Source organism: Alphaproteobacteria bacterium GM7ARS4, assembly GCA_014332745.1.
GTDB lineage: Bacteria > Pseudomonadota > Alphaproteobacteria > GM7ARS4 > GM7ARS4 > GM7ARS4.
Genome location: JACONL010000001.1, coordinates 352,658 through 410,328, shown reverse-complemented (window position 1 = coordinate 410,328; position 57,671 = coordinate 352,658). Strand labels below are relative to the sequence as shown.

Sequence of the window (57,671 nt, the reverse complement as noted above, 5' to 3'; positions counted from 1 at the left end):
ATCGTCCTCACATGGTCTTTAGGCGCTTTATTTAGGCGCACCCTTTGCTTTGCCTTACCTTGACACAAAAATCGCGGATGATATGGGTCGAATCCAAAGGACCAGGGCTCGCCTCAGGGTGATATTGCACCGCCATGAGTCGGCCATCAAGAGACATCCCTTCCACCGTCCCATCAAATAAAGAATGGTGCGTGACACCCAAAGACGAGTCGAGGGACTCCTCAACGACGGTAAAGCCATGATTCTGGCTCGTAATGTCGATGCGCCCGTTCGTCTCGCAACGCACAGGCTGATTCCCGCCATGATGGCCAAAAGGCATCTTCATCACACGCCCGCCTAACCCTAAACAGAGCAATTGATGGCCTAAACAAATGCCTAGCACGGGAAGTCGACTCTCGATGAGACACCGCACCACAGCGCTCACGCACTCGAATGTGGCACGTGGGTCCCCAGGCCCATTGCTTAAAACAATGCCATCAGGGTCATACGCCATGATGGCAGCAGCATTGGCAGAAGATGGAACAACGCGCACATCGACGCCGCCCTCGTATAAATGACGCAATAACGCACGCTTCACGCCATAATCGATAACAACGACAAGAGGACGCTCGCCTTTGGTCTCTCTTGTATGCTGTGCCTCCTTGCCTTGCTCTGTCGTTTCCCCGTATCCACGAAAGAGCCCTTCCCGCCACAGATAATCTTCTCTCGTCGTGACATCTAAGTCAAGACGTCTGCCTTCCATAGGAGGCTCATGCGCCAAGGCTTTCCTGACATCGTCTATATCATCAGCCCTTAATCCTTGAGGACGATGGACAATGCCTCCATTGAGACATCCCTTATCACGCAAACGATGCACCAGCACACGAGTCTGGACGCCACAAAGCGCTATAAGCCCATGACGGACAAGCCATCCATCCAATGACTCGATGCTCCGATGATTCGATGGTGGCGTGATCGGCGTCGCCAGAACACACCCCCGCACAAAAGGACGCGCCGCTTCGTTGTCCTCGTCATTTGTCCCCACATTGCCAATATGAGGAAACGTGAACAGGACGATCTGCCCGCAATAAGAAGGGTCAGTCAAAATTTCCTGGTAACCCGTCATGGATGTGTTGAAACAGAGCTCACCCAACGCCATGCCTTCACAGCCAACCCCCTGTCCCACACAGACAAAGCCGTCCCCGAGCACAAGGGCTGCCGTTATCTCTTGCTGAGCATGCATTGTCCCCCTCTCTCCATAAAAACGATTTGCTTTTTCACGGGCGTTACGTCACCATAGGCACAGGACACCCCCGCCATCATAGCATACATCATGACAGAATCTTCTTCTCAATTGCAGGGCATGCGCGATACCCTCCGCCAAGCCCTCAATCGCGCCATCAAAACGAAAGACGCCCTCTGTGTGAGTAGTCTTCGCATGATTCTCGCTGAAATCACACGAAAAGATATTGACGCACGGACTGGCTCAAAGGGCGCCACCAAAGCCATAGACGACCAAGCCATCATGGCGTTGCTCCACACGATGGTCAAAAAGCGCCAAGAGAGCGCCGACCTCTATCTCAAAGGCGGTCGTCCCGAATTGGCAGATAAAGAAAAAAAAGAAATTGGTATCATTCAAACATTTCTCCCCGCCATGCTCAGCACAGAAGACACCCTTGACGCCATCGATACAACCATCAAAGACATACAGGCAACCACCATAAAAGATATGGGACGTGTCATCGCCTCCCTCAAGCAACGCCATGGCGCATGCCTCGATATGGCGAAGGTCAGTGCCTTGGTCAAAGAACGTCTCGGCGCGCTTCCTAAAAAGACGCCATAGGGGTGTCAGCTGATGGGCTCTTTTGCTCCCGATTTTCTGGAGAGACTTCGGCAGAATAGCGATATTGTCTCTCTTATTGGCTCTTATGTGAAGCTCACCCGCGCTGGGGAAAGCCACAAAGGACTATGCCCCTTCCATAAGGAAAAGACGCCCTCTTTCCATGTCCATGGGGAAAAAGGCGTTTATTATTGCTTTGGTTGCCATGCCAAAGGCGATGCGCTCACCTTCTTGCGCGAATACCATCATATCAATTTCGTCGATGCTGTCTTGAAACTCGCGTCTCTACGTGGCATGGAGGTTGTCTATGATTCTTCCTTCTCACACAAAGCGCATAAAGACGCCAACGACAAGAAAAAGCGTCTTATGGCGCTTGTGGAGATGGCGTCAGTGTTCTTTCAGAATGCCCTCAGGGAAGAGAACGGGACAGAGGCAGCGTTGATACGCACCTATATCAAAGAGCGCGGTATCACAGATGACATAAGAGACAGATTTTCCCTTGGCTTTGCGCCACCCCACGACAGAGCCTTGCGTATGGCGCTCGAGGAAAGGGGGTTCACACCAGAGGAATGGACGACATCTGGCCTGTACTATAAGAAAGATAAGACAGATAAGACAGGGGCGTGTGTTCCACGTTTTCGCTCTCGCCTTATCTTTCCTATCCACGACAATCATGGGCATGTCGTTGGCTTTGGCGGGAGGTCGGTGAAAAAAAGCACAAGCAGCTACCCTATCCCTAAATATATCAATTCGCCACAGACGCCTCTTTTTCATAAAAAGGATGTCCTCTATGGACTCCATCATGCCGCTGATGCCATACGCACGAAAAAGCGCGCCATCTTGGTGGAAGGCTATATGGATGTCATCACGCTCTATCGTTGTGGCTTTCAAGAGGCGGTCGCTCCCCTTGGCACAGCCCTCTCTGTACGCCATGTGCAAACATTGTGGCGACGAGGCGCAACAGTATTCGTCTGTTTAGATGGCGATGATGCTGGCAGACGCGCCGCGACTCGCCTTGCCCATCTTATTCTCCCCGTCATCACGGCTGAGAAGAGCCTGTTTTTTATCTTTCTTCCCCCCCACGAAGACCCCGACTCCATGATGAGGCAAGGCGAGAAAGCGATCGCCCATTTCAACGCCTTATTAGATAAACCCCATAGCCTTGCCTCCCTCCTGTGGCAAGACGCCTTTTCCTACGCCCACACGCATGCCCCCCCATCCACTGACCCTATGGCTGTGAAAAAAAGTCCCGAATACTACGCGCGGGCAAAAAAACAGCTCCTCAAAGATGCGGATGCCATCCAAGATGACGTCCTCCGCAAAGAATACGCGCAGCTGTTTAAAGACTGGTTCTTTTCCTATCTCTCGACTCGCACCCATAAACAACAACGCCCAAAAAGCCGTTTTGGCATGCCTCCCCCTCCCCATATCATGCCCTCAAGAGCGACACAGCGTGGCGTAGGGGACAAAGAGGTGCTGTCGCGCCAAGATTACATTCTCGCTGCCTTGATCCACCACCCACATCTCTTGGATGAATTCATAGAGGATGTTCTCCGTATCCAATTCGCCACAGAAGAGCTCACGCGGTGCGCGGAAGTGCTTGCCCTTGCTGATCGTCGCATGTCGAGCCAAGCATTACAAGCATGGCTCTCACAACAAGGATGTGCCACCATCAAAGAAAGGCTCTGCTCGCACCATGTAGCCCTTTTCTCGCCAGAGATTGCGCCTACGGCACATCCCAGAGACTACGAAAGTAAAATCACGAGAGGCACGCAAAAAATCGCCCCCTATGGCGCCTCTGACACAGACGGTGCGCGCACACATCTGGCACACCTGATACGGGAAGAGCAACTCCATGCCGTCAGCAACGAATATGATACCACAGACCATGACGCCCATCGTCCCGATAAAAACCTCATGATGAAACGGCTCAGCTTATCGGAACGGGAGGCATTCCTCGATGCCTTGCGTAAAAAACACGACAGCGAAGATATTTTTTGAAAAATATCTTGCTTTTCCCGCATGTCGCCATTATAATCCCGTTCTAGTGTTAAAGACAAACCTCTTTCGCTGTTGCCCCAGCCGTGACGCGCGGGGGGGTTAGCGTCGTGCAACCTTTAGTCCTGCCCTGTGGTGATGAAGAAGACGTCTCCTGCTCAAAACATGCCTTCTCAAGAGAGTGCCCCCTCAGAGACCACTTATGACGCCGACAATACGGGGACTCATAACCGCTACGAGAACATCTTTCTCAGAGAAGGACAAAGCGCGTCAGAAACAGAGAGTGGACGATACAAGAAAACATCATCGGACTCTTACGCGGGATATTCTGATGACCCTATCAAAATTTATCTCCGTGACATGGGGAGTAAGGAGCTGTTGTCCCGAGAGGGTGAGATTTCCATCGCCAAACGTATCGAAGAGGGATGGAAAGCCATGTTGCGCGCCCTCAACGAACACCCTGCAACCCTTGACCTTATCTGTCGTGGCATGAAGGATGAGGCGTCTTTGCGCTCTCTTTTCAATGTCGAGACAATCTATGGGCGTGTCGCGAAAAAGAAAGAGACGAAAACATCGGCAAAGAAAACATCCCCTAAAGATGACTATGGCGGTGATGATACCCCCCATACGGCACAGATATCGACGGCAGTCATGGAGAATGTCATCGCGCCCCACGTGAAGGCATCCTTTGAGGCGTTGGACCAACTACGTGAGAAGATGGATGCCTTACGTGTGAAGCGTCTGGACTATCTGAATAAGGGGAAAGAGATACCTCCCGCCTTAGAGGCAGACTATAAGGCACATTGTGAAAAGATTTGTGCTGCCCTCGATGGCTTGCCTGTCAATGAACAGCATGTCACGTCCCTGACAGAGGCGATGCAAGACAAGCAAAAGCATATTCTCCAATTGGAAAGTGAGCTTTTGCGTCATGCCCAAGAATGTGGCATTGACCGCCAAGATTTTCTCGCATGCTACCAACATGCTGTGCTGAGTCCCCGATGGTTGGAAGAGGTCGGGCGTCGCAATGCGCCGGGCTGGCGCACATTTGCCGATGACAAAGATAACAAGGGACGCGCCCTCATCGAAAACCTTCTTGCCCTCACCAAAGAATATCATATGCCTCTGCATGAGCTGAAAGACATCCTCTTAAAGGTCAATAAGAGTAAGCGCGCAACGAAGAAGGCAAAGAAAGAGATGGTGGAAGCGAATTTACGTCTCGTCATCTCCATTGCCAAGAAATATATCCATCGTGGCTTGCAGCTGTTAGATCTTATCCAAGAGGGCAATATCGGTCTCATGAAGGCGGTGGATAAATTCGACTATCGCCGTGGCTATAAATTTTCCACCTATGCCACATGGTGGATTCGTCAAGCCATTACACGTTCCATTGCCGACCAAGCGCGCACCATACGTGTTCCCGTCCATATGATCGAGACGATCAGCAAAATCATGCGCGCACAGAAGAGAATCCTTCACAATGAAGGACGCGAACCACAGCCCGAAGAGATTTCTAAAGAGTTAGATATGCCTGTGGATAAAATACGTAGAGTCTTGCGGATCGCCAAAGAGCCTGTGAGCCTCGAAAATCCAGTGGGCGAAGAGGATGACAGCTGTATCGGCGACTTTATCGAGGATAAGGAGACCATTCTTCCTGAGGAAGCCACCATCAATAGTGAGTTGCGTGAGCAAGCCCTAGAGAGCCTCGGGGATTTAACGCCGCGAGAGGCACAAGTCCTCAAGAAGCGCTTTGGTATCGGCATGCAAACCGACCACACGTTGGAAGAAGTAGGCAAGGAATTCCGTGTGACAAGGGAGCGTATTCGCCAGATAGAGTCGAAGGCATTGCGTAAACTGAGACATCCATGTCGTTCGCGCAAATTGCGCAGCTATCTCTCTTGAGCGTCACGCACAGACACAACGACAGAAAGGGGACAGAGCATGCATGGGGGCATGGAGGCGCGCCTGTCCGTCATCGATGGTGTCCTTGATGTGTCATCTATGGTATGGCATATAGGTATAGAGGGGGTATAGGGGGTGTATAAGAGAGGCGAAAGGGGGCCCGTAGTTCAATTGGTTAGAGCGGACCGCTCATAACGGTTAAGTTGCAGGTTCGAGTCCTGCCGGGCCCACACGAGGAACATCATCACGACTCCCCATCATCGCTACCGTCGTCACGCCCATCCTCCTCTTTTCTCTCAACAACCAACGCGCCAAGGGCTTGAATCATCGGGAGAAGGGCGGCGGATGCCTCCTGTGCCACAGAGGCAATATGCTCGTTGTCACTTATCTCGTTATCCTCTTCTTGCTCTTTCTTGGGATGATTCTTTCTATGGTTTAATATCGCCATAGCGAGGATCACCAGTCCATAGGCATATCTTTTCTCCCATGTTTCAGGGGTGATGTTGGTTTTATCCTTCTCAATTGGCCATGAACAGAAAACACAATACCGTCCCTTTTAGCATCCCCAGTATACCCTTTCTTCTTATCTGGTTTGAAAACATAAATGGCATATCTGAATTGTTGATCCTCAGCAGTGAATGACCCAGTGCCTGGCCATTCCGACCCCGGTTCGAGATTTTCCATTTTGTCGTCATCCAAACGCGCCCTGAGCCCCGCAAGGATACTCTGGTAAGAAGATTTTCCTTTTAAGGTGTTGCCTCTGGGAGGACGACGTTCGAACACTTTCGCAGGGACCGCTATATCAGGCATGAAGAAAGCCAAGCGCCACATAAGGCGCGTGTGGATCGCCGAACGCAATTTCGCTCCGACATTATACTCGTACAATCTCACAAAGGTGTCTGAGACAAGAGGTTTGCCATAGGCCTCTGGATAGGCCCCCGGCATAAGTTTTAGCTCATCAGCGCGAAAGGATAAAATCTTGCCGTGAGGCGCAAGATATGTGTAACGAGAACTCCTCTCTCCTCCCTTTGGGTCTTCGCGTCTTATGATGGTGACACCCCATAAGTCCCTGGTTGTATCCTCTCCATATAATGTCCTATCGAGGTTGGCGGGAATATCCCTGTGGCGTCTGGAGATGACGAGGGATAGATTATGGTCAGAGCCACAGAAGCGCAAGACGCCACTGCCCCCCATGCCAAACTTCCCCTGCACAAAGGGAATATCAAGCTTGTTGCTCTTGGTGAGGGAGAGTATCGTCTCTGGCATGCGTTGGGGTGACTGCCCTTCCCCCATATCGATGATGGATAAAGAAGGCTTCGTGTTTCCTCCTGTTGCCACAAGCGCGATATTGCCCGCCAAGGCTGCCCTCTGTTTGCTGTCTATGCTGGATAATTTCCCATTATAGATACCGAAGAATCGTTTTTGCGCCTCAGCGATCGTTGGAGGAGCTTTACCCCCTTTGGGGTTAATGTTCCTCTTTAAGCATTCACGCATCAACAGCATTGGTGAGTTTCTCAACGAGCGCCCTGGCGGCAGCCCCTTGTTGATTACCAACAACAGAAAAATTATTGCTGTTAGAATCACCACCATAGGGACACCATGCGGACTCATCGTCCCAATAGCCCTTATCACGCAATATCTTGACAACGTCCTCTGCTTTGTCCGCATACGCCAAAGCAAGAGCCAATTCTTTTATCTGGTCGTTTGTCATAATGTAAACTCCTTGTCCTTAGAAAAGTGAAACTTTGCTTTCGTATGTTTCACATGCTTGTCAATCTCTGAGAATATCTTTTTTATATCCTCCTGAGAATAATCATAGGCAGCTCTATTGGCACAATTTCCCAATACATCGAGTTTCTTGAGAACATTTCTTGTGCGCATAGACGCTAGTCGCTTGAATTTCGCCTTTTTCTGTTCGTTATTTTCCATATGAACCTCCTCTGTTTAGGATAGATACTCTTTATCGTATATAATACCTATAATGTCAATAGAAAACAAATATATTTTCATTATATGACACATCGTATCGATTTTATGGCGATATATGCAACGTCACGCCTGTTCCTATTGCCCTATCAGGCAACAAGCATGACGACAAGAGCGTAAAAATGTGAAGAAGAGCTGTCACAAGGCGTGACAAAAAAGTCCCTGAACCGAGAGCGCCAACGCCTTCCGTGTGTCCCATAAAACAAGACTGACACACAGGATAGGCACGACGCCCATGCCACAGGGACTCGCCCCCCACTGCCCCCCCTACAAACCCTTTTTAATTGACTTTCTTGCGGAGGACGTCCAACAGAGCCGACACTTGCCCGCCGTTATTACGGAGAATAGAGGCAATCTCAGAACGTTGCGTCACTGAGAGACTCACCCCCGCCACCGTGATGTCATAAATCTTGTATGACGAGCCGTCATGGCCAACGCGCCAATCCACCAACACGGGCTTGCCTTTGTCCTCGCCACTCTGCGCAAGAAAGGACGAATTGACAATATAGAGATTGTTGCCAATGTCCTGAAAGGACGAGACTTTCACCTCACCGCTATAGCTGCGGAAACGCCCAGAATAAACACGCACGATATATTTCTCAAAAAGAGACGTGAATTCCGCCTTCTCAGCATCGCTCGCCTTGTTCCACGAACGCCCTAAGACAAAACGAGCAATGGACTCATTGTCAAAATGCGCCTTGTAATAGGCATCAAACTTCTTCTCAACAGACGCCTCACTCTCGTCAGGTGAAAAACTCTTCAATGTCTCTTGTGTAAAATCAACAATGAACTTCTGCGCATCCTCACCAGCACCCGCTAACGCCACCCCCGATACCGATACAAAAAAAGCCGACAGCAACAGGCCACACACATGGTGACGCCCTCTTATGATTCCCTTCATCCTCTCCTCTCTCCCTTTATAATACATTGATAATCATCATTCCTCTATGACCCCCCACGCCCTCTCTCTTCACAAAGAAGCACCCCCTCACAAAGACTATGGGGAGCATGGAAGCATTATGACAGACATGGCACGCCATGTCAAGGACAGACGATGCCTGAAGAGACTGAAGACGTTTAAGGGGATGGGGATGGCCCTGGCCCTGGACCCGGCGCGGGTCCTGGGCCTGGCCCAGGTCCTGGCCCAGGTCCTGGCAAATCATCGAGGAATTCATCACCACCCTCGAACGCTGGCGACGACATGGCAGCATCGCCTACCACCCGACTTTGACGCGCCTGACGATAGAGAGAGCGCACAGCCGCATAAAAATCCAAAGAATCTCGTTCCAACGCATCAAATTCCTCGAGATACAAACTACGCTGGTCAACCACAGAGACAAACGTTTGCGCAAATGATGCCGTGAAACTGATGTCTTGATTGTCATAATAATAGCTCAATGGTTGCGCATAATAATCACCAACACGCCCAAAGACATGGCGCACGCTATGAGGACCCATAAAAGGCACCATAAGATAAGGACCAGGGGGAACGCCCCACACGCCTAATGTAATCCCAAAATCGTTGCTCCGATGAGGAATGCCCCACACATCCGCCACATCGAAGAGCCCGCCAAGACCAAAAGAACCATTGATGATAAGACGCCCTAACGCGCGCCCAGCACCAGCAATATCCGCCTGCAACAGAGAATTCGCAAACGCCCGTGGCTCCTGAACATACGTCAAAACATTATGAACCCTGTCCCTGATAAGGGAGGGAACCTTCACATAGAGACGCGCTAACGGCTTGAGCGCCCAACGGTCTAAAAAAAGATTCATCTCGAAAACGACACGATTGACGCTCTCAAGAGGATCATTAATCCTATCAATGTCGCTACCGCGCTGAGACGCCGTGCTCGCACAACCAGATAAGCACGCAACGACAAGACACACAGCCACAGATGTGCGATATTTTCTCAGCATGTGATACGCTCCTATAACGACCCCCTCTGACCCACCCTACACGAACAGCATACCCCTTGTCAAATTGTGGCCTGTCCATTGTTTATGTCACATTGTTTATAGCGCCTTATGTCGTCACGGGCTTTCATCCCCAAAAACATCCCTCCGAAAACATTGCCCCTGAAAACATTGATTGACATCCCTCTCTCTTGTTGGCTATAAGGAATGGTGGCTGTCTTGCGATGTCCTGCTCATGTCCCCTGAGATTTTTGAGGTTTTTGAGATTTTTGAGGTTTTAGCGCTCCCCATTCTGTTTTTTTCATGCGTTCCTCTTCCCATCGCGACACGCTGTCCGCCACAGACAGAGATATGCGTCTGCCTTCTGACGTTCGTGTCTCCCTCGAATTTTTTCCGCCACACACGCCCTCCATGCAAAAGCAACTATGGGCATCCATCGAACGTCTCGCGCCTCTTAATCCCGACTTCGTCTCCGTGACCTATGGGGCGGGAGGAAGCACAAGGGAACGCACCCATGCGACTGTCTTGCGTATCCTACAGGAAACAGCGCTCACCCCCGCCGCCCATCTCACATGTGTAGGAACGACAAAGGAAGACATCCACGCTATTGCCAGACGCTATGCTGACAGCGGCATACGCCATATCGTCGCCCTACGAGGCGATAGAACATCCGCCATGCCACAGGCCCATGATGCCTATCTCTATGCCTATGAATTGGTGGAAGCCTTATGCGCTATGGCCGATTTCGATATTAGCGTCGCCGCCTATCCCGAAACACACCCTGAAGCAGAAAGTCCTCAAGCTGATATGGACAATCTTCAACGCAAAATCGATGCTGGCGCCAAACGCGCTATCACGCAATTTTTCTTCGATACAGATGCCTTCTTACGCTTTCGAGATGCGCTCCATGCCCGTGGCCTCCATGTGCCTCTTATCCCCGGTATTCTCCCTGTGACAAATTGCTCACGCACCCTCGCCTTCAGCAAACGCTGTGGCACCCACGTCCCCGCATGGATAAGAACGATGTTCGAAGGACTTGACGATGACCCAGAGACGCGCAAATTGGTGGCGGCGAGTATCGCCTCCCAACAATGTCGAACGCTTTATCACCATGGGGTGCGCCGATTCCATTTTTACACCCTCAATCGGGCTGACCTCACCTTTGCCATCTGTCATATCCTAGGGCTACGTCAGAAGCATAAGGAGGCGACATAGCCGATGACGCATATTCTCGACTATATGAATGACTATGTTCTCTTAGCTGACGGGGCGATGGGAACACAGGTGCAAGCGCGCGACCTCTCTATCGAGAAAGATTATTGTGGATGTGAAAACTGCACGGATGTCCTCTCTATCAGTCGTCCTGATGTTATCCGCGACATTCACATACGTTACTTGCAGGCAGGCGCCAATGCTGTCGAGACGAATAGCTTTGGCGGCGCAACACGCACATTAGGCGAGTTCGACTTGAGCCATCTCTGTTTTGACCTCAATAAACAGAGCGCTGAAATCGCTCGAGAAGCTATCGACGCATGCACACAAGATGATAAACCCCGATTTGTCTTAGGCTCTATAGGCCCCGGGACGAAACTTCCCAGCTTGGGACATATCTCTTATGACGCCTTAGAGCAATCCATCCAACAGCAATGTGAAGGCTTGCTCTCTGGCGGTGTCGACGCCCTCTTGGTAGAGACAGTCCAAGATCCCTTACAGGCAAAAGCAGCCCTCACAGCAGCCCTCAACGCCATCGACAAGACACAGAAAGATGTCCCCCTCTTCTGTCAGGTGACCATCGAAACAACAGGCACGCTCCTCGTCGGCACCGATATACAGGCAGCATCCACCATCATCCATCCTTTCCATCAGGTCGCCCTCCTTGGCCTGAATTGCGCCACAGGACCACAAGAAATGGCGCCCCATATCCAAAGCCTCAGTGAGCATTGGCCACGCATGATGTCAGCCCTCCCCAATGCCGGCTTGCCTGAACTTGTGGATGGGAAAACCCATTATCCTCTGGGACCAGAAGAAATGACACGCTGGCTCGAACGATTCGTCTTCGAATGGGGTGTCACGATGGTCGGAGGATGTTGTGGCACAACGCCAGAGCACATACAAGCCATCGATGCCATGCTGAGCAAGCATGCCGACAATGCCATAGGACGCCCACGGGTGAAAAAACGCCAGCTGCCAGCGTCTTCACAGGCATCTGCCGCATCACTCTATAAATCTGTGCCATTCGCCCAAGAAAACGCCTTCTTTAGTATCGGTGAGCGCTGTAACGCCAATGGCTCAAAAGCCTTCCGTGTCCTCCAAGAACAAGAAGATTGGGAACGCTGTGTCGCCATGGGCGATGCGCAAATAAAAGAAGGCGCGCACGCCCTCGATGTCTGCACAGCATTCGTGGGACGCAAGGAACTGGACGACATGGACGCCATGGTCACACGCATGCGAGGCGCTATGACCGTGCCGCTCGTCATCGATTCCACAGAATATGACGTCCTCGAACACGCCCTCAGCCTCTATGGCGGAAAAGCCATTATCAATTCCATGAATTTCGAAGATGGCGTCGAACCCGCACGGAAAAGACTCGCTCTGGCAAAGCGCTTTGGAAGCGCCATCATCGCCCTCACCATCGACGAAAAAGGGATGGCGAAAACATGCGAAGAAAAATGCAACATCGCCCAACGCCTCTATGATGTCGCATGTCAAGAGCATGGCCTAGACCCTCACGACCTCCTCATAGACCCGCTCACCTTCACCATCTGCACCGGCAATGAAGAAGACAGACGCCATGGCATCGAAACCCTCAACGCCATCAAAGCCATACGTGAAAAACTCCCCCTTTGTCAGATCATCCTTGGGCTCTCCAATATCTCTTTTGGCCTCAATCCAGCAGCACGCCACGTCCTCAATGCCGTCTTCCTCGACCACGCCCTCAAACACGGCATGAATGCCGCCATCATCCATGTAGGACGTATCGTCCCCCTCCATACAATCCCAAACGAAGACGTGACCCTCTGCGAAGACCTTATCTATGACCGCCGACGCGAAGGGTATGACCCCCTCACAGAATTGCTCAAACGTTTTGCCGACCGTCAAGAAGATAAAACACACAACACGCGCGCTAAAACACCAAAAACCATCGAGGAAAAACTCAAGCAACGTATCATCGATGGCGACAGAGTGGGCTTAGATGAAGACCTCGCCATCGCCATGAAAACCCATACACCCCTCGCCATCATCAATACCATCCTCCTAGAAGGCATGAAAGTCGTGGGCGAACTCTTCGGCGCGGGAAAAATGCAACTCCCCTTTGTCCTGCAATCTGCTGAAACAATGAAAAAATCTGTCGCCTTCCTCGAACCTCACATGGAACGCACCAAAGGACAGCATAAAGGACTCATCGTCCTCGCCACCGTCCGTGGTGATGTCCATGATATTGGTAAAAATCTCGTGGATATTATCCTCACGAATAATGGCTATAAAGTCATGAATCTCGGTATCAAACAGCCCATCGAATCCATCATCGAAGCAGCCCATACCCACAAAGCCAACGCCATCGGCATGTCGGGACTCCTCGTTAAATCCACCGTCATTATGCGCGAAAATCTCGAAGAAATGACAAAACAAGACATGACAATCCCCGTCATCCTTGGTGGCGCTGCGCTCAACAGGCGCTATGTTGTAGAAGAATGTGTGCCAGCTTATGCTTGCGGACAAGTCGCCTACGCCCAAGATGCCTTCGATGGATTACAACTCATGGAGCATGTGCGCCAAAAATCCTTCGACCAAGCCCTCGAAGAACAAAAGCAACGCATCGAACGCCACCAAAAAAAACGCAAAGAAAAAAAACCAGAGCCCGCAACACAAAACACTAAGCCACAGAAGACGCAACCACAAAATATAACGACACGCCCAACAGATGATATGCCCGCCATCGCCATCAGCACCCGCCATATCGAAGAGACAGACATCCCCACACCGCCTTTCTGGGGACCACGCCTCGTCTCCCATGTCCCCCTCAAAACCCTTATCCCCTACGTGAACCGCCGTATGCTCTTCCAATTCCATTGGGGTTACAAAAAAGAAGGACGCTCACCTAAAGAATTTCAACGCTATGCCGCTGAGACCCTAGAGCCCATCCTCCACACATGGATACAACGCGCCGACAAAGAACGTATCTTTCAACCACAAGCCCTCTACGGATATTGGCCTTGCGGGAAGGAAGGCAATGACCTCGTCCTCTTCGACCCCGAGACGCCACACCAAGAGTGCGCACGCTTCACCTTGCCACGCCAAAACCATAGCCAACAGCTCTGCATTACCGATTTCTTGAGGAGCGCAAACGATAAACAACGCGATTGTATCGCCCTACAGCTCGTCACAGTGGGAAGAAAAGCAACAACCAAAGCACAAGAGCTCTTCGAAGAGAATGCTTATCAAGATTATCTCTATCTCCACGGGCTAGGCGTCGAACTTGCCGAGAGCATGGCCGAATATATCCATAAACGCATACGCCATGAGTGGGGATATGGGCATGAGGATGCCGAGAGCATTCCACAACTCCTTCAACACCAGTATCGAGGGACACGCTATTCCTTTGGCTATCCCGCATGTCCCAATCTTGCTGACCAACGCATGCTCTTACGTCTCCTTGACGGACAACGTATCGATGTCCACCTCAGTGAAGGCGACCAACTAGACCCCGAACAATCCACCTCCGCCATTGTCCTCCATCACCCACAATCGGGATATTTCTCCATATGACAACAGACACACAGGCATAGCAAAAGACGTGGTAAAAATCTTGTGTATCCATTATGATGATGACGCCACAGAACGTGCGGGAGTAGCTCAGAGGTAGAGCATCACGTTGCCAACGTGAGGGTCGCGAGTTCAATTCTCGTCTCCCGCTCTCCTGCTCAAGAGACACGGAGTCATACGTCACGGAAGGGTAACATCACGAGAAGGTGGCGCGATGTCTAGGGAGACAGCATGAAGGCCACCCGCCTTTGTCATCCATGGGGCAAGCACTTTATGGACGGCACGTTGACGTGCGATAGGAGTCAACCCTATAAAGACATCACTGACGATATGAATATGGATATGTGTTTCACGAGCAACCCGCCCGCCCATTGCCTGATGTCCTCGGTGGTGTGCTGAATCATCGCGAATTGCTAATTCCTGTGGAGAAAATGCCAGACGCAATGCATGTTCTATGGTCTCTATCGTGCCCATGCCGTCCTTATACGCCCATTGATATGTTAACGTGATGACTCTTATCCTAAACCCTTTGCCAGCAAAAGGCACGACTCTTATGGGACAGGTCAATTGGCGTGGCTTGTGGAATCTCTATGTCAGAGAAACGAGACGTTTCCTCACCATTCCCGCCCAATCCCTGCTGGCGCCCCTCGCCTCTACCTTGCTCTTTTATCACGTCTTCAATATCGCCCTCGAACGTGAAGGGACAACAATCCTCAATGTGGATTTCAATGATTTCCTCATCCCCGGCCTCATTATGATGGCGATCATGCAAAACGCCTTTGCCAATGCATCGTTCTCGCTCGTCATTGCCAAAGTGCAAGGAAGTATCGTCGATAGCATTATGCCTCCCCTCACGCCCTTCGAATTGGCGGTAGGCTATAGTCTTGGTGGCGTGTCGCGCGGTATTGCCGTCGGCGGCGTCACCCTGCTTGGCATGATGCCTTTTTTCCCCCATGTGTCCTTTGCTTTGCCTGCCTACATCCTGTTTTATGGACTCTCCGCTGCCTTCATGCTGGCGACCATCGGCGTCATCTGTGGTGTCCTTGCTTATAAATTCGACCATCTCGCCGCCCTCACCAATTTTGTCGTCACGCCCATGACGTTCCTCTCAGGGACATTCTACGTCATAGAGCAATTTCCGCCCGCCATCCATCAATTGATGTCTTACAACCCATGCTTTCACCTCATCGATGGGTTTCGCTATGGCTTTATCAGCCATGCCGATGGGATGCCTTTTTCTCTCGCCGTCATTCTGTCTATCACCCTCATCAATATAGGCTTGTTGCTGGTGGCATGGCTTCTCATCAAAAAAGGGGTGGGGTTAACACAATAGGCATGATGGCGTATGCTTGTGCTCCCCGTAACACACATATAACGTATGATGACAAGGATGATGTCACCCCCCTCCCATGTTCTCCCGACCTATCAATTCTCCCATCGCTTTGTGCGTGGCGAGGGGGCGTATCTTTTCGATGACACGGGACAACGTTACCTAGATTTTACCAGTGGTATCGGTGTCACATGTCTAGGACATTGTCATCCCGCCTTAGCTGAGACGGTGGCACAACAGAGCACAACATTATGGCATCTCTCGAACCTGTTCACAGATGGCGGACAGGAACGGGTGGCGTCCCTTCTCTGTCAGCACTCGTTTGCCGACAAGGTGTTTTTCTGTAATTCAGGCGCAGAAGCCATCGAGGCGGGAATCAAATTATGCCGCCGATTCTTTCAAAGACAAGGACAGGGCGAACGCCATCGCATTATTGCCACACAACGCGCCTTCCATGGGCGCAGTCTCAGTGGAATCGCCGCGTCTGGACAAGAAAAACTCACCCGCGGCTTTTCGCCTCTCCCACCAGGCTTCGACCATGTGGCCTTTGGTGATATAGACGCCATGACACGCTGTCTCAGTCCCCAGACAGCCGCCATCCTCGTTGAGCCCATTCAAGGAGAAGGCGGTATCTATACAGCCGACAACGCCTATCTAGAAGCGCTCTCGACCCTCGCCAGAGAGCATGGATGTCTCTTGTTCTTCGATGAAGTGCAATGCGGTATGATGCGGAGCGGAAAACTCTTCGCCCACCAATGGACAAGCGCCACACCCCACGTCCTCGCCACAGCAAAAGGATTAGGAGGCGGATTCCCAGTAGGCGCATGCCTATGCTCCGATGATGTGGCACAAGGATTAGAACGCGGGTGCCATGGCTCAACCTTTGGCGGAAATCCCCTCGCCATGGCCGTTGCCCATAAAGTACTGACAATCATCACCGAAGAAACCTTCCAAGACCATGTCATGCGTATGGCCCATATCCTACAAGATGGCTTGACAAGCATCGTCAAAGACTATGCCCATATTTTCTCCGCATGGCGGGGAAAAGGATTAATGTTGGGATTGGTATGCCATGTCCCTATGGCCGATGTTCTCCATGCCTTTCGACAGGCCCTTCTCCTCGCTGTGCCCGCCAGCAACAATGTGTTGCGTCTCCTGCCGCCCCTTATCATTCATGAACAGCATATTGACGAAGCCCTGCGCGCCATCAAAAACAGCTGTGAGGCTCTTTCCTCGTCCCGCCCCTGAACGTCTCATTGTCCTCTCCCCGCCAGTCCAGACCTCACGCCAGACTCCAAGCCAGAATCCATGTCAACAGCGCTCCGCCATTTTCGAGACCTCGACTCGCCCGCCATCTCTCTCGACAGCCTACGCCATATTTTAGATGTGGCGCGCACATGGAAAAAGCACCATAGGACAAGAACATTGCCTCCCGCCTTGCGTGGCTTCACCCTCTCTATGCTGTTCCTACGTCCTTCAACGCGCACGCATCTCTCCTTCCACCGCGCCATGACGAGCTTAGGCGGCGATGTCATCGACCTAAGAGCATCACAGAGCCAAATGCAACGAGGCGAACGACTCAAAGACACCGCACGAGTCCTGCAATGCTACAGCGATGTCATCGTTGTCCGCGGCACAGAGGAAGAATTACAAGAGGTGATGAATGACGTCACCATCCCCGTCATCAACGGCTTGACAGACAAGAGCCATCCATGTCAAATCCTTGCCGACATTATGACATTCGAAGAAGAACGTGGCGTCATAGACAACGCCACCATCGCATGGCTTGGCGACTATAACAATGTCACATGCTCATGGGTTCAGGCGGCAACAGCATGGGGATTTCGCCTCAATCTTTCCGTCCCGCCCGTCTTGCAGAGCAAGATACCGCCCCTCCCTTCGTCCCATATCCATATCATAGACAATCCTCAAGATGCCGTCCGCACAGCGGATGCCGTCGTCACAGATACATGGCGCTCTATGGGTGTCTCCATGCCACAAGCCCATATCGATGCCCTCGCCCCCTATCAAGTCAATGACGCCCTCGTCTCCCATATGCCACGCTCTGCCCTGTTCATGCATTGCCTGCCAGCCCACATAGGCGAAGAAGTCACCGACCATGTCTTCGAGAGCCAACGTTCTGTCGTCTGGAAGGAAGCGGAAAATCGTCTCCATGTCCAACGCGCAATCCTCGCATGGTGTCTCGATGCCCTACCATAAGCGCCATAGGAAAAGGCGCTACGTCATTACCAACGCCAAAAGCGAGGAAGTAACGTTATCAGCGCCGTATAAATCTCCAAACGCCCAATGAGCATGCCCCCGCTCAAGAGCCACTTGGCATGGTCGGGAAGATAGGCAAAACTATCAGTGGGACCAAGGTCACCCCCTAAGGCGGGACCCACATTGGCAATGGCGGTGGCTGCTGCCGACATGCTCGTCTGAAAATCCAAACCAACCCACGTGAGCGATAACGCCAAGACAAGAAACGTAAAGGCGAATAAAAAAATGAACCCCATCACCGACTCGGCAATGTCTTGAGGAACAGCCGTGCCATGATAATAGGGAACGAAGACCCCTCGAGGATGGGCTATCCTCTTGATATGGCACGCCGCAACAGCATAGGCGATTTGAAAACGAAAAATCTTGATACCGCATGTCGTCGAGCCAGCACAACCACCCGCTAACATCAAGAAAAATAACAATGTGACGGCAAAAGAGCCCCACAAAGTCGCATCAGACGTGACAAAACCCGTCCCCGTCATCAAAGACACCGTGTTAAAGGCAACCTCACGCACCAACGTCACCAAATCTGTGCCGTCATCATACGATAAACGCCACAGCACAAGGACAGCGATACATGACACGAGAGTCGCCAAAAAAGCACGCACCTGACTATCCAACCACAAAGAACCCGCGCGCATATGGTGGACGCGCAAATACAACACAAAGGGGAGAGACCCCAGCACCATAAAAAACGTTATCGTCACATCGATGGCGGGTGTCGCAAAGCCACCAATGGAGTCATCAGATGTGGAAAAGCCTCCCGTTGCGACCGTCGTCATGCTGTGTGCTACCGCCTCGAAGCCCGTCATGCCAAAACCATAGAGGCATAAGGCACAAAGAAACGTCAGAGCGAAATAGATCGCCCCAATGGCCATAGCAACTTGTCCCACCCGTGGAAAGGCCTTTTGGGACGCCGTACTAGAGTCCAACTGGAAGAGCTGCATGCCACCTATCCTCAAAACAGGAAGAATGGCAACCGCCATCACAACAAACCCTATGCCACCAAGCCACTGCAACAAAGCGCGCCATAATAAAAATCCTTTGGAACGTTCAGCAAGCTCAGACACAACCGTCGACCCCGTCGTCGTGACGCCAGACACAGACTCGAAAAGAGCATCGGTGAGAGATAACGACTCAGCCACAAGAAGAAAAGGCAAAGCCCCAAAAAGAGACGCCGTGAGCCACATGCTCGTCGTGAGGAGAAATCCTTCGCGCACCGAGAGGGAAAAATCATCCATATAGTAGGTAGACGCAAGAGTCACGCCAAAAAAGAACGTGATACTCGCCGCAATGGCAAAACTATGCCAATTCGTATGCCCCGCCACCATATCGACAGTGAGAGGCAACAGCATAAAACATGCCAACACACACAAGAGAATGCCAATAATGTAAAGGACAGGCCTGAAATCTAACACGCAACATCCCACATCAATTGACGACGCCGACGCCTGCCACCATCCTGATGGACAAGCATTGGTTTTACCTCAACAGCTTGCTCCCAATGAGATTGAGAAACTCGGCGCGCGTGCGGGGGTCATCTCGAAATGCTCCCGTCACATGACTCGTCACCATAGCAACGCCCTTCTTATGAACGCCACGTGTCGTCATACAATGATGGACTGCCTCAATGACAACGCCCACACCTCTTGGTTTCAACGCCTTGTCGATGACGTCAGCGATCTGCGCCGTCATACGTTCTTGGACTTGTAGCCTCTTCGCAAAGACATCAACAACCCGCGCCAACTTGCTGATGCCCACAACACGTTGCGAAGGTAAATAGGCCACATGGACATGGCCTGTGATAGGCGCAATGTGATGTTCACAATGGGACTCAAAAGCGACATCACGCAAAAGCACCATATCTTCATAGCCATTAATCTCATGAAATGTCTTGCCAAGAATCTCGTAAGGGTCCTGTTTCAATCCCGCACAATGTTCGCTCAAGGCATCGATATAACGGCGGGGAGTCTCTAACAACCCCTCCCTTGTCACATCTTCACCAATCCAGCGCAAGAGAACCTTGACAGCGTCAAGAGCCTCTTGGCGCGAAACATCTTTGTTTTCTTTCATGACATCATTGTTTCCTTTCATCGGCTCAACACATATATCGGAGGTTATTATGAGGGGTTATCAGGAGGACGGGGTGTCAGTTGATGGAACGAGGTTGATGGGGAATATCCAGAGAAAAACCAGGGATATCGACATGGAATGTCTCACCGCCTTCGCTAACCATTTTATAGCGTCCTAGCATAAAGCCAGAACAGGTGTGAAGAGGCGTCCCGCTCACATATTCGAAAGCGGCACCCGGCACAAGGACGGGTTGCTCACCGACAACACCTTTCCCCTTCATCTCCTGCACGACACCGTTAGCATCGGTGATGCTCCAATGACGTCCCACAAGGGTCACCGTGTCCTCTCGGTTATTCTCTATGCGGATATGGTACGCCCATACATAGTAGCTCTTGTCTGGGTCCGATTGCTCCTCTAAATAGACGGGCTGAACGGTGACACGCATCATCTGCGTCTCTTTCATATAATGCATAGACATTCTTCTTTTTCCATTCATACGTCCTCTTCGCCTCACCCTTATACAGCTTTTTCCCATGCTTGTGCAATATCTTGCATAAGGTCGTCTGTCTCTTCTAGCCCTATAGAAAGACGCACGAGATTGTCGGTTATTCCTACCTGCGAACGTTCTTCCTCTGTCAAGCGGTGGTGGGTCGTTGTGGACGGGTGGACAGCAAGACTCCGTGTGTCGCCAAGATTGTTGGAAATAAGAAAGAGACGAAGAGCATCAAGGAAGGCAAAGGCATGTCTCCTGCCACCATGACGCAAGGTGAAAGAAATCATCGTGCCACCAGCCTCCATCTGCGTCTTGGCCAAAGCATGGTCGGGATGGCTTTCTAAATAAGGATAAAACACACGCTCCGTCTGGGGCGCATCCTCTAAAAAACGGGCAATGGTGAGGGCGCTAGCACTCTGGTGACGCACACGCATATCAAGAGTCTCTAACCCCTTCACCATCACCCATGCGCTGAAAGGGCTCATGGAGGGTCCCGTATTGCGTATGAAGGGCTTCACCATCTTGTTGCAAAAATCCTTGCTCCCTAAAATCGCGCCCCCCATACAGCGCCCATGCCCATCAATATGCTTCGTTGCCGAATAGACAACAATATCAACACCAAAGAGAAACGGATTCTGCAAACATGCCGTCGCAAACACATTATCCACGATAACGTTCGCCCCACACCTATGGGCACAGGCACAGAGCCACGCCATATCGATAATCTCTAAGGTGGGATTGGACGGCGTCTCGATAAAGACGACATCCGTCTTTTTGCCTAAGGCGCGTTCCCATGCCTTTTTATCACGCCCATCCACCAGCGCGATCTCGACACCAAAACGCGGAAGAATATCGGTGATAATGTAGAGACAAGAACCAAACAGGGCGCGGGATGCCACAACCCGACTGCCTTCCCGTAGCTGACACATGAGCGCCGCAAACACAGCCGCCATGCCACTGGCCGTCGCCCAACATCCCTCAGGGACATGATGCCCCCCTTGTGCTGCGCCTTGATGATACGCCACCATCTTTTGCTCGAACATGGTGACGGTGGGATTGCTATAGCGTGAGTAAATATAACGCTCTTTTTCGTCCTTGAAGGCTGCTTCTGCTTCTTGCGCATTCTTATAGACATACCCAGATGTCATATAGAGCGCTTCGCTCGTCTCCATAAAACCACTACGCAATTGCCCGCTATGGACAGCGCGTGTCGCTCGCCCGCCCTGTGCTGAGCGTGCTTTTTCCGTCATCAGTCGCTCTTTCACCTTGCCTCCTTATCAAGATTTTTTTCTCGTTTCCTTTCTCTCTCAGTTGTCATGCTTTTTCCTCAATATGACAATACGATTTGTGTTTGTTCCTTCCTCGTTGTTACGTATACCCCAACAATGTGATGTCTTTGTAAACGTCTGTTTGTTAACCATAACGCCAATCATGTCAAAAGGTAAACCAACACTGGCACTGATAACATGGTCATCTAGCCGTACCGTTCCTTTACGCACTTCCCCCACCTCGAAGGCGATATGCCCGCCCGACTTTGTCATTCTCGCCAGCTCCGTCAGCGTCCTCTTCATAAAGAAACGCCACTCTTCAATCTTGCGGTGATGGGAAATCTTCACGCTCAAAGGGTCAATGCCAAGAAACCAACAGCGCAACCAATTGTCATGGCCGTAATTGACGACATCCAAGAAAGGAGGCGACGTTACAACAAGAGCAACAGACCTATCGGGAATCTTATGTGTTTTATGGGATTCTGACGTAAAAAATTGATAGTGGGACGTAGGGGGCGTGGGGTGAGACAACAGCCTGATGGATTTTTTTAAAATGAGCGCGGGAATATCTCTTAATGGCGGCCTTTGTCGCCGTTGTTCATTGATTTTCCTTTGCCCTTCAACGGACATGGCTTGATTTGGGGGAAGCGTATAAACAGAAAAAAAGCCGGGGGAATGTCCCGTCAAACGATTGACGGCAACCATCTCTATCCAACCGTCAACCTTATCAAAAATGCCTTGTTTTTTACGCACCCACAACCAATGTCTCAATCCCTCTAATCCTGCCAACGTCTTTGGATGATAGAAGACAAGGAGCTCTTCATGCCTAAAATCTATAAAATCGTTCCACGGAATGGCTGTAAGACGCGCCTTAACCTCGCAAAGGGCGGGAGCGTTGATACGTGGCTCAGTGAGTGTTCGACTCAGTGGATTAACATCATTGCCAAAGGGAATACGATTGTTGAGCATTGTTTCGACTGGCGTTGTCCCCCTCCCCATAAAGGGGTCATAGACAATATCACTGGGGGCTGTGAGGCGCTGGATAAAAAAGGCTGGAAGTTGAGGCTTGAAACAGGCTCTGTAGCTGACGTCGTGAATAGGATGTGCCTGACGTTGGCGCGACGTCCAAAATTCACCGACAAAATAAGGGATACCATCAACGATATGAGGAACGCCAAAATCTCTATAACGTCGCTCTTTCACCTCGCCTGCCTCCTCGCCTTCTTGTACGCCAACACATAAAATTCAAGGGAGTCCGACCTGCTCGCCTTTGGCTTGAGTCTCTTGATAGCATGGAAATGGCGATTGAGACGGGTGAAAAAGACACCTTCATCCACGCCTTGATAGAGCTTGCATAGGAAAAAGCCACCCTCACGGACAAGAAAGAGCGCTAAACGCAACGCATGACGCGCTAACAGAATCTGACGCATATGGTCTGTCGCCTTATGGCCCGTGGCGTGGGGCGCAAGGTCTGCCATCACACCATCGAAGGGATGGCGTCCCTCTTTCACGTCCCATGTTGAGACACGATGGCGGATGGCATGCATGCTCTGTCGCTCCCGAATATCCAATACCATCGTCATAACGCCATCTATAGACGCCATGGGAGGCGCCATGGGACGCGTATCCACCGCCATGACATGGGACGCCCCATGCTTGAGGGCAACGACGCTCCAACCGCCCGGCACTGCTCCAAGGTCAAGGATGACACATCCCTTCGTAAAAAGACGATGACGCATGTGGATGTCCTCTAATTTATAGGCTGCCCGAGATGGCATGGCGTCGCGCTGTGCCTTCAAGACATAGATGTCCCGATGATGGCGCTGAAGCCAGCGCCTCGATGATATGCTCCGTTTCCTCACCCCCCTTTGCGTCATCTTTTTTTTCATTGTGAAAAAGCACCCGTTACGTTAGCATAGAGGCGTTCTGCGGGATGAACGTGGCGTTGTAGCGTTGGGGGATCGTCTAACGGTAGGACAGCGGACTCTGACTCCGTCAATGCTGGTTCGAATCCAGCTCCCCCAGCACACGTCCTCCAACATCCCTCCCACACCAATCCCCACACCAATCCCCACACCAATCCCCACACCAATCCCCACACCAATCCTCTGGCGGGCATGCCTACCAATTATGGCGACGTCTGTTATCGAGGACATCGCGCACCATGCGTTCATAAAGGCGCGCCATCGCCCTTGGCACAAAAGCGACATAGCGACTGCCACAAGAATAATCACACGCCGCCGCATGGGTATAGAGCCCTTCATAGAAAGTCTCATGCACCTTCTTCATGGAACGCAACAAGGCTTCGAGGCGACTGCGGGAAAGATAGGCGTCATCAATGATCAGGGGCGCATGGCGCAAAAGTTCTTTCTCTAAACATGCAAGCCGCCGCCGTTCCCCCATCACCATCAGCTCCGTGTTCTCTGAATGACGTAACGCTTCAGTCGTGCGCGCACATGCCTCGATGATCGCATCAGCGGAAGGCGCTGCCGTGACAGGCCTGTCCCCATTGACCATGCCCATCTCCTCTCCCATCGACTGAGCCGTCTGCGCCGTTCGAGTCTCCTCCTTCCCAAGAACGTTATGCGCACTCACCATACACCCCAGCACGACCCAACAACATGCCATCCCATATCTCTTCATGACCTTATCACTCCCTTTTGTTGTCCCTTGCGCCACAATAGCGCTCACTTTCGAGGCGTCACCTCACCCATCTCAATGCCATGGGGAGACAGATAGTGTGAGAGCATAGAGACTTTTTCTGCAAAGGCGTCCTCCGTGAGAGCCTCACAGACAGCAACAACGACCGCTTGCGTATTGGACGCACGTACAAGCCACCACCCATCCTCGTCATCCACACGGACGCCATCCACAGCGCCATAGGCAACCCCATCCTCCTCCAGATGTTTCTTTATACGCTCGAGAAGAGAAAATTGCACGCCCTCCTGACATGCCAAACGCATCTCACCCGAATGATAACTCTTGGGAAAGCTGTTACGCAACGCATGCAATGTCTTATCCTGTCGTGTGAGCCATGACAAGAAACGCAAAGAAGCATAAAGGCCGTCATCATAGCCTTCATGGCAGTCTTTGAAAAAGATATGCCCGCTCATCTCACCACCAAAAGGGGCGTTCATGCGCGCCATCGCCGCCTTGATGATGGAATGCCCCGTGGGAATCAGACGGAGCGTGCCACCACACGCCTCGACATCCTGTCTCAGGCAATATCCCGCCTTGACATCACTGACAATGACACCCCCCTTATGGGACGCCAACACATCCCGCACTAAACACGCAAGAAGCATATCCATATGAAGAGTCTGCCCTTCATTATCCACAACACCCAAACGGTCGCCATCACCATCGAAGGCAAACCCAATATCATAGCCACCCTCACAGATGGCTTGTTTCACATGAGTCAGATTGTCCTCCACAGACGGGTCAGGGTGATGGTGCGGGAAACGCCCATCCACCTCGCCACAGATGATATGATGTCGACCAGCTAAGCCATCAAGGAGAGAAGGAAGCACGACACCCGCCGCGCCACTACCAGGGTCCCACACAACAGACATAACACCAAGACGCGTCCCCTCTAGCGCCAAACGAAGACGGGCAACATACGCCTCTAACACATCCCTCTTTTCTATCTTACCACAACCATACACAACGTCACCTTGCGCAATGCGCCGCGCTAACGCCTTGAGGTCGTCCCCATAAAAACTCGATGTGCCAAGCATGCACTTAAAGCCATTATGGTCAGGGGGATTATGAGAGCCCGTGACCATAAGACCACCGCTCGCCTTGAGGTGATACACGCTGAAATAAAGCATAGGCGTCGGCACCAACCCAATATCCCAGACAAGAACCCCAGACGCCTTCAGCCCCTCACATAAGGCTGTTTTAAGCGCCACAGACGATAAACGCCCGTCATAACCAACACACACCGCCCTATTGTCCCCTGTCCTCCCTTCTGCCCGCTGTGCCAGAAGACTCCCAAAGCCCATGCCAATGGCATAAGCATCTTTGGCATGGAGAGTCTCACCAACAATCCCACGTATGTCATAGGCGCGCACAAGGCTAGGGTGAAGCACATGAGAAGGAGACGTTGCCATCGTCATGTCTTGTGCTGTCCACACCCTATATGTTTCTGCCTATGGCATGCAGCCGCCAACAAACCATCCTTCGAGCCACAATCGAAACGCCACCCCTGAAAAGGCATGCCATAGAGCGCCCCTCGAGACGCCATGTAGGCTGCTAAACCATCTGTCAATTGATGTTCCCCGCCAGCCCCAACATCAATATGGGCGAGGCGCTCCATCACGTCACGGGGAAGAATATAACGCCCCACAACCGCCCAATTGCTTGGCGCATGCTCTCGCATAGGCTTCTCCACAATCTCTGACGCCTCGATGCCAGAGGTGACGCCATCCATCATGTCCACCTCGCCACAGACGGGACGTATGACGCCATAGCGAGAGACATCCTCATAGGCAACCTGTTCTAAGGCAACCCACGCCCCCTGTTGCCCTCGCCTATGCCAGCCATCACACATCTGTTGGAGGCATGTCTTACCCTCTGTGTCGATAAAATCATCGGCAAGCAACACAGCGTAATAGTCATCATCGGCCACATGGGACGCCGCACAGAAAATCGCATCCCCTAGCCCCCGAGGAGAGTCTTGCTCAACAATGATACTGCCCTTCGAGATAAACGATAATCTGTCGAGAAAAGCGCCTATGGTCTCACCCTCCTTGTGTCCTTGCGCCTTTTTTTTTGCAACAAAAGCATCCAGTGCCTTATGGGGACGTAGATAGTCGGCAATACTCCTATCCCCCTTCGTGACGATGAAGATAAAACGCTCGACACCAACGCTCACCGCCTCGTCAAGGACAGCCTGCAAGAGGCAACGGTCATAGACGGGAAGCAACGCCTTATTGACGCCTTTCGTCAATGGCATGAGTCTACTCCCTAACCCCGCAATGGGGAAAAGCGCTGTCTTTAAAGAAGGGGCGGAAGAAGACATGACGCCGATGTTAACATCCTAACAAAGTGTCCCGCGCCTGATTCAATGTCACCGCCAAGCCTTTCGACCCACCTTGGTCGGGATGAACCCGCCTCATCAAATCCTTATAGGCTTTGTTGACGACCTCTTCATTGAGGGGATGGGTTTCCTGCAACCCCAATATCTCCAGAGCCTCCTGCCTCGTCATCGCCCCGCTACCATAAGAGGACGCCCTGTTCTGTCCCCTGTCATGGCCATGCGGGCCATGCGCACCGCCAGAGGACGTGCCATAGAAACGCCACGCACGATGAACGTTACGCCACATAGGCATCCAATTCACGAAAAAAGGAAGAAGAGCTGGCAAAGACGACAAGGCGGCCATCAATTGCCCTCGCCATAGGAACAAGACCGCAACGCCTACAACAGCCACAATCGCCAAAGTCTTCACCATAGGCGTGGCCATCGCCCGTGTCGTCTGCCTACCCACAGAGGACTCGTCTTCCTTAGATGACGCACGCCCCCAATAGAGGGCGTAGGCGCGCAGGCATGCCAAGACACAGACAAGAAACGCTAAACCACCCGCTAGAAATAACAGCATGCGACTCCCTCGATAATACTCTATGCTATGCCCACCATACCTCTTGTATACGTGACAAAAGACATCATTTCAACGCCCAAAACGCCTCCCTGTCGACCCCCGCCATAAAACCCCCGCCGTAAGATCCATGCCACACGTCACTGAGACACTCGATGCCATTATTATCCTTGCCGCTGGACAAGGAAAGCGCATGAACAGCGACACACCAAAAATGCTCCATACCATCGCTGGTGCCTCCATGCTCAAACATGTGGCGCATGCGACCAAACATATTCCATGCACACAACGTCTCTGTGTCGTCCCGCCTGAACCTATGGGAAGCATCATCCATGAAGACGTGCCTTCGATGACAAAAATCATCCAAAAGACGCCCCAAGGCACAGGAAACGCCACCCTTTGTGCCGCCAACGCCATAAGAGAGGAACGCTCTGATACCCTCATCCTCTGTGGGGATACGCCCCTCCTCACGACAGAGATCCTTGACGACCTTATCACGACACGCCGTCAAAAAAATCTCACGGCGACCATCGCCGCCGTGGACGTCGTGCCTCCATGCGACTATGGGCGTATTATCCGTGATAAGAAAGGGCGTATCATCGCCATCATCGAGGCAAAAAATGCCTCAAAAGAACATTATGCGCAAACACGCTGTTACGTCGGCATGCTCGCCATACAGACAAAACTGCTACGCCCTCTCTTACAGAAGATACCGAAAAATCCTGTGAGCGGAGAATATGACCTCACCCATATCATACGCCTCATGGCAGACCAAGAGATGCCCCTAGACGATGTGCTGATGCCCCATACCCACGTACTCGGCGTCAATACGCCAGAAGCGCGCCAAAAAGCCGAAGACATCATGCAACAACGCCTCCGTGAACGCGCCATCAAAGCGAAAGCATCCCTCCTGATGCCTCACTCCCTCTATTTCAGCTACGATACGCAATTGGCAGAAAATGTCCGCGTCGAACCATTCGTCTTTTTTGCCCCCAACGTCACCATTCGCGCCCATAGCCACATACGCGCCCATAGCCACATAGAAGGCGCTCATATCGGACAAAGAACCACCATAGGACCTTACGCCCGTATCAGACCGCACTCTTCCATAGGCGATGAAAGCCGTATCGGCAATTTTGTCGAGATTAAAAACGCCACCATAGGACATAAAACCCGTATCAATCACCTCAGCTATATCGGTGATGCCACCATCGGCCGCAACGTCAATATCGGCGCAGGCGTCATCACATGCAACTATGACGGCACAAAGAAACATCATACGACCATCAACGACCATGCGTTTGTTGGAAGCAATTGCGCCCTCGTCGCCCCCCTCACCATCGGCGAAAAAGCAACCATCGCCGCTGGCAGCACCATCACACGCAATGTCTCAGCACAAGCCCTCGCCATCTCACGCCCACCACACAGAGAAATCCCACACTGGTCTCAGCGACGGCTCGCAAAAACATAACGATAGACCCCTCTCTCATTGGAATAACGCACATGTGTGGCATTATCGGTATCACAGGAACAAGGAATGTAACGCCTCTCATCCTCGAAACATTACATCGATTAGAGTATCGAGGCTATGACTCCGCTGGTATCGCCACCGTCTGCGACCATGTCATCCATCTACGGCGAAAAGAAGGCAAACTGAAACAACTGGAAGCGTTGCTGAAAAAAGAACCCATGCCACACCATAGCCATTGTGGCATAGGGCATACACGCTGGGCAACCCACGGGCGACCTACGACAACGAATGCCCATCCCCATAGCACCGACAATGTCGCTGTCGTCCATAATGGCATTATCGAGAATTTCCTCGAACTGAAAGAACACATGACCCATAACGGCTCACACTTCCAAACAGAGACCGACTCGGAAGTCATCGCCCATATCATAGACCATCACCTGCAACAGAATCTCTCGCCCCTCGATGCCACACGCAAAACCCTCACACAATTGGAAGGCGCTTTCGCTATCGTCATCATTTTTCGTCAATTCGATAATCTGCTCATAGGCGCAAGACTTGGCTCGCCCCTCGCCATCGGCTTTGGCGACGGCGAAATGTATCTGAGCTCCGATGCCATCGCCCTCGCCCCCTTCACACAACGCCTCTGCTACCTCGAAGAAGGCGACCACGTCACCATCACGCCAGATACATGGCATATCTACGACCATCACAATAAAAAACAACAACGCCCCATAAAACAAACGGCAACCTCAGGCGCCACCATCGGTAAAGGCGACTTCCCGCACTTTATGCTCAAGGAAATCTACGAACAGCCTGCCGTTGTCGGGGAAACGCTGGAAAGTTTTATCAATCCTCTGACACGCACCATCGCCATGCCCGCTAAAACAGGCGACCTCAGCCATATCCAACGCATGCATATCATCGCATGTGGAACATCCTACTATGCGGGATTGGTGGCACGCTACATGCTGGAAAGAACAGGACATATCATGACGCAATGCGACGTGGCATCGGAATTTCGCTATCGCTCGCCAGTCCTCTGCGAAGGCGATGCGTGCGTCTTTATCTCACAATCGGGAGAGACCGCCGATACCCTCGAAGCCATGAAATTGGTGAAGGCACACCATCCGTCCATCCCACGCATTGCCCTCGTCAATGTGGAAGAAAGCTCCATCGCACGCATGGCAGACCATGTCCTCCTGACTCATGCAGGCCCTGAGATTGGCGTGGCATCTACCAAAGCCTTTACGACACAGCTTGCCTTGCTCGCATGCTGGACCATAGGCTTGGCAAAACAACGTCGCCATATCACCACGCAAGAAGAACAACAGCTCGCCCGCGCCTTGATAGAAATCCCCACCCTCATGTCCGATGTCCTTGCCCATGAGAGACAGATACGCGCCATCATCACACAACATCATATCACAAAAGCATCGTCTGTCATGTATCTGGGGCGGGATGATACATATCCCATTGCCCTAGAAGGCGCTTTGAAATTGAAGGAAATCGCCTATATTCACACCCAAGCCTATGCTGCTGGCGAAATGAAACACGGCCCTATTGCCCTTATCGATGAAAATATGCCCGTTATCGTGCTCGCTCCCGACTCTGCCGTCCTCAGAAAAACCCTCTCCAATGTCGCTGAAATCGTCTCGAGAGGAGGCAATATCATCCTCTTTGCGACAAAAAAGACCATAGACACCAGTGGCCTCCCCCCGCACTCTTGTTTCGCTATGCCAGACGCCCATGCATTCACAAATCCCTTGCTCTACGCCCTCCCCGTCCAACTCCTTGCCTATCACACAGCATCCATGCTGGGAACAGATGTGGACCAACCACGCAACCTCGCTAAAGCTGTCACCGTCGAATAATCATGTCCCCTAACAATCGTGAGAACAATACACGGCACAAGATGGGATAAGGCGTATGACGTATGACTATGACCTCTATGTTATCGGCGCTGGCTCTGGTGGCGTGCGCCTCGCGCGCAAAATGGCGCATAAAGGCATGCGTGTCGCCATTGCCGAACAAGACGCCTTTGGTGGCACATGTGTCAATAAGGGATGTGTGCCAAAAAAACTTCTCTCTTACGCCTCCATCGAAGCCAGTCGCCACATCGTCGCCCAATCATACGGCGTGTGTAGCGAGTCGCCCCGTGTCGCATGGGAGACCCTCAGAGACGCCGTGAACAAAGAAGTCCAACGCCTCAATGGCCTATACCGACAGCTCCTTATCACCCATAGCGTGGATATTCATCAAGGACACGCACACCTCACAAGCCCTCACCATGTGCGCATCACCCAGCAACAGGAACAACAACAGACAACATACACAAGCAAGCATATCGTCATCGCTACAGGCTCTTTCCCCTATAAACCGCCTATCGATGGCATAGACCATGCCTATACATCCGATGATATGTTCACCCTGCCAACCTTGCCACAACGTATCGCCATCATCGGGGGGGGATATATTGCCGTAGAATTCGCCTGTATCCTCTGTGGCTTGGGTGTCGATGTCGTCCTTATCCATCGGGGACCACGTATACTCTCTGCCTTTGACGAAGCATTGGGAACAGCGCTCAGCCATGCCATGAGGCTAAAGTCCATTGATGTCTTATGTTCGTCATCCGTCACACAGATAAAAAAACAAGGGAAAGGATACCAACTAAAGCGCATCCATGCGCCCGATACCCACGTAGACGCCGTCCTGTGCGCCACAGGACGCCTCCCTCTGACTCAAGACCTTGGCCTCGAGGACGTAGGAGTCCGCACCAATGACAAAGGCGCTATCCTCGTCAATGACATGTATCAAAGCGCTGTGCCGTCCATCTATGCCATAGGCGATTGTATCGACCATATGAACCTGACGCCCGTGGCTATCGCCCAAGCCGAAAGGCTCGTCTCACACTTCACGCAAAGCGCACAACAGAGCAACGCCATCGACTATGACGCCATCCCCACGGCTGTTTTCAGCACACCACCCATCGCCACCATCGGACTCAGCGAACAACAAGCCCACGCCCGTCAAAAGCCCATCCGTACTTGCACCCAACGCTATACGCCCCTCAAATATAGCCTCACCGCAAAATCCGATGTCCACACGTCACTTATCAAAGCCATCATCAACAGCGACGACCATAATATCATCGGACTCCATATGATAGGATTAGACGCACCAGAAATCATGCAAGGATTCGCCGTCGCCTTTCGTATGGGCATGACCCTCAACGACCTACACCGCACCATCGGCATTCACCCCACATCTGCCGAAGAATGGGTGACCCTCGACAAACCATAAGACATGAGACGGGAAACAAGACGGGACAATGAATGACGCGCAAGGACAGCGCCTCCGCACCCTATAACCCCGTCAAAAGAGAAAAAACACCCCCCGCGCCCCCCAGCGCGCATGCGCCTTTGCATGCATTTCTTGCGCAGGGTAGGTCATGTCAAAGCCCAGCGCCCCCCAGCGCGCATGCGCCTTTGCATGCCTCACACCCTACCCCCCAACAAACGCCCCGCCTTAACGCTTATACCAAGGGACAAAAACGTAGCGCATATCCCCTGACGACATCTTCTTCATGCCACGCCCCATCTTATCATCATGCATAAGCATATCAGAATGCTGTGGCGTGAGATACCAAGGGACAAACGCAAAAGAGCCATCCTCCATCTGCATCATGGTGCCATCTGGCATGCCAGATTTTTCCATGCTCCTAGACATCTCGCGATAGGATTTTGTGAGATACCAAGGGATGAAAGCCTTTTCACCATCTGGCGTGTCCATCATCATGATCATGTCACTCGGCACATCACTCTTCGACATATCAGAGGGAAGCTCCACCATAGGCGCCATAGAACCACCCTTATCCATCATATGCATCATGCCATGGTCTTCCATGTCTCCTGCCACCGCAGGGGTAGAACCATAGGCAAAGCAAACAGCCACGACAAATCCTGTAGCCATACGTAATGTTTTCATTCTTGTCTCCTTATCAATGATTATCTTTGGTTCGTGTGAGGCGCGTATCCCCTGCACACCCTCGAGGATATAGGTCTTTACAAGGGCATGTCAAGGATTTATTGTGGCATAGAATGTACCCTTGGGAATGTACCCTTGGGAATGTACCCTTGGGAACGTCCCTTTGGGAATGTCCCTGCACGCCATCTATCGTCTTCTCCCTGCCTCCGTTATGTCTGACTCTCCATGGCATCCTGCTCTTTGGCAACATTATGAAGCCCTGCATCAGCCAGTCTATGACGATAAGCATGCGTTAGAGAAGACGCTGAAGCGACTCCATGCGCTCCCCCCCCTCGTCTTTGCGGGCGAAGCCCGCGCCCTCAAGAGACAATTGGCGGATGTGGCACAAGGAAGAGGCTTCCTGTTACAAGGAGGCGACTGCGCCGAGAGTTTCAAAGAATTCAGCGCTGACACCATACGCGATACGTTTCGCGTCATGCTCCAAATGGCCGTTGTCCTCACCTTTGGGGCGGGTATGCCTATCATCAAAGTGGGACGCACAGCGGGACAATTCGTCAAGCCACGCTCACAGCCCACAGAGTCGCAAAACGGCAAGACGCTCCCAAGCTACCTAGGCGACATGGTGAATGATATTCAGTTCGATGAGGCGGCGCGCATAGCTGACCCCGACCGCATGATCAGGGGATACCATCAAGCCGCCGCAACGCTCAACCTGCTACGCGCCTTCGCCCAAGGCGGGTATGCCGATATTCAAAAAGTCCATGGCTGGATGCTCAGCTTTGTCGAGAAAAGCCCGCAAGGACACCGCTACCATACCATCGCCAACCGTATCAGCGAAGCCCTCTCTTTCATGGCAGCCTTCGACATCACGCCAAGCACGGTGCGCCAATTGCGTGAAATAGATTTCTATACATCACACGAAGCGCTCCTCCTCCCTTATGAAGAAGCCCTCACACGTATCGATAGCACCAACGGGAAATGGTATGACGTCAGCGCCCATATGCTCTGGATAGGCGAACGAACACGCAACCCGCAACAGGCCCACGTCCAATTTATGAAAGGCATCGATAACCCTATCGGCGTGAAAGTAGGACCATCGGCACACGCCGATGACCTGCTACGCCTTGCCGATATTCTCAACCCCGACAATGACCCCGGACGCCTCACGTTCATCGTCCGTATGGGCCATGATAACGTCCAAAAACATCTGCCACCCCTCCTCAAAGCCATCACACGGGAAAAACGCCACGTCATATGGACATGCGACCCCATGCATGGCAATGTCATCAAAAGTAAAACCGGGTATAAGACACGACCTTTCGACCATATCCTTGCCGAAGTGCGCCATTTCTGCCACGCCCTCAGACAAGAACAGCTCCATATTGGCGGTATCCATGTGGAAATGACAGGACAGGATGTGACGGAATGTCTGGGCGGTGCGCAAGCCATCACCGAAGAAAATCTCAAAGACCGCTATCATACCCATTGCGACCCACGACTCAACGCCCATCAATCACTGGAATTGGCCTTCCTCTTGGCGGATGAAATCAAAGAACAACATCAAGGCATCCATACAACACACACGTCATAAGACAGCGCGCACACACTCTATGACTCTCGATGTCAGCCTCACCATCGCCCTCTGTCAATCCTCACCGCGCTTAGGTGATATTGACGGCAATCGGGATACGCTCCTCGCCATGCACCAACAAGCATCAGAGGATATTGATATGCTCGTTGTCAGTGAGCTCTTCCTCTGTGGCTATCCGCCTGAAGACCTTATCCTCCATCCCCATTGCATGGACGCCGCCCATGCCGCCATCAACAACATCGCCCGCGCCACACGCACAGGACCCGCCATCCTCGTCGGATGTCCATGGCACGACCCACAGACACAGCAACGCCATAACGCCGCCCTCATGCTCTCTGAGGGAAAAATTCAGGATGTCATCTATAAACGCCATCTCCCCAATCACGGAATCTTTGACGAAAAACGTATCTTTTGTGAGGCAGCACCCCGCCATACGCCCATGCTCTTCACAAAGGACAAGACGACATACCGCCTCCACGTCCTCATCTGTGAAGATTTCTGGCATGACGACACCCTCCATCAACGAACCCTCAACAACACAAGCATGCTCATCGTCCTCAATGCCTCACCCTATGAACAACATAAAAGCCAAAAACGTATCGCACGGGCGCGCTCTATCGTCCAAAAAACTGCATGCCCCCTCCTCTATGTCAATATGGTGGGAGGACAAGATGAAATCCTGTTCGATGGGGCATCTTTTATGATGGACGCCACGACACGCTATGTCATGGCACACGCATGGGAAGAGGCGCGTCTCACCAATACGTGGGTACACGGGGGTATGCGCGGGGCGCATGGCAACAGCGCAAAAAGCCTCGTCCCCTCAACGCCTTTCCCGCAAACAGCGACATCCCCTCATGGCGATAACAGCGCAGAAGCATGCGACTATCACGGACTCCTCTGTGGCATACGCGCCTATTTTGCCAAGAGTGGCTTCACACAATGCCTCTTAGGCTTGTCTGGCGGTATCGACTCAGCCCTTGTCGCCATCCTTGCCGTGGATAGTCTCGGCGCTGACAACGTCCATGTCCTCATCATGCCGTCGCACCATACGTCTCAAGAGACCCTCACAGACGCCATCGCCATGGCGCGACATCTCGCCATCCATTATGATGTCATCCCCATCGCCCCCTTAATGGACAGCTACCAACAAGCCTTGACGCATGGGCGTCTCCATGGGCGTCTCCATGGGCGTCCCTCCACGACCCATGCCTCCTCCACAGCAACACAGAATCTCCAAGCGCGTATCCGTGGCACGCTCCTTATGACCCGCGCCAATATGGAAAACCGCCTCCTCCTCGCCACAGGAAATAAGTCCGAATTGGCCATGGGCTATGCCACCCTCTATGGTGATATGTGCGGAAGCCTCGCCCCCCTCAAAGATGTCTATAAAACCCATGTCTATGCTCTCGCCCATTGGCGACAAAAGAATCACCCTCAAACCCATCGTCATGGCGTTATGTCCCCCTTCCCGCCAACCATCCTGACCCGCCCGCCAACGGCAGAACTCGCACCCCAGCAAAAAGATGAAGATGACCTGCCCGCCTATGCCCTCCTTGACCCGCTCTTGCGTCAATTCATCGATGAAAGACGCACCCCCCAGACCCTCGACACGCAAAGGCTCGCCCCCCTCCCTCAGCCCCACACGCCCCAGACCCTCTATAAAAAACTCCTCGCCCAAGAGTATAAACGCAAACAAGCACCCCCCGGTCTTCGCCTTACCTCCAGCATGTTTGGCCGCGATAGACGCTATCCTATGCTCTCCCAAGAACTGGCTGACCCGCCAACAAAACACCCCATGCCCCACCAACCGACCTGATGACACCCCCCTCCCCCCATCGGCCTCATGTGCGCTTTGCCCCAAGCCCTACGGGATTCCTCCATATTGGCAACGCCCGTATCGCCCTCCTCAACGCATGCTACGCCATAAAACACAGCGGGACGCTGAGCTTGCGTATCGATGACACCGATGAAACACGTAGCCAACAGCGCTATACCGATGCGCTCATGGAAGACCTCCAATGGCTCGGTATCCAATGGCATCATATCATCCACCAATCCCAACGCCTTGACCTCTATCAAAGCGCGCTCCAACAGCTCACCCAACAGGGACGCCTCTACCCATGCTATGAAACCCAAGAGGAACTGGCGCGCAAACGCTCTATTGCCCTCAAACAAGGACGCCCGCCACGCTACGATAGAACAGCCCTCTCCCTCACACAACAGCAAAAACAACGCTATGAACAAGAAGGAAGACAGCCCTACTATCGATTCTTGCTCCAAGAACAGAGTATCCAATGGCATGATATGGTCTTTGGCGCTCATAGACATCCCATCGATAACCTATCAGACCCCGTTGTCGTGCGCGCTGACAAACGCCCCCTCTTCACCCTGACCTCCGTTATCGATGATAGCGCCTTGGGAATCACCCATATCTTACGGGGAGAAGACCATATGACGAATACGGCAGCACAAATAGCACTCTTTAAGGCATTAGGGAAAACGCCACCCTCGTTTGGCCATGTGCCGTTACTCGTCAATGGACAGGGAAAAGCCTTCTCGAAAAGGGATGCAACGGATATGTCTCTCCGCGCCCTGAAAGAGCAAGGACTCGACCCATCAAGCATAAGAAGCGTGTTAGCCCATCTGGGAAGTCGCAAAGACCTCACCCCCTATCACGACATGACGACACTGGCGCACAAGATGGACATAACGTCATTTTCGCAAAACAGCCCTCGCCTCGACTCGTCCCTGTTCTATGACATGAATCGCCGCCTTATGCGCACCACGCCCTTTACCAACGTCAAAGACCATATGGCAACATTGCCTATCCCTACGAAGATGGCAGAGGATTTCTGGCATGTCGTACGCGCCAATGTCACAACCCTCAACGACCTCAGGCTTTGGGCAGATATATGTTTCAAACCTCTCGCCCCATCGGACATCCTCACCACCGATGATAGAAACGCCCTCCAGCAAATCGCCTCCCTCCTCCCTGAGACGCCCTGGGACAAAGCAACATGGAACAAACATCAATGGCAACAATGGTGTAAGATGGTGGCAGAAAAAACGGGACGCAAGGGAAAACAGCTGTTCCTCCCCCTTCGCCTTGCCCTCACAGGACAAAAGACAGGACCAGAAATAGACGCCCTTCTCCCCTTCATCGGTAAAGACGAAACATCAAGACGCTTGCGACAATGACCCTGACCCTCTACCATCACGCTACAAAGAAAAAGAAACCCTTTCACCCCATAGAGCCCTCCCACGTGCGCCTCTATGTCTGTGGCCCCACCGTCTATGACGATATTCATATCGGCAATGCGCGCCCTATGGTTGTGTTTGATGTCTTGGTGCGCCTCTTGCGTCGCCTGTTTCCTCGTGTCACTTACGCGCGCAATATCACCGATGTGGATGATAAAATCATCCAGAGAGCACAACAAACCCAACAAACACCCCATGCCCTCGCCCAACAGATGACAGACCTCTTCCATCAACGCATGGAAGCCCTGCACGTCGCGCCGCCAGACCTTGAACCGCGCGCCACCGACCATATGGACGCCATCCATCACCTCATAGGCGCACTCCTCAAAAGCGGACACGCCTATGAAGCATGCGGCCATGTCCTCTTCCATGTGCCGTCTCTGCCCGATTATGGCGCACTCAGCGGACGCACCACAGAGCATATGCGCGCCGGCGAACGTGTCGACGTGTCAGACTATAAACGCTCGCCCCTCGATTTCGTCCTGTGGAAACCCTCGAAAAAAGGCGAACCCGCATGGACAAGCCCATGGGGAGACGGACGACCAGGATGGCATATCGAATGCTCCGCCATGAGCCACGCATGCCTCAAAACACCCTTCGATATCCATGGCGGCGGTATCGATTTGCTGTTCCCCCATCACGAAAATGAACAAGCACAGAGCTGCTGTGGCTACCATACAGACGTTATGGCGCAATTCTGGCTCCATAATGGAAGCATAGAAATAGGAGACGCAAAAATGTCAAAGTCCCTCGGCAATGATATACGCCTAGGCGCCTTGCTCCAAGAACACCCAACAGAGGCCTTGCGCTATTTCCTCCTGCAAACCCATTACCGACAACCCATCCAATGGCATAAAGACGCCTTGGCACAAGCACGCTCTGCCCTCGATACGCTCTATCACGCCATCGAGACATGCCATGACGATAGAGACGACAGCCAAGAGAAAAAGACACTCGTCCCATGCGACGTCACAGAGGCCTTGCTGGATGACATGAATACGCCCCTCGCCTTCGCCCATCTCCATAAACACGGGAAAAATCTTCGTAAAGATGTCACAGGCACAAAGAGAACAGAAGCCTTACGCGCCTTCTCAGTCGCAAGAGACATCCTCGCCATTATTACACGCTCGCCTAAAGAATGGTTCCAAACCATGCACGACAACGACCAAACCACCGTCGATATGATAGAGAGCCTTATCAAGCAACGGGTTGAAGCAAAAACACAGCGAAACTATGACCAAGCTGATGCCATACGCACCCAATTGCATGGTATGGGTATCGCCATAGAAGATAAAGCCGATGGCTCGGTGCAATGGAAAAGAAGGATACAAAAAAAAGCATGAGGGCTACAGCATACAATAAAACCCTCATGACGCATGCCCTGCCGTCCATACCCATGCCGTCCACACCCATAAATAATGGTTCGCGCTGAGATGACATCGTCGCGCTTCATTCACCTCTATGACAGCACCCTTCGAGATGGCGCACAAACGCTCGGTGTCTATTTTCGCACCGACGATAAGAGACGTATCACGACTCTGCTGGATGAATTCGGTATCGACTTTATCGAAGGCGGGTGGCCTAGCGCCAACCCCACCGATGATGCCTTCTTTGCCGATATTCCCCAACGACGCCATGCCCACGTTATGGCCTTTGGCATGACACACAAAAAAGGACGCACCGCCCAAGATGACCCCCAATTACAAGCCCTCGTCCAAAGTGATGCCGATGGCTTCTGTATCGTCGGGAAATGCTGGGATTTTCACGTAGAGCATACGCTCCATGTCGGGTTAGAGGATAATCTTCGCATGATCGCCGACTCTGTGGCGTTCCTTAGAACAACGGGAAAACGCGTTATCTTCGATGGCGAACATTTCTTTGACGGCTATAAACAGAACCGCACATATGCTATGGAATGCCTCCAAGCAGCGGCGCACCATGACGCCCATTGTCTCGTCCTCTGTGATACCAACGGTGGAAGCATGCCCGACCATATCGCCCATGTCACCAATGATGTCGTGCGCCAACAAGGCAATATCCCCATAGGAATCCACTGCCATAACGATATGGGGCTTGCGACCGCCAATTCCCTCGCCGCGGTGGAAGCAGGCGCACGCCACGTCCAAGGCACGTTCAATGGCTTAGGGGAACGCTGTGGCAATGCCGACCTCGTCTCCATCATCCCAACCCTCGTCTATAAAATGGGCTATCAAACAAACATCTCTCAAGAACGCCTGAGAGAGCTGACCTTTTACGCGCACGCCATCGACCATGTCATCAATCGCCTGCCCTCGCCCAGCGCCCCCTACGTAGGAACACGCGCCTTCGCCCATAAAGGCGGACTCCATAGCGCTGCTGTTATGAAAAATCCCCTCAGCTACGAACATATTGACCCCGCACGAGTCGGCAATCAACGCCAACTCATCGTCTCGAATCAGGCGGGAAAAACAGGCATACGCTCCCTCCTCGAAACACACACCCCGCCACTACACGCCAATGACGCCCAACTGGATAACATCGCCAGCCTCATCAAACAAAAAGAATTTCAAGGCTATAGCTACGATAAAGCTGACGCCAGCTGCATTCTCCTCGCCCGTTCCATTATCCACCCAAACCACCCACGCCCCTTCGCCGTGAAAGATTATCACGTCACCACATGCCAAGACTCCTCCACAGCCAACGTCACCATCCAAACGCCAGATGAAAAAACCTATTCATGCGAAAAAATAACAGAGGAAGGCCCTTTTCACGCCCTCGATAGCGCCTTGCGGTGCGTCCTCCAACCCCTCTTTCCCTCCCTGTCCCGCCTCACCCTCAGCGATTATAAAGTGCTTATCCTGCCTCAAGGAGAAAATACCGCCGCCACAACCCGCGTCATGATCACCTTCACATACCACGACGCCCCCGAATGCTCTACCATCGGTGTGTCCGCCAATATCATCCACGCCTCATGGGAAGCACTCCTTGACGCCTTCTATTGGGCGCTCATGTATGACGAGGCAGAACAGAATAACGCCCACGCCATCAGCGCATCTTAGCCATATGGAAGAGCATAGGCAGACAAAAGACTCGAGGCACAGCGACAACAGCCATGCGCCGACAGGCGTTGTCATCTTGGCGCGCCCGCAATTGGGTGTGAATATCGGCGCTGTGGCGCGCGCTATGGGCAATTGCGGCGTCACCAGGCTACGCCTTGTGTCGCCACGCCCCACATGGTCCAAGAAAGACGCCATCGCCATGGCATGCCATAGCGCATCCCTTATCCATAAGGCACAGATTTTCCCCACAACCCAAGATGCCCTCAGCGACCTCCACTATGTTCTCGCCACAACAGCGCGCCCGCGCACACAACATATTCCCGTTCTCGACCTCGATAGTGCTATCACAACCCTCCATAAACAACAACGCCACGGCCACGGCCTATGGGGAGTCCTCTTTGGGTGCGAACGAAGCGGACTCACCAATGAAGAGGTGAGCCAATGCCACGGCATCCTCCATATCCATACCCATCCCTTATGCCCATCCCTCAATATCGCCCAAGCGGTTTTGCTCGTCTGTTATCACTGGTATCGCCTCGCCTCGAACACGTCACGCCACAGCACCCAGACACAACAAGCAACACACGCCACAGCCTCCCATCGCCATCGCCTCTTTTTCCTAGAACGCCTTGAAACGATGCTCACGGAAAAGCAATTTTTCCACCATCAGCGCTATGACAGCAAAAAAACCACCATACGCCTACGCAATATGCTCGCACGCCTCCAACCCACCCATGAGGATATAGACCTCCTGCATGCTCTGGTGACATGCCTCACATCACCCCCAACACACAACAACAAGGATTTTCCCTTTGACATAAACAGGATAACCCCCTTATAAACAGCCCAAAGAGGACACCATCGCACAAAAGACAACCGCACATAGACACCAGAACACAGGCAACAGCACACACAGACATCAGCAACGTGAGACACAGCACGACACATGACAAAACGCGTCAAGGCAAAGCATAAAATCGAGCGCAAACTACGCGCCCATCTGTGGGGACATGCCAAAAGCCCCGTCCTGAAAAGAGAGTATGGCCCCGGACAGCATGGACAAAGCCGTACAAGGCGCAATCCATCGGATTATGGCAATCAACTCCTGGCGAAACAGAGACTCAAGGGATTTTACGCCAATATCACCGAACATCAATTTCGCAATATCTATGAAGAGGCCGCGCGGAAAAAAGGTGATACAGGTGAGAATTTTATTGGCTTGCTAGAAAGCCGATTAGACGCCGCCTTGCTTCGCATGCAATTCGTGCCGTCACCTTATGCGGCGCGCCAACTGATAAGCCATGGCCATGTCCTCGTCAATGAACGCCGCGTCACCATTCCGTCCTATCGCCTGAAAGAAGCGGATGTCGTCTCTATCAAGACAGAGTCACGACAAATTCCTATGATCATGGATTGTGTGGGAAGAGACCACGTCATTCCAGACTATATTATTGTGGACTTTAACCGCCTTAAAGGCACATTCCTCAGAGTCCCGACATTAGCAGAGACACCCTACCCCGTGGATATGGAACCCGCCCTCGTTGTTGAGTATTATTCACGCTAAGGAACAACGACACCCGCCAGCGCCAGTCCCTTCACTACCGCTAGACTTTAGACGACTTTCGGGGGCAATTTTTTGTCTTTGCGTTCACTCTCAGTAAAGAGCTTCACATAGTCAGCAAAGAGCTTCTGTTCATCTACCGCGCCTCCCGCCATATAGACGATGAGTCTTGTGGCAATATCCCTATTCTTCGTAACCATTTTGCCATCCTCGGCACTCCCAATCCACAAAACGCGTTGCCATATGTTTTGCACATTGTCCTCTGTCATCGCCCAAGGGATGGCATTGAGTTTTTCGCACGTATCATCATACAGGGCTTCATTCCTTTTCGTCATCATCATAAAAGCAGACACAAGACATTCTTGGGCGACAGGGCGTCCCAATAAATAACCTTTCCGTATCTCTCTACGTCTGTCATCACCCTCTTGGCTTGGGTCTTCCACCGCCTCCCTTATGAGGTCAATCCCTGTGAGGATTTTGTCCCACACCTCAAAAACTTTGTCTTGGTAGAGTCTCTGTTTTTCCTTACTTGGCAATTTCGCTTTATCCACCTTTTCACCAAAGAAGACCTCTAGAATTCTCGCATTGCAGTTGTAAATAGTGGACAGGGTTGTAAAACGTCCATCCGTTTTTTTTGATATTGTGTTGGTCTCATAATTCACAAGGCGTGCATTTATTTTGTCATTCGTCACCATGCGCGCAAGGACTGCGATAATGTCGTCATCGTCGGTGATGATATTCTGTCCCGCTGTCGTGGGGCGGGCATAGCGGTTGACTTTTGTGAATATCTTACGCGCTTTATCAGGGTCATACTCCGTCAAAATGACTGTGACGTCCTCATTCGCCAATGCACTGCATGGCGTTATGCCATCAATGGCTTCGCTTTTTTCGTCCCTGCCCGTGATGGCGAATTCTATGGCCTTGATACGATGTTGGCCGTCGAGGGGAACAAAAATCTCACCCCCTGAAAATGTCAGCACCCCCATATTTTCGGCAACCGTTGCATATAAAGCAGGTAATTTTTTTGCCAGCTCATCTAGAGGTTCGAAGTTCATACCTTTGTGATTCATCACGGTGACAATTATCGCCCCAAAAAAACGGTCGTCATCCATAGCGAGATAGGGCGCTATCTGGCTACGCACCCTGCTATATTTAATATCACGTTGGTAGCGCTCATCAATAGACATGTCGTCCCACCCTTCCATCTCCTTCGGAATCTGTACGAGCTTGATAAGCTCCCCCGCCTTCATGGAGACAATCCAATACTCTGTGCTACCAAGCTGCGCCTTCACCGCAGCGACTGATTGTGCCATCGTTAATACTCCTTAAATTGCTTGTTTGCCTCTGGATGCCAGCGACGGATAAGGCGACGCTCCCAGCGGTCAATATAATCTTGCTTCACAGAGATATAACAAAAATCCATATGGGACGCAAAGGCTTTGAGCCATAATTGCAATGTGTCATTGCTCGAGACACCACGCCAATGATTATAGAGGCGTTTTTTTATGGGTTGATCCTTTGCCTTACCGATATAAATACAGCGTCCAGTTGGGCGATACCAAAAGGCATAGAGACCAACAACCGACTCAGGCATTTCTTCCCTTTCAATACACCCCCATGTCTGTAACCTATGTTGAGGCATCACTCAAAAAGCCCAAATCCTAGACGCTTTTTTCGCCATATCTCTCTGTCGTTTTTCGACGTTCTCTTCTGTCCATTCCTTATAAGAACATAAATTACGAGACAATTTCAAAGCGCTATCCTTATAAATCTCTTTCTTAACGTCAAAGTTCTCATTGTCCTTTTTCTTTGGACTATTGTCTTTATCGCCTAACAATGTGAAGTTGCCTAACCTGTTATACCATGCACGTGGATTGTCAAATTGCCATCCCTCCCAATACGCTGGGGACTGGGGAAGGATATGCTCTAAGGTGCATTTATCCCTGTCTATGACCGACCAATCGTTTTGGATATTGGCATTAACAGCGTAGAGAAAAGCCCTTGCCTTAGTACCCGAAAATGATGATTCCTTATGCCCGAGTTTCTCAACAAATGTCGAGTCATCAATGATGTCATATCTATCGCATGCTCTTAAGAAATCCATCATATCGTATGACTCTATTGATTCTAGAGCCATAACATCCCGTGCTGTTCTAAAGAATGCCTTTTCGAATATGGACGGTTCGAATTTATTGCTGACAAAGGCCGTCCGCATGACGAAGGCATTGAGTTTTTTGATATGCTCATGAACACACTTTGCGGTTTTCTGAGGTTGTGCCTTGTTGCCATCCATGTTCCTGATGTAATAATGACTCATCAAGGCGAATAAGAGAGGACGAACAATCGTATAGTTCTCACATTCTTTTAGGAACACAAAAACATTCCGTTCCGCATTCTTTGCCTTGCTATCTGCTAGAAAATCCTCTACGTCTTTGTCGTTTTCCTTCGGTTTCGATATTGCGTGAAAGAGCCTTATATGGTGCGGAGATGTCGTCTCTTCTGCCAAGTGAACGACATACTCTCTGAAGGGACGAGAGTCTTGCTTCTTGCCCTCATCATCAACTGCCCTACGAAATGCTCTATAAAAACGTTTATCTGGCAAGAAGCCATATTTGCACCGAAAAAAACACTTGGCATAGTCCGTGATTTTTACCCCCAACGTTACATACATATTCTCAAGAGCGTCATGGATACGTTGACGTCGAGTCTCTGTATCCTCGTTCAAATGCGCATAGAAAAAATTTCGTATTAAATCGAAGTCACCTAATACCTTACCTCGACAATTAATCGTCTCGAACACGGCACTGGCGTCCATAGAGTCTGGAACATACAAAACGGCAACCTCAACTTTGCCTACAAGGAAATCAAGAAACTCTTTTGCTTGCTCCATGTCCAGCCTATTAATGAAATCATTAATGACTTCCCATGCACGCTTCATTTTTCCATTCTTCCCAATGTCCCTATGGCATATGATGGCATGGTAGACTCTCTTATCGTGGGCGGGGGGTGTCAATCGAGGCGGCAGCTTGGGTATATTTTGAGGGTCGTAGTCGGAACGACACCCAATATCAAAGACGATACGCGATGCCATATACTCTGACAGCGTGTCCGTGTGTTCTGACTCAAGAAATCGGCGAGAGAGGCACGAACACAACAGAGAAAATGTTGTCATGCGCTGTTGTCCGTCATTAACGTCCCAAAACGTATCATCCCTTTTACCCAACAGCATGATTGTACCAAGGAAGTAGTGTGCCTTTTTACTCGATACCGCCTCTTCTATGTCTTCCAAAAGGGCTGTGACATCGTCCTCTGACCAGTCATAGCGGCGTTGATGCCAAGGGATTGTGAATCTCCCTTTTTCAAACAATTCAGAGAAAATGAGCGTCTCCGCTTTTATATGCGTTTGATGGGGCATTATCGATGACGTTGGGAGAGGCTCGTGCGCATGGTCTCCAGCGCCCTATCGTCACGCCAGATGTCCTGTATCATGTCCTTTTCTATGGGGTGCATGAATTGTTCACCAAGGTCACGCTCTAATTGTTCAAGGCGCGCAAGAATACGTTGGCGCACCTTGATGGTGAAAGGACCGCGCACATGGCGGCCATCGGCGCGAAACTTTGTCTCGCCGTTCCTCCTCATCGGTGAGCGATTGTTGTCGTCCTCGCGCAGCTTTATGAGCCAATCGCGAAAATCGGCCATCGCCTCTAGCTTGTCCTCGTCTTCAGCGCTGGACTCGATGAACCCAAGCAAGCTCCTATCTTTCTGCACAACGGTGCATGTCCAACAGCCAAAACGGGGCGATGTCGTGCCACAGGACGGCGCATCGTCCTCACTGAGCACAAGGGGACAATCGCCGCCTTTAGCATTGCGATAGAGGGTTATCAATGGGCGGTGACTCCCTCCCCAAGGGGGCGGGCGTTGCATCAATATCGTCCATACATCGTCATCGCTTAAGTCGGCAAGGGGCGCAAAGACAAAACATCCCTCGACATTATCATGCTCGTTCGTCATGTCGGCGCGCACGCCGCGCCGCTCCATGTTACGGGCGCGATTCTGTGACTCATGGCGGCGCGTGCCTATGAGTAGAACGCTATGCTGGTGTCTGGTGGTCAATTTTTTCAAAAGACGCGTTGTCGGGCGTATCTTCATGCGGTCGGTGCACCAGCGAAAATTACGCGTAGGAGGAATATAGCCACGCCCTATGACATTCACCCAAAATGTTTGGTCGATATCTGGCTCTGTCACCTTGATATGCATCGGCAAACCATGTTGCTCTGCTCCCTTCTTAATCACCGCAAGGCTCGCATGGAGATGCTCTATGACAGGGGGCGACTCAACAAGCGTATCGTTGCTGACGATGTAAATGCTCCGCTTTCTTTTGTCTGGCGCTAAGCCTAGCACCATCTCCCACACAAGGTGAAGCAACAATGTCGAATCTTTCCCACCTGAGTAAGCAACAACCCACGGATAGGCATGGCCATCATTATAATGGCGGGACAATGTGTCAAGGATCGCCCTGAAGCGCTCGCGCAAAGGCTCTCTTTCTTTCTCTCCCCCTTCTCTCTCTGTATGGCTGGGCAACGTCATCTTCATCAACAGGCATGGTCGTCATAGCACTCAGTGCGCTCAGCGCGTACTATATCATCCCTATGGGTAATAACGTCAAGAGTCATCGGGGGACGTCTCGATCGTATATATGATGTCATCGAGCATGCCATCAATGCGCCCTCTATCAGGCGCTGTAAAAGGGATATGCAATGCTGACAATACGTCCCCGAATTTCCTGTAGCCATGAGGGTCGCCCAACGCCACCCACTGCACAGAGGCATCATCCAATTGTTGCTTGTTTTGTAAAGAGAGCGTGTCTGCCACAAAGACATGACTGCTCCTCGCAAAGATGGAGTCGGCACTCTCAGGGTTGCCCTTGCCCATCAGTTTCACTTCACACCGATAGTCCTTAGGGTGAGGATGGGTTGTCTTCAAGAAAAAATCAACCTCTCTGTTCACCTTGCCTCGAGCGAATTTCTTTAGCGGCGGTTTCATCTCGTAATGACATGCTGAGACATGAAATAACCGACAGAGGGCAACCATCAGCGGCCCCTCGACTTGCTTGCCAGCAGTGCTCCATAAGCCACCTCGAATGGCGGCGCGCTTGACAGCAAGGCTGTTGATAACAATGAGACTTTCATTCACGTCAAGTTCAACGCTCACCTTGTCAAAACGAATGTGCAAAGAAAGATTAATATCCTCGATGGTTGCTAACTCGTTGATGACGGCGCGGATCTGTTCATAATGCTGCTGAGACGCATCGATAACAATGTCACGCGTCGCTGATCTATACATGTTCGTTATCGTCTTTTTGTTCAGTCCCGCATGAATGGCGATGTCATTAGACGATACAGACTCCCCTAACATCGTCGCCTTATACCAATCGATGTCTATCCCCTTATGGGAAAGCTTGGCGTCCACGACTTTCTTGAAGAAGGCCACGGCGCATTGAAGGAATTGGGCGTCTATCAATGTTACAATCTCGACACGATAATCTTCACCATGAAGGAGACGCCTGATGATGTTCCTCACGACATGGTCTTCTAGCGTCATGGCACAAGCTTCTTGAATTGCGCCATATCACAAAATCGCGTTTTGCCTTGTGCAAAAAACGTCTGTTCATCCTTTGCCATAGACGATTTCATATAGTCAAAATAACGCCCATCTTTCTCCGTCAAGAAAAAATATCTGCCTAAGGCTTGCGCTGCCCTGCCAAATGTCCCGCTCCCACCAAAAGGGTCAAACACTAAATCACCCGCGAAAGAATAGTAACGAATCACCCGCTCACAGAGCGCTACAGGAAAGACAGCGGAATGTACCTTGTCATAGGTGGGGTCTATCTGCCACAGGTTCGACGTCTCGTAGCCATCACGCACCTTGCTCGCCTGAATCACCTCACGGCCATATTGTTTGATATTCCAATCAATCAATTTGTCGGTGCGCTTACGATACACCATGACATATTCCGTCCTCGGATTTGGCTTATACGCCAAAGGCTTCCTGTGCTGTAAAAAACCCGCATTGCGATTCTTGACACTCGCCTCGGGCTTGACCCATATAATGTCATCGATAAATTCCCACCCCATGCCAACAAGAATCGCATGGACATCGAAGGGAATGGGATAGCGCTTAGACGCATGCTGGCGACTCACCCGCGGCACAATGACAGGTGAGGTATTCACAATCAAAAAACGCCCCTCCTTCGTCTTATCATAGGTCGCACGAAACACATCCCGCAAAAAAGAGAGATATGCCTTGTAACTGGCATAGAGGGCGTAGTCGCGGGCATTGTAGTAAGGAGGCGAGGTAAATGTGAGATGAAAACTTTCATCCTCGATATGCTCTAACACGGAACGCACATCCCCCAAAACCACGACATTCCGCAAATATGTATGGGAATGCGCATGACGCTGTCGTCCTCTGTCGTGAGAAGCGCTTTGCGACGGCGCATACGCTCTTTTGATGATGTCTTGTATCGTCTCGTTCTCATGGTCACGTAAAGACGTCAACAGGCTATCCACACGCCTATCGCCCTTAAACACCAATAATCCTCTTATCGCTTGACTCACAACCTTCGGGTCAACATCCGATACCATGGCCGCCAAGGCATCAATAGCGCGTATGCTCCTCAATCTGCCAAGAGAGGACACAGCCTCTCGCCTGACGTCCGTCGATTCGTCATGTTGTGCAACATGCCATAATGCCTCAATCCCTGATACGTTCCCACTTTTACCCAACGTCTTCACGGCATGGAGACGTATGTTTTTGTTATCACTCTTCAATAAGTGAAAAACCCAACGACCATCAAAGGGCTTAGGAAGACGTCCTAAATTCTCAAGAATAAAAAGCGTCTTCCTATCGTCATCCTGTGATTCGATAAACATGCCAATGGCATCGCTCCCTTGCGCCTTGACAGCATCCACATGTGCTTTTGTCAGGGACTTTGTCAACATCTTGTGGCACTCTCTCTTTACGTTTGCGGGATGAGCGCGCCTTCCTCAAGGACAAAGACTTTGTCTAAAGATTGCGCAATGCGCATGTCATGGGTGGCAATGACAAGAGCCGTCTCGTAACGCGTCGCCAGCGCCATGAGCATCTCTAAAACAGCAAGACCATTCGCCCTGTCAAGATTGCCCGTGGGTTCATCCGCAAGAACAATGGACGGACCATTGGCAACCGCACGGGCTAGCGCAATGCGCTGCTGCTCACCACCCGATAACTGACCCGGACGATGGTGACAACGCGCCGATAAACCCAATTGACGCAATAAACCATGCGCCTTACGCAACGCCTTGCCACGACCCATACCCCCTATCATACAGGCAAGCATGATGTTCTCTAAAGCCGAAAAATCACCCAACAAATGATGATATTGATAGACAAAACCTAAACTCCTCAAACGCAATAACGAACGCGCCTTGTCACCTAATGACGACACCGAACGACCCTCGATAATGACATCACCGCCACAGGGACGCTCCAATAAACTGGCAATGTGCAAAAGAGTCGACTTCCCCGCACCAGAACGACCCATGATCGCCACCTTCTCGCCACATCGCAACGAAAAATCAACACGCCGCAAAATGTCAATGCGATGACCACCCTGCACAAACCAATGACTCACCTTGTCTAACGCAAGAATCGTCTCGCCCCCTGTGAATGTCCCCTCGCGCATATCCCCCTCGCGCATATCCCCCCCGTGCATATTAATGTCATCCTCACCCTCAACCATAACACAATACCTCCACAGGATCAATACGCGCCGCACGCCACGCCGGATATAATGTCGCCACAAACGAAAAGAAAAGACTCATAGACACCACTAACACAACCTCAAACCATTCTATCTCCGCCGGCACGCTGGATAAAAAGTAAATCTCCTCCGAAAATAACTCTACATTCAACAGATTCTCGATGAAACCCTGTATCGCCTTGATATTCTCCACGAATAATACACCCAAAACACCCCCCAATAACGTCCCTATCAGCCCTATGATAGACCCACTCAAAAAAAACACACGCATCAACATCCCCTTTGTCGCCCCCATGCCACGCAAAACAGCAATGTCCGCCTCCTTATCCTTCACCAATAAAATAAGACCCGAAATGATATTAAAAACCGCCACCAAAATAATCAGCGTCAAAATAAGAAACATCACGTTACGCTCAACCTTCAACGCATTGAAAAACTCACGATTGCGCATGCGCCAATCGCTATAGTGCAAACGCTGTTCTCTGGCAACAGGCTCAAGAGCCGATAATGTCGGCTCGATACGCACAGGATCCTCTATCGTCAGCTCTAAAACGCCTACCCGATTCCCCCATTGCAAAAATGATTGCGCCGTCGTCAAGGATAAAAAAACAAAACCGCTGTCATATTGATACATCCCCACAGAAAATAACGCCGCCACCGTGAAACGCTGCGAACGAGGAACACCGCCAAATAATGTCGCCGTGACATCAGGCGAAATTAACGTCACATCATCGCCATAGGAAACGCCTAACGCATGGGCAAGACGCTCACCCATAATGATATGACGCCCTTCTATGAAATTATCCAAAGAACCCGCCACAATGTTGTTCGAAAATGTCTTCTGCGAAAGTAAGTCGCTCAAACGCATGCCACGCACGACCGCGCCACGATTCGAAGCGCCAGACGAAACAATCACCTGACCATCAATCACAGGAACAACATGCTCCACATACGGCAATTGCTCTAACGCCCCACGCAAAATGTCATAATCCTCTAACGCCCCTTGCGCCTTATGCACCGAAATATGACCGCTCATCCCTAAAATCTTGCCCATGAGCTCGCTACGAAAACCATTCATCACCGCCATAACGACAATCAATGTGCCAACACCCAACATAATGCCCATCAAAGCAAATAAAACGATGACAGAGAGAAAACCCTCGCTCTTCCTAGAACGAATATAGCGCCATGATAACATCCGCTCACATTTGGAAAAAAATATCATAACGACACCACATCCTCCATCATCGACACCACGCGCCCACAAGCCTCCTCGACATCACACGCCAGCACCAAACCATCACGCCTGTTCTTTAACTCCACACGACCCTCTCCCGCTAACTTCCCCACAATAATCTGCCACGGCATGCCCATCAACTCCATGTCATGAAACTTCACCCCCGAACGCCTATCCCTGTCATCATAAAGAACATCCACATGACGCGCCCCTAACTGAGCATAGACACGCTCACAGAGCGCCTCACTCACAGAATCGCCCACACGCATATTCAATAACCCCACATGAAAAGGCGCAACAGCGCACGGCCAGATAATCCCCTTGTCGTCATGGTGCGCCTCAATAACCGCCGCCACCAAGCGCGAAACGCCTATCCCATAAGAACCCATTTGCGGATAAAAAGACTCCTCGCCATCGCGCAAACACAACCCCATGGCATGGCTATATTTTGTGCCAAAAAAGAAAATATGCCCAACCTCAATGCCACGCATACAACGCACATCCTCCAACGGCACAGGACATGACGACTCCTCATGTAAGGCTTCCTCCGCCGCATAGAGATGACGCAAACGCGCCACAGACTCAGCCGATAAAGACGACACATCCTCGTCATCATACGCCTTGTCATAATAAATAACACCCTCCCCCGTCTCCGCTAAAATGTGAAACTCATGACTCATGTCACCGCCAATAACACCCGTCGGCGCACGCACCGCCACCGCACGCACGCCAAGACGATGAAATGTTCGCATATAACAGCGAAAAACATCCTCATACAGCCTATGGGCTTGCGCCTCATCACGCGCAAAGGAATAGGCATCCTTCATCAAAAACTCACGACCACGCATAACACCAAAGCGCGGACGCGCCTCGTCACGAAACTTCCACTGCACATGATACAAACATAAAGGAAGAGACTTCCCCGTCTTCACATAGTGACGCACAAGAGCGGTTATCTCCTCCTCGTTCGTAGGACCATAGAGAAAATCACGCCCATGCCTGTCCTGAAAACGCAACATCTCAGGACCATAACCCTCATAACGACCAGACTCGCGCCACACATCCGCCGCTTGCACCGTCGGCATCAACATACGCACATACCCTATCCTCTCTTGCTCGGCACAAATAATGTCCTCTATCTTCCTCAACGCACGAAACCCCAAAGGAAGCCACGCATAAATACCCGCACTCTCTTGACGAATAAGACCCGCACGCAACATCAAGCGGTGAGACGCCACAACCGCCTGCTGAGGAACATCACGCAATGTCGGCACAAAATACCTACTTAAACGCATAGAGAACGCCCTCCCGCCTCACACAATAGCCCAACAGCCATCAACAAACCTAAACCCCCCACGCCTTCAACGGCTTCACCAAACACCAAGGCGGATGCAACGCCTTAATGCGCTCATAGACAGGACAATCCTCCCTGTGCGCCCCCGGTAAATACCCCGTGCTCATCAAAAACTCGTTGACAATCTCCCGCCCCATAAAACGAAACGTCTTGCGAAATAACACAACCCATGCCGAGAGGGAACAGGGATGATGCGCATCCAACCATCCCTTAAACGAACCATAACGCGTCGATAGCGATACGATAACACCCGCATTATGAATCGCCGCCTCAATCTTGAGGCGATTGCGGATAATGCCCTTGTCCGCCATCAAACGCGCCTTGTCCGCCACGCCATAACGCGCAACCTCCTCAATGGCAAAGTTCGAAAAAGCCTGACGGAAATGCGCCTCCTTCCGTAACACAACCAACCAACTTAAACCCGCCTGATTGAGCTCCAACACAAGACGCTCAAAAAGAACAGAATCCTCCTCCACCGGAAAACCATAGACATGGTCATGGTAGGGCCCATGCCACGGATGCCCCTTGCTCGCATCGCAATACCAACTCATGATAAAGAGATCAAGTCTCGCGTGATGATATAATAAACAATCACCCATAAGAATGACGAGACAAGTGTCGTCACAAGAGCCTTCTTCCCGACACGCGGATTGGCTGGCGCCCCCTGGTCATGCCCAAGCATCGGACGGGATGATGGCGCATTCCCCCAAGGCAACAGCATGAAAAAAACCATCCACCATATCACGATATAGACAATAAGAGCCGAAACGATATTCACGTCTTCATACCATCCGCTAACATTGAGGGAACTGCACTCAATCCTACCCGAAATTTTTCTTGACTCAAGTCTTTTAAGGATGTTGCAATAGAACGGGAGTGAACCTTGCAATGAAGAGATTTATGATCATGGGAATCGTGCTGGCCACCATGGCTGGCACTGACACTGGCACTGCCCATGCTGACTGGGAGACTCAAGCAAGGGTCGCCTTAGGCTTCACGAACTATAGTGTTGAAGATGATGATGATTCGAGAGGCTTCACGTTTGGCGGGCAAGCAAGAGGCACATATAGAGTCGATGGTTTACCTGTCTTCATTGGATTAGGAGTCAGTATCTATGGCGATACCACAAGTGAAAAAGTATGTATAGAACAAACGTGTAGTGGAACAAGCAGTGAAGTCGTTTTTCATGGCTATGGAATTGTGGGAACACGTGCGACCGATAGGTCGACTCTGTATCTCAATCTCGGCTATGGCTTAGCAAGAGTCACATACGAATTAGCACTGAACGACGTATCTCTTGGTGATGACACGGGAAATTTTACTGGATTTCACCTGTCGGGGGGAGTCGAGCAAAGAATAGGCAACAGAACATATCTCTTTCTTGAGGGAGGAGCATCGTTCTACAAAGGCGGGGATGGGCTGTTTGGCGGTATCGCTGAAACAGAGGATATGACAGAAACCTTCTTCATCACTGGGCTGGGGTATGCCTTTTAAGAGAGCCTCTTTTTTAGGTGGTGACGGCTTTTCCCAACATTCAAGACGCGCCCTTGCCATCATCCAAAGCATCATAATCCTCACGGCGACATAACCCTAACTCCACAGGATGGCGCGCCTCGATCTCGTAGAGCTTTTGGTGAGTCCCGTCACGGACTTTCTTAATGGTCGGACGAGTCGTGCCAATAAGGGCGCATATCTGCCCGTCCTTGAGGTCTTGACGATGACGCACAAGCCACGCAATGGCATCTAACTTGTGCTTGCGCTTCGATAAGGGCGTATAGCCATGCCCTTGCTTCCTCCCCTCCTTGACATCACGCTCATGGGCATGCGCCGACTCCTTCAGCACAAGGCGCGCATCACTATCAGCCTCACAACGCTTAATCTCGTCCACATCCAACTGGTCACTGGCCACAGGGTCAATGCCTATCACATTACTCCCCACACCACCATCGGCCATCGCCTCGATCTCTATGGGATATAAACCCGTGAAATCAGCGATTTGCTGAAAAGAAAGAGATGTATTGTCAATCAACCATCGCGCCGTCGCTCGCGGCATCACAGGGGTCGCCTTCGTCATCCACCATCCTCCTCTTATGACATCATATCAATGGCAATCTTGCCCTTCGCCATGCCACTCTCCATATGCTCATGCGCCTCTTGCACACGCTCTAAAGGAAAAACACGCTCGAGACAAGGAACGAGCTGCCCCGTCTCCATCAAGGGAAAAATATGGCGCTGAAGAGACGCCATAAGAGCCCCCTTGACAGCGGGAGGCTGAACACGCAATGTCGCCCCCGTCAATGTCTGACGCTTGAGCATCAATGAAAGTAAATCTATCGTCACCTTCGACCCCTTGAGAAACGCAATGTAAAGAAGACGCCCCTCACGCCCAAGACACGCCAAATTACGCGACACATAATCGCCACCCACCATATCCAATATCACATCCACGCCCTTGCCCCCCGTCTCCTCCTTAATGATAGACACAAAATCCTCCTCCTCATAATCAATAATCCGCCCCACATCCGCCGATATAACATCACGACAATAGCGCCTCTTTACATCGCCAGACGCCGTCCCAAAAACACGACGCCCATACAACGCCCCCAACTGAAGAGCCGCCATGCCAACACCACCACTCGCCCCATGCACAAGAAATGTCTCGCCTTGACGAAACTGACCCCTGTTCATCACCATCGACCATACGGTACACCAAACCTCAGGCAACACCGCATTCTCAAGCATAGACAGAGACCCCACCACAGGCAAGGCCTGCACCTCAGGAAACACACAATGACTGCCATAACCGCCACCAGCAAGAATGGCACAGACCTTATCCCCTCGCTTAAAACGCCTCACAGACGACCCTAACGCCACAACCTCACCGCTCACCTCGAGACCCATCACATCACTCGCCCCAGACGGCGGCGGATACAACCCTTGACGCTGTAAAATATCAGCCCTATTAACACCCGCCCCATGCACTTTCACGACAATATCGCCCGCACCATAAGACGGCATGGGACGCTCAACCACCCGCAAACGACTCGCCTTACCTTCATCCTCGACAATGACGGCCCGATACACAGATGGCAACGTCCCCATACCACCCTCACGCCGACCCACTGCCTTTGTTGTCGCCCCCCTTCGTCCCGCCCTTGTTGAGCGTCACATGGCCAAAACGCTTTTGAAAACGCGCTAAACGACCCCCCGTATCCACCAATTGACGCGACCCCTTACTCCATGCCGGGTGCGTGAGCCTGTCAATCTCGAGCTTGAGCGTGTCACCCGCCTTGCCCCACGTCGAACGCGTCTTGTACGTCGTGCCATCCGTCATGACAACCTTTATCTCATGATAATCAGGGTGAATATCCTTCTTCATCGCTCACGCTATGCCTCTTGTCGCACCTATGCCCCTCCCCCCTTATAGACGCTCCGCAACCATAACGCAAACAATGAAACGCGCACGCTCTCCATGCCCCTCACATGCCCCCCTTATCATCCAAAGAACGCTTAAAGTGGCGCAACTGAGAAAGGGTGGACTCGATAGACGCCCCATCACCCCGCTCTATCAATGTCGACAGCGCACGGAGTGTCCTCGAAAAATCCCGCAATGCCGAACACACATTCGCCCTGTTCGCTAAAAAAATATCCCGCCACATGACAGAATCCGATGCCGCGATCCGCGTGAAATCCTTCAAGCCCCCACCACTCACCCGTTCTATGTCATGCCCCTTCTCGTCACCCCTCTCGCGAATGCACATGGTGAGAGCATAGGCAATGACATGGGGAAGGTGGGACGAAAACGCCAAGAGCACATCATGGTCTTGAGACGACATGAGAAGAACATCCATGCCGATGGCCTCCCATAACGCCATGATCTTCTTGTCGCTGGCGCTGATAGGCGCTAGCGCTACAGGCGTCACGACACAGACCCGCCCTTGATAAAGAGTCGAGTCCGCCGCCATAGGACCCGAATTCTCCGTGCCCGCCAAAGGATGAGAAGGAACATACGACACAGAAGAGGGAAGAGATGACGCCATCTCCTTCATCACGCACCCCTTCACAGAGCCAACATCCGTCACAAGAGCGCCCCCCTTGAGGTGAGACGCACACGCCCGCAAAACCTCACCATAACACCCCACAGGCACCGCCAGCACCACAAGGTCACACGCCCCCACCACACCCGCTATATCACCCATAAGGCACGTCTCCATGCCCATGCCCCTAAGAAGGGACAGCACAGACGACTCCCTATCAACCATGACAAGACGCTCACACACCCCTCGCTCACGCAACGCCAACGCTAACGACGTCCCCATAAGACCACCACCGATAATCACACCATGCTTAAAAAGAACGCCCATCACCGCACATGCTCTTGCAAAGGCCTTAAGTGATTAAAGGCGATGACGCAAAAGACGCAACACAGCCTCCTGCGAGTCTACACAGCCCACACTGACACGCACACAATCGTCTAACCCATAATCCTCTAAAGGACGAACAATGACGCCATGCTCGGAAAAATAACGATACATGGCATGCGCCATCGCCTTATCCATAAAACGTAACAGCAAAAAATTGCCATAGCTCTCATAGGCTCTCACGCCATTGAGACGCCCTATCTCACCATAGAGATAGGCGCGCCCCTGAATCGTCTTGTGACGAACATCGTCATAGAATGCCTCGTCCTCCAACGCCCCTAACGCCATCTCTTGCGCTATGGCATTGACGTTAAAGGGCGGCCTTATCTTCTCTATCGCCTCTTTCACAGGAGGCGGCATCAGCCCCCAACCGATACGCAAACCACTGAGCCCATATAATTTAGAAAATGTCCGCACCATGACACAACGTCCCGATGACACCAACTGCGCACCATCCTCATAGCCTTCCTCATGACAGGCATAGTCGGCATACGCTGCATCAATCACTAAGAGAACGCCCAGTGG

Annotated in this window: 53 protein-coding genes and 3 tRNA genes; 22 read left to right on the top strand and 34 right to left on the bottom strand. The window is 51.6% G+C overall.

Annotation, left to right across the window (positions count from 1 at the left end; all coding sequences use genetic code 11):
* Positions 1 to 31: 31 nt before the first annotated feature.
* Positions 32 to 1,222, bottom strand: coding sequence for a glutamine-hydrolyzing carbamoyl-phosphate synthase small subunit (gene carA / locus GDA54_02025; GenBank protein ID MBC6497086.1), 1,191 nt, complete (start codon positions 1,220 to 1,222; stop codon positions 32 to 34).
* 90 nt (positions 1,223 to 1,312) lie between these two features.
* Here carA and GDA54_02020 point away from each other — a divergent pair, with 90 nt between their 5' ends.
* The 4 genes from GDA54_02020 to GDA54_02005 all read left to right on the top strand — a co-directional run bounded on the left by GDA54_02020 (position 1,313) and on the right by GDA54_02005 (position 5,946).
* Positions 1,313 to 1,822, top strand: a complete 510-nt coding sequence (locus GDA54_02020) for a GatB/YqeY domain-containing protein (GenBank protein ID MBC6497085.1) — start codon at positions 1,313 to 1,315, stop codon at positions 1,820 to 1,822.
* Between the two features lie 12 nt (positions 1,823 to 1,834).
* Positions 1,835 to 3,820, top strand: coding sequence for a DNA primase (locus tag GDA54_02015; GenBank protein MBC6497084.1), 1,986 nt, complete (start codon positions 1,835 to 1,837; stop codon positions 3,818 to 3,820).
* A 135-nt stretch (positions 3,821 to 3,955) separates the two neighbouring features.
* Positions 3,956 to 5,716: an RNA polymerase sigma factor RpoD gene (rpoD, locus tag GDA54_02010; GenBank protein ID MBC6497083.1), complete on the top strand. Its 1,761-nt coding sequence runs from the start codon at positions 3,956 to 3,958 to the stop codon at positions 5,714 to 5,716.
* Positions 5,717 to 5,872: 156 nt separating this feature from the next.
* Positions 5,873 to 5,946, top strand: a tRNA-Ile gene (locus GDA54_02005).
* Between the two features lie 14 nt (positions 5,947 to 5,960).
* Here the strand turns inward: GDA54_02005 and GDA54_02000 are convergent.
* The 5 genes from GDA54_02000 to GDA54_01980 all read right to left on the bottom strand — a co-directional run bounded on the left by GDA54_02000 (position 5,961) and on the right by GDA54_01980 (position 9,622).
* The gene (locus GDA54_02000; protein ID MBC6497082.1) at positions 5,961 to 6,164 is read right to left on the bottom strand and encodes a hypothetical protein; all 204 of its coding nucleotides are present in this window, start codon (positions 6,162 to 6,164) and stop codon (positions 5,961 to 5,963) included.
* 8 nt (positions 6,165 to 6,172) lie between these two features.
* The gene (locus GDA54_01995; protein ID MBC6497081.1) at positions 6,173 to 7,210 is read right to left on the bottom strand and encodes a hypothetical protein; all 1,038 of its coding nucleotides are present in this window, start codon (positions 7,208 to 7,210) and stop codon (positions 6,173 to 6,175) included.
* Complete coding sequence (locus GDA54_01990; protein MBC6497080.1) at positions 7,203 to 7,427, bottom strand: hypothetical protein; 225 nt, start codon at positions 7,425 to 7,427, stop codon at positions 7,203 to 7,205. Before GDA54_01990 ends, GDA54_01995 begins: the two co-directional genes overlap by 8 nt.
* Positions 7,428 to 7,982: 555 nt before the next feature.
* Positions 7,983 to 8,603 (bottom strand): ABC transporter substrate-binding protein, encoded by a 621-nt coding sequence (locus tag GDA54_01985; GenBank protein ID MBC6497079.1) that lies wholly within the window; start codon positions 8,601 to 8,603, stop codon positions 7,983 to 7,985.
* Between the two features lie 176 nt (positions 8,604 to 8,779).
* Positions 8,780 to 9,622: a VacJ family lipoprotein gene (locus GDA54_01980; protein MBC6497078.1), complete on the bottom strand. Its 843-nt coding sequence runs from the start codon at positions 9,620 to 9,622 to the stop codon at positions 8,780 to 8,782.
* Between the two features lie 348 nt (positions 9,623 to 9,970).
* On the opposite strand from GDA54_01980, the gene metF reads away from it, so the two are divergent.
* The 3 genes from metF (at position 9,971) to GDA54_01965 (ending at position 14,534) form a co-directional block, all read left to right on the top strand.
* Positions 9,971 to 10,834, top strand: a complete 864-nt coding sequence (gene metF / locus GDA54_01975) for a methylenetetrahydrofolate reductase [NAD(P)H] (protein MBC6497077.1) — start codon at positions 9,971 to 9,973, stop codon at positions 10,832 to 10,834.
* Positions 10,835 to 10,837: 3 nt separating this feature from the next.
* The gene (metH, locus tag GDA54_01970) at positions 10,838 to 14,386 is read left to right on the top strand and encodes a methionine synthase (GenBank protein MBC6497076.1); all 3,549 of its coding nucleotides are present in this window, start codon (positions 10,838 to 10,840) and stop codon (positions 14,384 to 14,386) included.
* Positions 14,387 to 14,462: 76 nt separating this feature from the next.
* Positions 14,463 to 14,534: transfer RNA gene (locus GDA54_01965), tRNA-Gly, on the top strand.
* A 29-nt stretch (positions 14,535 to 14,563) separates the two neighbouring features.
* Here the strand turns inward: GDA54_01965 and GDA54_01960 are convergent.
* A complete protein-coding gene (locus GDA54_01960; protein MBC6497075.1) occupies positions 14,564 to 14,857 on the bottom strand; it encodes a BolA family transcriptional regulator in 294 nt (97 codons plus the stop codon).
* Positions 14,858 to 14,891: 34 nt separating this feature from the next.
* Here GDA54_01960 and GDA54_01955 point away from each other — a divergent pair, with 34 nt between their 5' ends.
* From GDA54_01955 to argF, 3 genes are read left to right on the top strand one after another with little or no spacing between them, the layout of a single operon-like run.
* Entirely contained in the window at positions 14,892 to 15,716 is an 825-nt protein-coding gene (locus tag GDA54_01955; protein MBC6497074.1) for an ABC transporter permease, read from the top strand.
* A 48-nt stretch (positions 15,717 to 15,764) separates the two neighbouring features.
* Entirely contained in the window at positions 15,765 to 16,961 is a 1,197-nt protein-coding gene (locus GDA54_01950; protein MBC6497073.1) for an aspartate aminotransferase family protein, read from the top strand.
* A 60-nt stretch (positions 16,962 to 17,021) separates the two neighbouring features.
* On the top strand, positions 17,022 to 17,933 hold the full coding sequence (argF, locus tag GDA54_01945) for an ornithine carbamoyltransferase (GenBank protein ID MBC6497072.1): 912 nt from the start codon (positions 17,022 to 17,024) through the stop codon (positions 17,931 to 17,933).
* A 26-nt stretch (positions 17,934 to 17,959) separates the two neighbouring features.
* Here the strand turns inward: argF and GDA54_01940 are convergent, their stop codons facing one another.
* The 6 genes from GDA54_01940 to GDA54_01915 form a co-directional block, all read right to left on the bottom strand.
* Positions 17,960 to 19,411, bottom strand: coding sequence for a TrkH family potassium uptake protein (locus tag GDA54_01940; GenBank protein ID MBC6497071.1), 1,452 nt, complete (start codon positions 19,409 to 19,411; stop codon positions 17,960 to 17,962).
* A 64-nt stretch (positions 19,412 to 19,475) separates the two neighbouring features.
* On the bottom strand, positions 19,476 to 20,066 hold the full coding sequence (folE, locus tag GDA54_01935; GenBank protein ID MBC6497070.1) for a GTP cyclohydrolase I FolE: 591 nt from the start codon (positions 20,064 to 20,066) through the stop codon (positions 19,476 to 19,478).
* 76 nt (positions 20,067 to 20,142) lie between these two features.
* On the bottom strand, positions 20,143 to 20,544 hold the full coding sequence (gene apaG, locus GDA54_01930; GenBank protein MBC6497069.1) for a Co2+/Mg2+ efflux protein ApaG: 402 nt from the start codon (positions 20,542 to 20,544) through the stop codon (positions 20,143 to 20,145).
* Between the two features lie 38 nt (positions 20,545 to 20,582).
* Positions 20,583 to 21,809 carry an O-succinylhomoserine sulfhydrylase gene (metZ, locus tag GDA54_01925; protein MBC6497068.1) on the bottom strand — a complete coding sequence of 409 codons (1,227 nt, stop codon included), beginning with the start codon at positions 21,807 to 21,809 and terminating at the stop codon, positions 20,583 to 20,585.
* Positions 21,810 to 21,866: 57 nt separating this feature from the next.
* Positions 21,867 to 23,030, bottom strand: coding sequence for a site-specific DNA-methyltransferase (locus tag GDA54_01920; protein ID MBC6497067.1), 1,164 nt, complete (start codon positions 23,028 to 23,030; stop codon positions 21,867 to 21,869).
* Positions 23,027 to 23,704 (bottom strand): RlmE family RNA methyltransferase, encoded by a 678-nt coding sequence (locus tag GDA54_01915; protein ID MBC6497066.1) that lies wholly within the window; start codon positions 23,702 to 23,704, stop codon positions 23,027 to 23,029. Before GDA54_01915 ends, GDA54_01920 begins: the two co-directional genes overlap by 4 nt.
* A gap of 77 nt (positions 23,705 to 23,781) precedes the next feature.
* Between GDA54_01915 and GDA54_01910 the strand changes: the two genes are divergently transcribed.
* Positions 23,782 to 23,852 (top strand) — tRNA-Gln (locus tag GDA54_01910).
* A gap of 96 nt (positions 23,853 to 23,948) precedes the next feature.
* Here the strand turns inward: GDA54_01910 and GDA54_01905 are convergent.
* From GDA54_01905 to GDA54_01890, 4 genes are read right to left on the bottom strand one after another with little or no spacing between them, the layout of a single operon-like run.
* Positions 23,949 to 24,455, bottom strand: a complete 507-nt coding sequence (locus tag GDA54_01905; GenBank protein ID MBC6497065.1) for a hypothetical protein — start codon at positions 24,453 to 24,455, stop codon at positions 23,949 to 23,951.
* 59 nt (positions 24,456 to 24,514) lie between these two features.
* Positions 24,515 to 25,939, bottom strand: coding sequence for a phosphomannomutase/phosphoglucomutase (locus GDA54_01900; protein ID MBC6497064.1), 1,425 nt, complete (start codon positions 25,937 to 25,939; stop codon positions 24,515 to 24,517).
* 2 nt (positions 25,940 to 25,941) lie between these two features.
* On the bottom strand, positions 25,942 to 26,850 hold the full coding sequence (locus GDA54_01895) for an NTP transferase domain-containing protein (protein ID MBC6497063.1): 909 nt from the start codon (positions 26,848 to 26,850) through the stop codon (positions 25,942 to 25,944).
* A 10-nt stretch (positions 26,851 to 26,860) separates the two neighbouring features.
* Positions 26,861 to 27,427, bottom strand: a complete 567-nt coding sequence (locus GDA54_01890) for a hypothetical protein (GenBank protein ID MBC6497062.1) — start codon at positions 27,425 to 27,427, stop codon at positions 26,861 to 26,863.
* A 127-nt stretch (positions 27,428 to 27,554) separates the two neighbouring features.
* Here GDA54_01890 and glmU point away from each other — a divergent pair, with 127 nt between their 5' ends.
* From glmU to gorA, 3 genes are read left to right on the top strand one after another with little or no spacing between them, the layout of a single operon-like run.
* On the top strand, positions 27,555 to 28,895 hold the full coding sequence (glmU, locus tag GDA54_01885) for a bifunctional UDP-N-acetylglucosamine diphosphorylase/glucosamine-1-phosphate N-acetyltransferase GlmU (GenBank protein ID MBC6497061.1): 1,341 nt from the start codon (positions 27,555 to 27,557) through the stop codon (positions 28,893 to 28,895).
* 32 nt (positions 28,896 to 28,927) lie between these two features.
* A complete protein-coding gene (gene glmS, locus GDA54_01880) occupies positions 28,928 to 30,769 on the top strand; it encodes a glutamine--fructose-6-phosphate transaminase (isomerizing) (GenBank protein ID MBC6497060.1) in 1,842 nt (613 codons plus the stop codon).
* A gap of 55 nt (positions 30,770 to 30,824) precedes the next feature.
* Entirely contained in the window at positions 30,825 to 32,198 is a 1,374-nt protein-coding gene (gene gorA / locus GDA54_01875; protein MBC6497059.1) for a glutathione-disulfide reductase, read from the top strand.
* Positions 32,199 to 32,423: 225 nt separating this feature from the next.
* Here gorA and GDA54_01870 read toward each other — a convergent pair whose 3' ends face one another.
* Positions 32,424 to 32,882, bottom strand: a complete 459-nt coding sequence (locus GDA54_01870) for a hypothetical protein (GenBank protein ID MBC6497058.1) — start codon at positions 32,880 to 32,882, stop codon at positions 32,424 to 32,426.
* A 211-nt stretch (positions 32,883 to 33,093) separates the two neighbouring features.
* Here GDA54_01870 and GDA54_01865 point away from each other — a divergent pair, with 211 nt between their 5' ends.
* The 7 genes from GDA54_01865 to rpsD all read left to right on the top strand — a co-directional run bounded on the left by GDA54_01865 (position 33,094) and on the right by rpsD (position 42,336).
* On the top strand, positions 33,094 to 34,473 hold the full coding sequence (locus GDA54_01865) for a 3-deoxy-7-phosphoheptulonate synthase class II (GenBank protein ID MBC6497057.1): 1,380 nt from the start codon (positions 33,094 to 33,096) through the stop codon (positions 34,471 to 34,473).
* Positions 34,424 to 36,292, top strand: coding sequence for an NAD+ synthase (locus GDA54_01860; GenBank protein MBC6497056.1), 1,869 nt, complete (start codon positions 34,424 to 34,426; stop codon positions 36,290 to 36,292). The genes GDA54_01865 and GDA54_01860 overlap by 50 nt, the downstream gene beginning before the upstream one ends.
* The gene (locus GDA54_01855) at positions 36,292 to 37,674 is read left to right on the top strand and encodes a glutamate--tRNA ligase (GenBank protein ID MBC6497055.1); all 1,383 of its coding nucleotides are present in this window, start codon (positions 36,292 to 36,294) and stop codon (positions 37,672 to 37,674) included. The genes GDA54_01860 and GDA54_01855 overlap by 1 nt, the downstream gene beginning before the upstream one ends.
* The gene (locus GDA54_01850; protein MBC6497054.1) at positions 37,671 to 39,077 is read left to right on the top strand and encodes a cysteine--tRNA ligase; all 1,407 of its coding nucleotides are present in this window, start codon (positions 37,671 to 37,673) and stop codon (positions 39,075 to 39,077) included. The genes GDA54_01855 and GDA54_01850 overlap by 4 nt, the downstream gene beginning before the upstream one ends.
* Positions 39,078 to 39,167: 90 nt before the next feature.
* Positions 39,168 to 40,772 (top strand): citramalate synthase, encoded by a 1,605-nt coding sequence (locus GDA54_01845; GenBank protein ID MBC6497053.1) that lies wholly within the window; start codon positions 39,168 to 39,170, stop codon positions 40,770 to 40,772.
* A 4-nt stretch (positions 40,773 to 40,776) separates the two neighbouring features.
* Positions 40,777 to 41,613, top strand: a complete 837-nt coding sequence (locus GDA54_01840; GenBank protein ID MBC6497052.1) for a hypothetical protein — start codon at positions 40,777 to 40,779, stop codon at positions 41,611 to 41,613.
* A gap of 105 nt (positions 41,614 to 41,718) precedes the next feature.
* Complete coding sequence (rpsD, locus tag GDA54_01835) at positions 41,719 to 42,336, top strand: 30S ribosomal protein S4 (protein MBC6497051.1); 618 nt, start codon at positions 41,719 to 41,721, stop codon at positions 42,334 to 42,336.
* 47 nt (positions 42,337 to 42,383) lie between these two features.
* Here rpsD and GDA54_01830 read toward each other — a convergent pair whose 3' ends face one another.
* The 11 genes from GDA54_01830 to GDA54_01780 form a co-directional block, all read right to left on the bottom strand.
* Complete coding sequence (locus GDA54_01830; GenBank protein ID MBC6497050.1) at positions 42,384 to 43,646, bottom strand: DGQHR domain-containing protein; 1,263 nt, start codon at positions 43,644 to 43,646, stop codon at positions 42,384 to 42,386.
* Between the two features lie 2 nt (positions 43,647 to 43,648).
* Positions 43,649 to 43,975: a GIY-YIG nuclease family protein gene (locus tag GDA54_01825; GenBank protein MBC6497049.1), complete on the bottom strand. Its 327-nt coding sequence runs from the start codon at positions 43,973 to 43,975 to the stop codon at positions 43,649 to 43,651.
* A gap of 3 nt (positions 43,976 to 43,978) precedes the next feature.
* Positions 43,979 to 45,748 (bottom strand): DUF262 domain-containing protein, encoded by a 1,770-nt coding sequence (locus tag GDA54_01820; protein MBC6497048.1) that lies wholly within the window; start codon positions 45,746 to 45,748, stop codon positions 43,979 to 43,981.
* Positions 45,748 to 46,926 carry a DNA phosphorothioation system sulfurtransferase DndC gene (dndC, locus tag GDA54_01815; GenBank protein ID MBC6497047.1) on the bottom strand — a complete coding sequence of 393 codons (1,179 nt, stop codon included), beginning with the start codon at positions 46,924 to 46,926 and terminating at the stop codon, positions 45,748 to 45,750. Before dndC ends, GDA54_01820 begins: the two co-directional genes overlap by 1 nt.
* 69 nt (positions 46,927 to 46,995) lie before the next feature.
* Positions 46,996 to 47,934 carry a CfrBI family restriction endonuclease gene (locus GDA54_01810; GenBank protein MBC6497046.1) on the bottom strand — a complete coding sequence of 313 codons (939 nt, stop codon included), beginning with the start codon at positions 47,932 to 47,934 and terminating at the stop codon, positions 46,996 to 46,998.
* Positions 47,931 to 49,265, bottom strand: a complete 1,335-nt coding sequence (locus GDA54_01805; GenBank protein ID MBC6497045.1) for a HEAT repeat domain-containing protein — start codon at positions 49,263 to 49,265, stop codon at positions 47,931 to 47,933. The genes GDA54_01810 and GDA54_01805 overlap by 4 nt, the downstream gene beginning before the upstream one ends.
* 86 nt (positions 49,266 to 49,351) lie before the next feature.
* Entirely contained in the window at positions 49,352 to 50,056 is a 705-nt protein-coding gene (locus GDA54_01800; protein ID MBC6497044.1) for an ABC transporter ATP-binding protein, read from the bottom strand.
* 49 nt (positions 50,057 to 50,105) lie between these two features.
* Positions 50,106 to 51,356 (bottom strand): lipoprotein-releasing ABC transporter permease subunit, encoded by a 1,251-nt coding sequence (locus tag GDA54_01795; GenBank protein MBC6497043.1) that lies wholly within the window; start codon positions 51,354 to 51,356, stop codon positions 50,106 to 50,108.
* On the bottom strand, positions 51,356 to 52,666 hold the full coding sequence (locus GDA54_01790; protein ID MBC6497042.1) for a proline--tRNA ligase: 1,311 nt from the start codon (positions 52,664 to 52,666) through the stop codon (positions 51,356 to 51,358). Before GDA54_01790 ends, GDA54_01795 begins: the two co-directional genes overlap by 1 nt.
* Positions 52,667 to 52,715: 49 nt before the next feature.
* Entirely contained in the window at positions 52,716 to 53,276 is a 561-nt protein-coding gene (locus tag GDA54_01785) for a DNA-3-methyladenine glycosylase I (protein MBC6497041.1), read from the bottom strand.
* Positions 53,273 to 53,503 carry a DUF1467 family protein gene (locus GDA54_01780; GenBank protein ID MBC6497040.1) on the bottom strand — a complete coding sequence of 77 codons (231 nt, stop codon included), beginning with the start codon at positions 53,501 to 53,503 and terminating at the stop codon, positions 53,273 to 53,275. The genes GDA54_01785 and GDA54_01780 overlap by 4 nt, the downstream gene beginning before the upstream one ends.
* A gap of 110 nt (positions 53,504 to 53,613) precedes the next feature.
* On the opposite strand from GDA54_01780, the gene GDA54_01775 reads away from it, so the two are divergent.
* Positions 53,614 to 54,219, top strand: coding sequence for an outer membrane beta-barrel protein (locus tag GDA54_01775; GenBank protein MBC6497039.1), 606 nt, complete (start codon positions 53,614 to 53,616; stop codon positions 54,217 to 54,219).
* Between the two features lie 40 nt (positions 54,220 to 54,259).
* Here the strand turns inward: GDA54_01775 and GDA54_01770 are convergent, their stop codons facing one another.
* From GDA54_01770 to GDA54_01750, 5 genes are all read right to left on the bottom strand, one after another.
* Positions 54,260 to 54,799 carry a DUF1013 domain-containing protein gene (locus GDA54_01770; GenBank protein MBC6497038.1) on the bottom strand — a complete coding sequence of 180 codons (540 nt, stop codon included), beginning with the start codon at positions 54,797 to 54,799 and terminating at the stop codon, positions 54,260 to 54,262.
* 14 nt (positions 54,800 to 54,813) lie between these two features.
* Complete coding sequence (locus tag GDA54_01765; GenBank protein MBC6497037.1) at positions 54,814 to 55,827, bottom strand: NAD(P)H-quinone oxidoreductase; 1,014 nt, start codon at positions 55,825 to 55,827, stop codon at positions 54,814 to 54,816.
* Between the two features lie 7 nt (positions 55,828 to 55,834).
* Entirely contained in the window at positions 55,835 to 56,104 is a 270-nt protein-coding gene (rpmE, locus tag GDA54_01760) for a 50S ribosomal protein L31 (GenBank protein ID MBC6497036.1), read from the bottom strand.
* 100 nt (positions 56,105 to 56,204) lie between these two features.
* Positions 56,205 to 57,092, bottom strand: coding sequence for a prephenate dehydrogenase/arogenate dehydrogenase family protein (locus GDA54_01755; protein ID MBC6497035.1), 888 nt, complete (start codon positions 57,090 to 57,092; stop codon positions 56,205 to 56,207).
* A 30-nt stretch (positions 57,093 to 57,122) separates the two neighbouring features.
* Positions 57,123 to 57,671 (bottom strand): aminotransferase class I/II-fold pyridoxal phosphate-dependent enzyme (locus tag GDA54_01750; GenBank protein ID MBC6497034.1); only part of this gene is annotated, 549 nt, incomplete at its 5' end.

Excerpts from the sequence above, each read along its gene's own strand:
- GDA54_01990 (MBC6497080.1), bottom strand. The coding sequence starts at position 7,427 with ATGACAAACGACCAGATAAAAGAATTGGCTCTTGCTTTGGCGTATGCG.
- GDA54_01790 (MBC6497042.1), bottom strand. The coding sequence starts at position 52,666 with ATGCGTTTAAGTAGGTATTTTGTGCCGACATTGCGTGATGTTCCTCAG.
- GDA54_01950 (MBC6497073.1), top strand. The coding sequence starts at position 15,765 with ATGACAAGGATGATGTCACCCCCCTCCCATGTTCTCCCGACCTATCAA.
- GDA54_01840 (MBC6497052.1), top strand. The coding sequence starts at position 40,777 with ATGGAAGAGCATAGGCAGACAAAAGACTCGAGGCACAGCGACAACAGC.
- GDA54_01955 (MBC6497074.1), top strand. The coding sequence starts at position 14,892 with ATGACTCTTATCCTAAACCCTTTGCCAGCAAAAGGCACGACTCTTATG.
- GDA54_01960 (MBC6497075.1), bottom strand. The coding sequence starts at position 14,857 with ATGGGCACGATAGAGACCATAGAACATGCATTGCGTCTGGCATTTTCT.
- rpmE (MBC6497036.1), bottom strand. The coding sequence starts at position 56,104 with ATGAAGAAGGATATTCACCCTGATTATCATGAGATAAAGGTTGTCATG.
- GDA54_01905 (MBC6497065.1), bottom strand. The coding sequence starts at position 24,455 with ATGGCATGTTGTTGGGTCGTGCTGGGGTGTATGGTGAGTGCGCATAAC.
- GDA54_01870 (MBC6497058.1), bottom strand. The coding sequence starts at position 32,882 with ATGAAAACATTACGTATGGCTACAGGATTTGTCGTGGCTGTTTGCTTT.
- gorA (MBC6497059.1), top strand. The coding sequence starts at position 30,825 with ATGACGTATGACTATGACCTCTATGTTATCGGCGCTGGCTCTGGTGGC.
- GDA54_01995 (MBC6497081.1), bottom strand. The coding sequence starts at position 7,210 with ATGCGTGAATGCTTAAAGAGGAACATTAACCCCAAAGGGGGTAAAGCT.
- dndC (MBC6497047.1), bottom strand. The coding sequence starts at position 46,926 with ATGAAGATGACGTTGCCCAGCCATACAGAGAGAGAAGGGGGAGAGAAA.
- GDA54_01845 (MBC6497053.1), top strand. The coding sequence starts at position 39,168 with ATGACATCGTCGCGCTTCATTCACCTCTATGACAGCACCCTTCGAGAT.
- apaG (MBC6497069.1), bottom strand. The coding sequence starts at position 20,544 with ATGTCTATGCATTATATGAAAGAGACGCAGATGATGCGTGTCACCGTT.
- rpoD (MBC6497083.1), top strand. The coding sequence starts at position 3,956 with ATGAAGAAGACGTCTCCTGCTCAAAACATGCCTTCTCAAGAGAGTGCC.
- rpsD (MBC6497051.1), top strand. The coding sequence starts at position 41,719 with ATGACAAAACGCGTCAAGGCAAAGCATAAAATCGAGCGCAAACTACGC.
- GDA54_02000 (MBC6497082.1), bottom strand. The coding sequence starts at position 6,164 with ATGGCGATATTAAACCATAGAAAGAATCATCCCAAGAAAGAGCAAGAA.
- GDA54_01985 (MBC6497079.1), bottom strand. The coding sequence starts at position 8,603 with ATGAAGGGAATCATAAGAGGGCGTCACCATGTGTGTGGCCTGTTGCTG.
- GDA54_01770 (MBC6497038.1), bottom strand. The coding sequence starts at position 54,799 with ATGACGAAGGCGACCCCTGTGATGCCGCGAGCGACGGCGCGATGGTTG.
- GDA54_02020 (MBC6497085.1), top strand. The coding sequence starts at position 1,313 with ATGACAGAATCTTCTTCTCAATTGCAGGGCATGCGCGATACCCTCCGC.
- GDA54_01855 (MBC6497055.1), top strand. The coding sequence starts at position 36,292 with ATGACACCCCCCTCCCCCCATCGGCCTCATGTGCGCTTTGCCCCAAGC.
- carA (MBC6497086.1), bottom strand. The coding sequence starts at position 1,222 with ATGCATGCTCAGCAAGAGATAACGGCAGCCCTTGTGCTCGGGGACGGC.
- GDA54_01915 (MBC6497066.1), bottom strand. The coding sequence starts at position 23,704 with ATGACGCAAAGGGGGGTGAGGAAACGGAGCATATCATCGAGGCGCTGG.
- metZ (MBC6497068.1), bottom strand. The coding sequence starts at position 21,809 with ATGACGGAAAAAGCACGCTCAGCACAGGGCGGGCGAGCGACACGCGCT.
- GDA54_01895 (MBC6497063.1), bottom strand. The coding sequence starts at position 26,850 with ATGTCTTCTTCCGCCCCTTCTTTAAAGACAGCGCTTTTCCCCATTGCG.
- GDA54_02015 (MBC6497084.1), top strand. The coding sequence starts at position 1,835 with ATGGGCTCTTTTGCTCCCGATTTTCTGGAGAGACTTCGGCAGAATAGC.
- folE (MBC6497070.1), bottom strand. The coding sequence starts at position 20,066 with ATGAAAGAAAACAAAGATGTTTCGCGCCAAGAGGCTCTTGACGCTGTC.
- GDA54_01850 (MBC6497054.1), top strand. The coding sequence starts at position 37,671 with ATGACCCTGACCCTCTACCATCACGCTACAAAGAAAAAGAAACCCTTT.
- GDA54_01785 (MBC6497041.1), bottom strand. The coding sequence starts at position 53,276 with ATGAGTTGGTATTGCGATGCGAGCAAGGGGCATCCGTGGCATGGGCCC.
- GDA54_01830 (MBC6497050.1), bottom strand. The coding sequence starts at position 43,646 with ATGGCACAATCAGTCGCTGCGGTGAAGGCGCAGCTTGGTAGCACAGAG.
- GDA54_01805 (MBC6497045.1), bottom strand. The coding sequence starts at position 49,265 with ATGTTTATCGAATCACAGGATGACGATAGGAAGACGCTTTTTATTCTT.
- metH (MBC6497076.1), top strand. The coding sequence starts at position 10,838 with ATGACGCATATTCTCGACTATATGAATGACTATGTTCTCTTAGCTGAC.
- metF (MBC6497077.1), top strand. The coding sequence starts at position 9,971 with ATGCGTCTGCCTTCTGACGTTCGTGTCTCCCTCGAATTTTTTCCGCCA.
- glmS (MBC6497060.1), top strand. The coding sequence starts at position 28,928 with ATGTGTGGCATTATCGGTATCACAGGAACAAGGAATGTAACGCCTCTC.
- GDA54_01860 (MBC6497056.1), top strand. The coding sequence starts at position 34,424 with ATGAAATCAAAGAACAACATCAAGGCATCCATACAACACACACGTCAT.
- GDA54_01800 (MBC6497044.1), bottom strand. The coding sequence starts at position 50,056 with ATGCGCGAGGGGACATTCACAGGGGGCGAGACGATTCTTGCGTTAGAC.
- GDA54_01775 (MBC6497039.1), top strand. The coding sequence starts at position 53,614 with ATGAAGAGATTTATGATCATGGGAATCGTGCTGGCCACCATGGCTGGC.
- GDA54_01820 (MBC6497048.1), bottom strand. The coding sequence starts at position 45,748 with ATGCCCCATCAAACGCATATAAAAGCGGAGACGCTCATTTTCTCTGAA.
- GDA54_01890 (MBC6497062.1), bottom strand. The coding sequence starts at position 27,427 with ATGCTGTTATTTCTAGCGGGTGGTTTAGCGTTTCTTGTCTGTGTCTTG.
- GDA54_01765 (MBC6497037.1), bottom strand. The coding sequence starts at position 55,827 with ATGGGGACGTTGCCATCTGTGTATCGGGCCGTCATTGTCGAGGATGAA.
- GDA54_01980 (MBC6497078.1), bottom strand. The coding sequence starts at position 9,622 with ATGCTGAGAAAATATCGCACATCTGTGGCTGTGTGTCTTGTCGTTGCG.
- GDA54_01825 (MBC6497049.1), bottom strand. The coding sequence starts at position 43,975 with ATGCCTCAACATAGGTTACAGACATGGGGGTGTATTGAAAGGGAAGAA.
- GDA54_01810 (MBC6497046.1), bottom strand. The coding sequence starts at position 47,934 with ATGACGCTAGAAGACCATGTCGTGAGGAACATCATCAGGCGTCTCCTT.
- argF (MBC6497072.1), top strand. The coding sequence starts at position 17,022 with ATGTCAACAGCGCTCCGCCATTTTCGAGACCTCGACTCGCCCGCCATC.
- glmU (MBC6497061.1), top strand. The coding sequence starts at position 27,555 with ATGCCACACGTCACTGAGACACTCGATGCCATTATTATCCTTGCCGCT.
- GDA54_01900 (MBC6497064.1), bottom strand. The coding sequence starts at position 25,939 with ATGGCAACGTCTCCTTCTCATGTGCTTCACCCTAGCCTTGTGCGCGCC.
- GDA54_01865 (MBC6497057.1), top strand. The coding sequence starts at position 33,094 with ATGTCTGACTCTCCATGGCATCCTGCTCTTTGGCAACATTATGAAGCC.